This is a genomic window from Bradyrhizobium glycinis (genome assembly GCF_016031655.1).
In the GTDB taxonomy this organism is placed as follows: domain Bacteria; phylum Pseudomonadota; class Alphaproteobacteria; order Rhizobiales; family Xanthobacteraceae; genus Bradyrhizobium; species Bradyrhizobium glycinis.
The window spans coordinates 109,769-163,667 of record NZ_JACCHQ010000019.1; the positions used below are offsets into that span (position 1 = coordinate 109,769).

49 protein-coding genes (1 of these 49 only partly in view) are annotated in these 53,899 nt (G+C 64.2%); 14 read left to right on the plus strand and 35 right to left on the minus strand.

Annotated features, from left to right (window positions below; all coding sequences use genetic code 11):
- Nucleotides 1-2,113 carry the 5' portion of a hybrid sensor histidine kinase/response regulator gene (locus HZZ16_RS24925; RefSeq protein WP_197952509.1) on the minus strand. Its footprint begins 197 nt before the window's first position, so the window shows 2,113 of its 2,310 coding nt (coding positions 1-2,113); it begins with the start codon at nt 2,111-2,113; its stop codon lies beyond the left edge, outside the window.
- A gap of 152 nt (nt 2,114-2,265) precedes the next feature.
- On the opposite strand from HZZ16_RS24925, the gene xth reads away from it, so the two are divergent.
- On the plus strand, nt 2,266-3,063 hold the full coding sequence (gene xth, locus HZZ16_RS24930) for an exodeoxyribonuclease III (protein WP_197952510.1): 798 nt from the start codon (nt 2,266-2,268) through the stop codon (nt 3,061-3,063).
- Between the two features lie 123 nt (nt 3,064-3,186).
- On the opposite strand, the gene HZZ16_RS24935 is transcribed toward xth, so the two are convergent.
- The 6 genes from HZZ16_RS24935 to HZZ16_RS24960 all read right to left on the minus strand — a co-directional run bounded on the left by HZZ16_RS24935 (nt 3,187) and on the right by HZZ16_RS24960 (nt 9,963).
- The gene (locus tag HZZ16_RS24935) at nt 3,187-4,014 is read right to left on the minus strand and encodes a tetratricopeptide repeat protein (RefSeq protein WP_197952511.1); all 828 of its coding nucleotides are present in this window, start codon (nt 4,012-4,014) and stop codon (nt 3,187-3,189) included.
- Nucleotides 4,001-5,722 carry a dihydroxy-acid dehydratase gene (gene ilvD / locus HZZ16_RS24940; RefSeq protein ID WP_197952512.1) on the minus strand — a complete coding sequence of 574 codons (1,722 nt, stop codon included), beginning with the start codon at nt 5,720-5,722 and terminating at the stop codon, nt 4,001-4,003. Before ilvD ends, HZZ16_RS24935 begins: the two co-directional genes overlap by 14 nt.
- Before the next feature lie 1,384 nt (nt 5,723-7,106).
- Nucleotides 7,107-7,364, minus strand: coding sequence for a hypothetical protein (locus tag HZZ16_RS24945; protein ID WP_036044359.1), 258 nt, complete (start codon nt 7,362-7,364; stop codon nt 7,107-7,109).
- Between the two features lie 198 nt (nt 7,365-7,562).
- Nucleotides 7,563-7,775 carry a hypothetical protein gene (locus HZZ16_RS24950; RefSeq protein WP_197952513.1) on the minus strand — a complete coding sequence of 71 codons (213 nt, stop codon included), beginning with the start codon at nt 7,773-7,775 and terminating at the stop codon, nt 7,563-7,565.
- A 150-nt stretch (nt 7,776-7,925) separates the two neighbouring features.
- Nucleotides 7,926-8,102 (minus strand): hypothetical protein, encoded by a 177-nt coding sequence (locus tag HZZ16_RS24955; RefSeq protein WP_197952514.1) that lies wholly within the window; start codon nt 8,100-8,102, stop codon nt 7,926-7,928.
- Nucleotides 8,103-8,226: 124 nt separating this feature from the next.
- A complete protein-coding gene (locus HZZ16_RS24960; RefSeq protein ID WP_197952515.1) occupies nt 8,227-9,963 on the minus strand; it encodes an adenylate/guanylate cyclase domain-containing protein in 1,737 nt (578 codons plus the stop codon).
- A gap of 314 nt (nt 9,964-10,277) precedes the next feature.
- On the opposite strand from HZZ16_RS24960, the gene HZZ16_RS24965 reads away from it, so the two are divergent.
- Nucleotides 10,278-12,467, plus strand: a complete 2,190-nt coding sequence (locus HZZ16_RS24965; protein WP_197952516.1) for a lytic transglycosylase domain-containing protein — start codon at nt 10,278-10,280, stop codon at nt 12,465-12,467.
- A gap of 75 nt (nt 12,468-12,542) precedes the next feature.
- On the opposite strand, the gene HZZ16_RS24970 is transcribed toward HZZ16_RS24965, so the two are convergent.
- Complete coding sequence (locus HZZ16_RS24970) at nt 12,543-12,905, minus strand: hypothetical protein (protein WP_197952517.1); 363 nt, start codon at nt 12,903-12,905, stop codon at nt 12,543-12,545.
- Nucleotides 12,902-13,090 (minus strand): hypothetical protein, encoded by a 189-nt coding sequence (locus tag HZZ16_RS24975; RefSeq protein WP_197952558.1) that lies wholly within the window; start codon nt 13,088-13,090, stop codon nt 12,902-12,904. The genes HZZ16_RS24970 and HZZ16_RS24975 overlap by 4 nt, the downstream gene beginning before the upstream one ends.
- A gap of 68 nt (nt 13,091-13,158) precedes the next feature.
- On the opposite strand from HZZ16_RS24975, the gene HZZ16_RS24980 reads away from it, so the two are divergent.
- The 4 genes from HZZ16_RS24980 (at nt 13,159) to HZZ16_RS24995 (ending at nt 17,380) form a co-directional block, all read left to right on the plus strand.
- Nucleotides 13,159-13,470 (plus strand): hypothetical protein, encoded by a 312-nt coding sequence (locus HZZ16_RS24980; protein WP_197952518.1) that lies wholly within the window; start codon nt 13,159-13,161, stop codon nt 13,468-13,470.
- A gap of 773 nt (nt 13,471-14,243) precedes the next feature.
- Nucleotides 14,244-16,229 (plus strand): PAS domain S-box protein, encoded by a 1,986-nt coding sequence (locus HZZ16_RS24985; RefSeq protein ID WP_197952519.1) that lies wholly within the window; start codon nt 14,244-14,246, stop codon nt 16,227-16,229.
- On the plus strand, nt 16,223-16,897 hold the full coding sequence (locus HZZ16_RS24990) for a response regulator transcription factor (protein ID WP_376707590.1): 675 nt from the start codon (nt 16,223-16,225) through the stop codon (nt 16,895-16,897). Before HZZ16_RS24985 ends, HZZ16_RS24990 begins: the two co-directional genes overlap by 7 nt.
- A 96-nt stretch (nt 16,898-16,993) precedes the next feature.
- Nucleotides 16,994-17,380 (plus strand): response regulator transcription factor, encoded by a 387-nt coding sequence (locus HZZ16_RS24995; RefSeq protein WP_197952520.1) that lies wholly within the window; start codon nt 16,994-16,996, stop codon nt 17,378-17,380.
- Nucleotides 17,381-17,488: 108 nt separating this feature from the next.
- Here the strand turns inward: HZZ16_RS24995 and HZZ16_RS25000 are convergent, their stop codons facing one another.
- From HZZ16_RS25000 to HZZ16_RS37465, 14 genes are all read right to left on the minus strand, one after another.
- A complete protein-coding gene (locus tag HZZ16_RS25000; RefSeq protein ID WP_197952521.1) occupies nt 17,489-18,460 on the minus strand; it encodes a tripartite tricarboxylate transporter substrate binding protein BugD in 972 nt (323 codons plus the stop codon).
- 199 nt (nt 18,461-18,659) lie between these two features.
- The gene (locus tag HZZ16_RS25005; protein WP_197952522.1) at nt 18,660-19,901 is read right to left on the minus strand and encodes a threonine synthase; all 1,242 of its coding nucleotides are present in this window, start codon (nt 19,899-19,901) and stop codon (nt 18,660-18,662) included.
- A gap of 135 nt (nt 19,902-20,036) precedes the next feature.
- Nucleotides 20,037-21,458, minus strand: a complete 1,422-nt coding sequence (gene lpdA, locus HZZ16_RS25010) for a dihydrolipoyl dehydrogenase (protein WP_197952523.1) — start codon at nt 21,456-21,458, stop codon at nt 20,037-20,039.
- Between the two features lie 17 nt (nt 21,459-21,475).
- Nucleotides 21,476-21,709 carry a hypothetical protein gene (locus HZZ16_RS25015; RefSeq protein ID WP_197952524.1) on the minus strand — a complete coding sequence of 78 codons (234 nt, stop codon included), beginning with the start codon at nt 21,707-21,709 and terminating at the stop codon, nt 21,476-21,478.
- Nucleotides 21,710-21,731: 22 nt separating this feature from the next.
- A complete protein-coding gene (locus HZZ16_RS25020; protein WP_197952525.1) occupies nt 21,732-23,075 on the minus strand; it encodes a pyruvate dehydrogenase complex dihydrolipoamide acetyltransferase in 1,344 nt (447 codons plus the stop codon).
- A 62-nt stretch (nt 23,076-23,137) separates the two neighbouring features.
- Nucleotides 23,138-23,590: a nucleoside deaminase gene (locus HZZ16_RS25025; protein ID WP_197952526.1), complete on the minus strand. Its 453-nt coding sequence runs from the start codon at nt 23,588-23,590 to the stop codon at nt 23,138-23,140.
- Nucleotides 23,591-23,592: 2 nt separating this feature from the next.
- Nucleotides 23,593-23,895 (minus strand): DUF5076 domain-containing protein, encoded by a 303-nt coding sequence (locus HZZ16_RS25030; protein WP_008547332.1) that lies wholly within the window; start codon nt 23,893-23,895, stop codon nt 23,593-23,595.
- 3 nt (nt 23,896-23,898) lie between these two features.
- The gene (locus HZZ16_RS25035) at nt 23,899-25,287 is read right to left on the minus strand and encodes a pyruvate dehydrogenase complex E1 component subunit beta (RefSeq protein ID WP_197952527.1); all 1,389 of its coding nucleotides are present in this window, start codon (nt 25,285-25,287) and stop codon (nt 23,899-23,901) included.
- Between the two features lie 28 nt (nt 25,288-25,315).
- Complete coding sequence (gene pdhA / locus HZZ16_RS25040; protein WP_197952528.1) at nt 25,316-26,338, minus strand: pyruvate dehydrogenase (acetyl-transferring) E1 component subunit alpha; 1,023 nt, start codon at nt 26,336-26,338, stop codon at nt 25,316-25,318.
- A gap of 280 nt (nt 26,339-26,618) precedes the next feature.
- The gene (gene adh, locus HZZ16_RS25045; protein ID WP_197952529.1) at nt 26,619-28,136 is read right to left on the minus strand and encodes an aldehyde dehydrogenase; all 1,518 of its coding nucleotides are present in this window, start codon (nt 28,134-28,136) and stop codon (nt 26,619-26,621) included.
- Nucleotides 28,137-28,418: 282 nt separating this feature from the next.
- A complete protein-coding gene (locus HZZ16_RS25050) occupies nt 28,419-29,381 on the minus strand; it encodes a helix-turn-helix domain-containing protein (protein ID WP_197952530.1) in 963 nt (320 codons plus the stop codon).
- Nucleotides 29,382-29,581: 200 nt separating this feature from the next.
- Nucleotides 29,582-29,899 carry an FtsB family cell division protein gene (locus tag HZZ16_RS25055; RefSeq protein WP_197952531.1) on the minus strand — a complete coding sequence of 106 codons (318 nt, stop codon included), beginning with the start codon at nt 29,897-29,899 and terminating at the stop codon, nt 29,582-29,584.
- Between the two features lie 96 nt (nt 29,900-29,995).
- On the minus strand, nt 29,996-30,454 hold the full coding sequence (locus HZZ16_RS37460) for a helix-turn-helix domain-containing protein (protein ID WP_246510410.1): 459 nt from the start codon (nt 30,452-30,454) through the stop codon (nt 29,996-29,998).
- On the minus strand, nt 30,405-30,884 hold the full coding sequence (locus tag HZZ16_RS37465; RefSeq protein WP_246510412.1) for a hypothetical protein: 480 nt from the start codon (nt 30,882-30,884) through the stop codon (nt 30,405-30,407). The genes HZZ16_RS37460 and HZZ16_RS37465 overlap by 50 nt, the downstream gene beginning before the upstream one ends.
- A 352-nt stretch (nt 30,885-31,236) precedes the next feature.
- On the opposite strand from HZZ16_RS37465, the gene HZZ16_RS25065 reads away from it, so the two are divergent.
- The gene (locus tag HZZ16_RS25065; RefSeq protein ID WP_197952532.1) at nt 31,237-32,874 is read left to right on the plus strand and encodes a flavin-containing monooxygenase; all 1,638 of its coding nucleotides are present in this window, start codon (nt 31,237-31,239) and stop codon (nt 32,872-32,874) included.
- Nucleotides 32,875-32,925: 51 nt separating this feature from the next.
- Entirely contained in the window at nt 32,926-34,119 is a 1,194-nt protein-coding gene (gene acmB, locus HZZ16_RS25070; protein WP_197952533.1) for a methyl acetate hydrolase AcmB, read from the plus strand.
- A 96-nt stretch (nt 34,120-34,215) separates the two neighbouring features.
- Here acmB and HZZ16_RS25075 read toward each other — a convergent pair whose 3' ends face one another.
- From HZZ16_RS25075 to eno, 4 genes are all read right to left on the minus strand, one after another.
- Complete coding sequence (locus HZZ16_RS25075) at nt 34,216-34,767, minus strand: NADPH-dependent FMN reductase (protein WP_197952534.1); 552 nt, start codon at nt 34,765-34,767, stop codon at nt 34,216-34,218.
- A 197-nt stretch (nt 34,768-34,964) separates the two neighbouring features.
- Nucleotides 34,965-35,963 (minus strand): MBL fold metallo-hydrolase, encoded by a 999-nt coding sequence (locus HZZ16_RS25080; RefSeq protein WP_197952535.1) that lies wholly within the window; start codon nt 35,961-35,963, stop codon nt 34,965-34,967.
- Nucleotides 35,964-36,080: 117 nt separating this feature from the next.
- Nucleotides 36,081-37,214: a zinc-binding dehydrogenase gene (locus HZZ16_RS25085; RefSeq protein WP_197952536.1), complete on the minus strand. Its 1,134-nt coding sequence runs from the start codon at nt 37,212-37,214 to the stop codon at nt 36,081-36,083.
- A 46-nt stretch (nt 37,215-37,260) separates the two neighbouring features.
- On the minus strand, nt 37,261-38,544 hold the full coding sequence (eno, locus tag HZZ16_RS25090; RefSeq protein WP_197952537.1) for a phosphopyruvate hydratase: 1,284 nt from the start codon (nt 38,542-38,544) through the stop codon (nt 37,261-37,263).
- Between the two features lie 174 nt (nt 38,545-38,718).
- Here eno and HZZ16_RS25095 point away from each other — a divergent pair, with 174 nt between their 5' ends.
- Both HZZ16_RS25095 and queF read left to right on the plus strand, forming a co-directional pair.
- Nucleotides 38,719-39,696, plus strand: coding sequence for a Vgb family protein (locus HZZ16_RS25095; protein WP_197952538.1), 978 nt, complete (start codon nt 38,719-38,721; stop codon nt 39,694-39,696).
- 135 nt (nt 39,697-39,831) lie between these two features.
- Nucleotides 39,832-40,284 carry a preQ(1) synthase gene (gene queF / locus HZZ16_RS25100; RefSeq protein WP_197952539.1) on the plus strand — a complete coding sequence of 151 codons (453 nt, stop codon included), beginning with the start codon at nt 39,832-39,834 and terminating at the stop codon, nt 40,282-40,284.
- Here queF and glsA read toward each other — a convergent pair.
- Together glsA and HZZ16_RS25110 are read right to left on the minus strand one after the other, a co-directional pair.
- Nucleotides 40,281-42,155 carry a glutaminase A gene (gene glsA / locus HZZ16_RS25105; protein WP_197952540.1) on the minus strand — a complete coding sequence of 625 codons (1,875 nt, stop codon included), beginning with the start codon at nt 42,153-42,155 and terminating at the stop codon, nt 40,281-40,283. The two genes, queF and glsA, sit on opposite strands and share 4 nt — an antisense overlap.
- A gap of 133 nt (nt 42,156-42,288) precedes the next feature.
- Nucleotides 42,289-43,377: a cyclase family protein gene (locus tag HZZ16_RS25110; protein WP_197952541.1), complete on the minus strand. Its 1,089-nt coding sequence runs from the start codon at nt 43,375-43,377 to the stop codon at nt 42,289-42,291.
- Between the two features lie 116 nt (nt 43,378-43,493).
- Between HZZ16_RS25110 and HZZ16_RS25115 the strand changes: the two genes are divergently transcribed.
- The gene (locus tag HZZ16_RS25115) at nt 43,494-44,564 is read left to right on the plus strand and encodes a CobW family GTP-binding protein (protein WP_197952542.1); all 1,071 of its coding nucleotides are present in this window, start codon (nt 43,494-43,496) and stop codon (nt 44,562-44,564) included.
- Between the two features lie 58 nt (nt 44,565-44,622).
- On the opposite strand, the gene HZZ16_RS25120 is transcribed toward HZZ16_RS25115, so the two are convergent.
- From HZZ16_RS25120 to HZZ16_RS25130, 3 genes are all read right to left on the minus strand, one after another.
- Nucleotides 44,623-45,831, minus strand: coding sequence for an MFS transporter (locus tag HZZ16_RS25120; RefSeq protein ID WP_197952543.1), 1,209 nt, complete (start codon nt 45,829-45,831; stop codon nt 44,623-44,625).
- Nucleotides 45,831-46,679, minus strand: a complete 849-nt coding sequence (kdsA, locus tag HZZ16_RS25125) for a 3-deoxy-8-phosphooctulonate synthase (RefSeq protein ID WP_197952544.1) — start codon at nt 46,677-46,679, stop codon at nt 45,831-45,833. Before kdsA ends, HZZ16_RS25120 begins: the two co-directional genes overlap by 1 nt.
- Nucleotides 46,680-46,791: 112 nt before the next feature.
- Nucleotides 46,792-47,118: an NIPSNAP family protein gene (locus HZZ16_RS25130; protein WP_197952545.1), complete on the minus strand. Its 327-nt coding sequence runs from the start codon at nt 47,116-47,118 to the stop codon at nt 46,792-46,794.
- 210 nt (nt 47,119-47,328) lie between these two features.
- On the opposite strand from HZZ16_RS25130, the gene HZZ16_RS25135 reads away from it, so the two are divergent.
- Nucleotides 47,329-47,802 carry a hypothetical protein gene (locus HZZ16_RS25135; RefSeq protein WP_197952546.1) on the plus strand — a complete coding sequence of 158 codons (474 nt, stop codon included), beginning with the start codon at nt 47,329-47,331 and terminating at the stop codon, nt 47,800-47,802.
- A gap of 240 nt (nt 47,803-48,042) precedes the next feature.
- Nucleotides 48,043-48,987: a tetratricopeptide repeat protein gene (locus tag HZZ16_RS25140; RefSeq protein WP_197952547.1), complete on the plus strand. Its 945-nt coding sequence runs from the start codon at nt 48,043-48,045 to the stop codon at nt 48,985-48,987.
- 42 nt (nt 48,988-49,029) lie between these two features.
- On the opposite strand, the gene pyrG is transcribed toward HZZ16_RS25140, so the two are convergent.
- The 3 genes from pyrG to tpiA all read right to left on the minus strand — a co-directional run bounded on the left by pyrG (nt 49,030) and on the right by tpiA (nt 52,115).
- Complete coding sequence (pyrG, locus tag HZZ16_RS25145; protein ID WP_197952548.1) at nt 49,030-50,661, minus strand: CTP synthase; 1,632 nt, start codon at nt 50,659-50,661, stop codon at nt 49,030-49,032.
- 166 nt (nt 50,662-50,827) lie between these two features.
- Nucleotides 50,828-51,211, minus strand: a complete 384-nt coding sequence (gene secG / locus HZZ16_RS25150) for a preprotein translocase subunit SecG (RefSeq protein ID WP_036009912.1) — start codon at nt 51,209-51,211, stop codon at nt 50,828-50,830.
- A 145-nt stretch (nt 51,212-51,356) separates the two neighbouring features.
- Nucleotides 51,357-52,115, minus strand: a complete 759-nt coding sequence (gene tpiA, locus HZZ16_RS25155) for a triose-phosphate isomerase (protein WP_197952549.1) — start codon at nt 52,113-52,115, stop codon at nt 51,357-51,359.
- 222 nt (nt 52,116-52,337) lie between these two features.
- Between tpiA and HZZ16_RS25160 the strand changes: the two genes are divergently transcribed.
- Nucleotides 52,338-53,899, plus strand: a 1,562-nt coding sequence (locus HZZ16_RS25160; RefSeq protein WP_197952550.1) for a SurA N-terminal domain-containing protein, incomplete at its 3' end; no start/stop codon positions are given.

The window sequence follows — 53,899 nt, forward strand, 5'->3', positions numbered from 1 at the left end:
GGAAGGCATTGGCGGTCAGCGCGACGATCGGCAAGGCTTCGAAGCGCCCGCCCTGCGCGCGGATCGCGCGGGTGGCGGCGAGCCCGTCCATGTCGGGCATGCGCACGTCCATCAGCACGACATCGTAATTGCCTTCGGAGGCAGCTGCGACGGCTTCGGTCCCGTCGGCGACGACACGTAGCTCGATGTCGAAAGCCCCCAGCATCTTGCTCACGACCATGCGGTTGACCGCATCGTCCTCCGCGACCAGCACCTTCAGCGGCCGGTCGAGGCCGGCGATCCGGGCCTTGAGCTCGTCGGCTTCGTCGCGGCCGCCAACCTGATCGGACGCCTGCGCCTGGCTCCAGGGCAGCACCAGCGTGAAGCGGAAGGTCGAGCCCTCGCCCGGCGTCGAGGTGACGCTGATCGTGCCGCCCATCTGCTCGATGATCCGCCTGCTGATCGCAAGGCCGAGGCCAGTGCCGCCGAAGCGGCGGCTGATCGAGGCATCCGCCTGGGCGAAGTCGCTGAACAGCAGGCCGAGCTTGTCGGGCGCGATGCCGATACCGCTGTCGGTCACCGTCCATTCGACGGTCGCCAGCAGGTCGCGCCGCGCCCGGCAGGTCGCCGATATCGTCACCTCGCCTTCGTCGGTGAACTTCACAGCGTTGGAGGCGAGATTGAGCAGCACCTGGCGGATGCGCGCGACGTCGCCACGGAGCGTCGGCGGCAGGTTCGGATCGAGCTCGACCTTGACCGCGAGCCCCTTGCTCTTGGCGCTGGCGCGCACCACGGTCGCAACCGTCTCGACCAGCGCCTGCGGCGCGAAGTCGATCGCCTCGAACTGAAAGCGGCCGGCTTCCAGCTTGGAGAGATCGAGAATGTCGTTGAGGATGCGCTGGAGATTGTCGCCGGACTCGCGGATCGTGGTGACGGCCTCGCGCTGCTCCGGATCGAGCTTGGTTTCGAGCAGCATGCTGGCAAGACCAAGCACGCCGTTCATCGGCGTGCGGATCTCGTGGCTCATCACCGCCAGGAAGTCGGACTTGGCGCGGCTTTCGGCCTCGGCCTTTTCCGCGCGCCAGCGCTCGGTGACGTCGCGTCCAAAGCCGCGATAGCCGAGGAAATGACCGTCACGATCATGAGCCGGCTTCGCCGTCAGCGACCACAGCCGAGCCTCGCCGCCTGTGACGACCTTGAGATTCATCTCGTGCAGCGGCTCGGCCTGCTCCATCAGGCCGACGATGTTGTAGGCGGCGCTCTTGTCCTCGGGGCAGAGCATGTCGAGCACGTCGGCGAAATGCGCCCCCTTCAGGTGCGCAAGCGGCAGCTGCGCCACGGCCGCGAAGCGTTCGGGCACGTCGACGAGGCGTCCCTCGGCGTCGGTCTGCCACAGCCAGTCGCTGGCGTTCTCCTGGAAGTCCTTCAGCAGCAGCGAGATGATCTCGGTCTGGCGCTCGAGCTCGAGCTGGGCCTTGAGATTGCCGAGGAAGAGATTGCCCTGCGAGACGATGTTGCGCGCCATGAAGAATGCGAACAGCAGCAGGAACACGGCGGTCACCAGATATGGCCCGGTGCCGCACAAGAGCAGCGCGCCGGCGCAGGCGATCGTCATGGTCGCGAGATAGACGAGCCCCGCGCGCGGGAAGGTCGAGAGCGTGAAGGCGCCGCCGGACATCATGCCGACCATCAGGCAGGCCAGGATCAATTGACTGGTCGGCTCGATGCGGCTGAACAGAGCGAGCGGCAGCGCGCCCCAGATCGCGGCGAGAAAAAACGCCTGCCGCAGCATCTGCCGCGCCGCGCGGAGCGATGCCTCCTGCGGCGGGTTCTGATGCGACTTGTGCCACGCACGTACCGCGAGCAAGGCGGTAGCGGCGAGCGTCAGGCCCCAGATCGCGAGGAAGTCGTTCCACCCCCTGCCCCAGAACAGGATCAGCACGATGGCGACGTTCAGCATCGTCACTGCCATCGTCACCGGGATCAGCTGGGTCACCGCGTCGATCTGCTTGGCCCGGATGCGACGGATCTCGCGCTCGCTGAGATCGGCCGTCAGACCGTCCTCGATCTCGAAGCCGCCGAGCCAATACAGGAACGCGCCGATCAGGCCGTCACGCGGCTGAGTTCGCTTCATCGCCTTGTCCGGCCATCCATCCGAGGAACCTCTTGACGATCAATGGCCTGCGGCCTGCTTAAGCCGGGTTAATTTTGTGGGAGATTTTGCGGCCGGCTTGACGGGCGCGTTTGCATTTTGTTCTAACCAAGACCCTGCCCGGAGCCCTCCCAATGCCCATCAGAGTAGCCACCTGGAACGTGAACTCGGTCCGGCAGCGGATCGATCTGCTCCTGACCTGGCTGAAAGAGTGCCAGCCGGACATCGTCTGCCTGCAGGAGATCAAGTGCGTCGACGAGGCCTTTCCGCGGCTGGAGATCGAGGCGCTCGGCTACAACGTGGTGACGCATGGGCAGAAGACGTTCAACGGCGTCGCCCTGCTGTCCAAGCTGCGGTTCGACGAGACCAAGTCGGGCCTCGCCGGCGATGACGAGGATAGCCATGCCCGCTTCCTCGAAGGCGTCGTGACGCTGAAGCGGGGGGTGCTGCGCATCGCGTGCCTCTATCTGCCCAATGGCAATCCGGTCGGGACAGAGAAATATCCCTACAAGCTCAAATGGATGTCGCGGCTTCTTGATTATTCGAAGGAGCGACTTAAGGAGGAGGTCCCGCTGATCCTGGCCGGCGACTTCAACGTCATCCCGCATGCCCGCGACGTGCACAATCCGGCCGCCTGGACCGAGGACGCCCTGTTCAAGACCGAGACACGCGAGAGCTTCCAATCCCTGCTCGGCCTCGGTCTCACCGATGCCTTGCGCGCCGTCACGGACGAGGGCGGGCTCTACACGTTCTGGGACTACCAGGCCGGGGCCTGGCAGAAGAACCAGGGGCTTCGGATCGACCACCTGCTGCTGTCGCCGCAGGCCAGCGACAAGCTCGCCAATGTCGGCATCGACAGCTATGTGCGCGGTTGGGAGAAGCCCTCGGACCACGTTCCGGTATGGGCGGATTTGGATCTAGAGGCGGCTTAGCGATCAGCGTCATTCCGGGGCGATGCGAAGCATCGAGCGCGGAATCTCGAGATTCTCAGGTGCGCAATCGCGCACCGGAGTTCGGCTCTTCGAGCCGCCCCGGAACGACAGCAGGTGTAGTGATTACTCCCGCCGTCCCTGCACCCACTGCTCCAGCATTTGCAGGGCCATGGCGCGGTCGTCGTCGGAGGCCTTGGCGAAGGCGCGGTTGTAGCTTTCCTTGATCCAGACCTCGTCGACACCTGCGCTGTCGCGCGCCAGCGTCAGCCACATCAGGCCGCGCGCGGCCTGCCGCGGCAGGCGGTCGCCGTTGAACAGCATCTGGCCGAGCAGCGCCTGGGCCTGATGCTGGCCCTTCTGCGCGGCGAGGCCAAGCCAGCGCGCGCCGTAGCGGAAGTCCTCGCGCGAGGCGTCCGGGGTCTTCAGGTACAGACGGGCGAGGTCGTACTGCGCGTCCGCATTGCCGAAATAGGATGCGGCATAGGAGAACATCTCCCGGGCGCGGTCCGGGTCGGCCTTGACCTTCGAATTCGGGATGCCGGCCAGATAGTAGCGGCCGAGCGCGACGAAGGCGTTGGCCACGATCTGCGCCTGCGGCGCCGACGGGCTGTCCTCGGCATGCGCGTTGGCGATCCGGCTGAAATATTCGAAGGCACGCAAATCGTCCTGGGCGACGCCGTCGCCGTTGGCGTACATGCGGCCGAGCTTCCATTGCGCGATGGGGTGGCCGCCCTCGGCGGCATATTGCAGAGCACTGAGCGAGGTTTCCGGGGTTGCGACCTGCGGCGGAACCTTGGTGCGCACCGCACCCGCTGCGCCGGGCAAGGTCGTCACGACCGGGATGGTGGCGTCCTTGGGGTTGACCGGCGCACCGTCGAAGGCGAACACCGGCGCGGCCATCGCGGCCGCTCCCAACACAAACGCAACTGTGGCACGCCTAAATGTCCGCATAGCACTGTTTCTCGTGCGCGCCGCCCGGATGGGTCACTGCCCCCCCGACCGCCGGTCCAACCTGCTGAGCATATTTCCAGAGCGCACCCGACGTGTGGTTAGTCGCGCGGGCGCTCCATTTGGTTTTGCGCTGGGCGAGCTCGGCATCGCTCAATTTTACGTTAAGGGTACCGGCAATCGCGTCGATCTCGATGATGTCGCCGTCCTCGAGCAGCCCGATCGGGCCGCCGACCGCCGCCTCCGGCCCGACATGGCCGATGCAGAAGCCGCGCGTGGCGCCGGAGAAGCGACCGTCGGTGATGAGGGCGATCTTGCCGCCCATGCCCTGGCCGGTCAGCGCTGCCGTGGTCTGGAGCATTTCCCGCATGCCGGGACCGCCCTTCGGCCCCTCGTAGCGGATCACGATGACTTCGCCTTCGCGGTAGGTGCGGTTCTGGACCGCCTCGAATGCATCCTCCTCACGGTCGAAGCACCTGGCCGGACCGGTGAACCTGAGGTTGGACATTCCCGCGACTTTCACGATCGCACCTTCTGGCGCCAAATTGCCCTTCAGGCCGACCACACCGCCTGTCACGGTGATGGGCTTGTCTGCCGGGTGCACCACGTCCTGGTGCGGATTCCATTTCACGCTCTTGAGGTTTTCGGCGATCGTGCGGCCCGTGACGGTAAGGCAATCACCGTGCAGGAAGCCGTTGTCGAGCAGCGTCTTCATCAGAAGCGGTATGCCACCTACTTCAAACATGTCTTTGGCGACATAACGGCCACCTGGCTTCAAATCCGCGACATATGGTGTCTTTTTGAAGATTTCGGCGACGTCGAACAGGTCGAACTTGATGCCGCACTCATGCGCAATCGCCGGCAGGTGCAGCGCAGCATTGGTCGAGCCTCCGGATGCCGCGACCACGGCGGCCGCATTTTCCAATGCCTTGAGGGTGACGATGTCGCGCGGCCGGATGTTCTGGGCGATCAGGTCCATCACCTTCTCGCCCGCGGTCATGCAGAAGGCATCGCGGATTTCGTAGGGCGCCGGGGCACCGGCCGAGTACGGCAGCGCCAGACCGATCGCCTCGGAGACGGTCGCCATGGTGTTGGCGGTGAACTGCGCGCCGCAGGCGCCGGCCGACGGACAGGCGACGCGCTCGATCTCGTCGAGGTCCTCGTCCGACATGGCGCCGACCGAATGCTTGCCGACCGCCTCGAACATGTCCTGCACGGTGACCTGCTGCCCGCGGAAATTGCCGGGCAGGATCGAGCCGCCATAGATGAAGATCGAGGGCACGTTGAGGCGGACCATCGCCATCATCATGCCCGGCAGCGACTTGTCGCAGCCGGCAAGCCCGACGAGCGCGTCATAGGCATGGCCGCGCACGGTCAGTTCGACCGAATCGGCGATGCATTCGCGCGACGGCAGCGAGGAGCGCATGCCGTCATGGCCCATGGCGATGCCGTCGGTCACGGTGATGGTGCAGAATTCGCGCGGCGTGCCGCCGGCGGAGGCGACGCCCTTCTTCACCGCCTGCGCCTGACGCATCAGGGCGATGTTGCAGGGAGCGGCTTCGTTCCAGCACGAGGCAACGCCGACGAAGGGCTGGTGGATCTGCTCGGTGGTCAGACCCATGGCGTAGAAATAGGACCGATGCGGCGCGCGCGCAGGGCCTTCCGTCACGTGACGGCTCGGCAGCCTCTGCTTGTCTATCTTCGCGCCCATCGCAACCAGCTTCCCCGGCCAACCCTTTCAGACCCGAAAAATCAGAGCCAAGATTTGAATCGACCTTGGGAGTTTTCTCGTCGCCTTCGAAGACCGCCGCTGCCCTTAAAACATTAGAGCGATTTTATTCATGCTCGGGTGTGGCCAAAAAGCGGCGGCGATGCGAACCGCCGGTGATGACGGTTAAATCCGGGGTGGGTGTTGCCCAGGCAGCACAATCGTTACCGGGAAGACACGGGCCTGCTTACTACAATACCACTCCGAAGACGACAAACCACAACCTGAGATTTTTCGGTAGGCACAGAACATCCGATCTGAACAACGGACGACACACCGGAAGTGAGTCGCTGGCGGCCTCGCGAAGCGACGTGCATCGCTCGTGTCCCGGACAAACTGCAACGCGTGGAGCGTTGCGGCAGAGCCGGGACCCAGGCAACGCGGCAATTGCGGACAGATGGGCCCCGGCTCGGCAGCGCATCGTCGAAGAGACGATGCGTTGCGTCCGGGGCACGAGAGCGGAGCGTGGTGCTGCGCTCGCGATGACGAAGTATGAAGCGATGGTGCGTTCTCCAAGTAACCCTTCGCGGGCGATGACACCGAGTGTGTGGCTGTAGACGTGCGTATTCAGCCTCGCAGCGCATTCCGCCCGAGCTTTGCTTGATCTCGCCGCCCTCACGTTCAAGGGCGCAGGGAAGACCGGGTGCCGGCGGCACCCGCGGTCCGCTGCGCGAAATGCACACGCAGGAAGAACCGCACAGCAGCATACAGGTGAAGCCCAACACACGGCCTTCCCTGCGCGATGGTCGGACGGCTTATGCCGCGCTCTCCCGGGAGCCGAGTTCGTTCTGGCCTCCCTCACTCTCGCAAAAGTCACCGACACCGCGCCGGTTGACGCAGATGCCGCATTCGCGAGAGCTTGACCGTAGCAACGACGGCCAGGACCACACGGTTTTGCCGTACGCGCGGTTCGTTGGCGCCGCAGGGTTCGACGGATTTGTGCACGTTGCCATCGAAATGCCGGCGCGACGAACCTGACAGCGCCGCTCGTCCATACGAAGCCTTAGGGCTCACGGAGAGCAATCCGCCCTGCCCTCAGCTCTCGTACACGACGCTGCCGCGTCCACCGCAAGCCCGGCTCGCGACAATGACGACCGCATGATCGCCCCTCAAGATTGAGCCGGGATGGGCGAGACATACGATATTTCCGAATTTCGGTAAAGCGGAATATTTTTACATTGATGGATTGACAGGGGGCGACACGGGGCGAGACCAGTAGCCGGATGGAGCGCGAGCGCCATCCGGGACGGTGCGAGATGCGGGCGAGCGGACCCGGACCATCCGGGCTGCGGGAGACGGGATTCAGACGACCCGGCGACGCCGAACATCAGGACCGCCCGCGCGAGCGTTGCGCCTGGGCCCAGGCGACAGCGACGTCGCGCGGCGGGACATCGACGCGCTTGATGGGGGTCAATTCGCCAGAGGCTGAGACGATCGCCGTTTCTTCGCGGCGGCAACGCGTGCAGACGAAGCGGACCTCGTGCGGCGACGCCGACCAGCTCGACCGTTTCACATTGGCCGCCATCGGCCAGGCATCGCAATGCGAGCACGACACCAGAAATCGACCGGGATCGAGCATACCCATTCCATTGGACTCCGCGTCCTGCCGCCTCCCTTCAATGATTAATCCATGTAAATCGTTCCGGTGTTCAGGCACCGCCGGCCTTGACTCGGGGCCGCTACCGGTTCCGCGCATCCGCAAAGCGTCGGGCGGGCAATTGCGTTGCGACCTCACCGGCGGCGTCGCGCCGCGATCGCTGCAAGGCAGAGGCGGCGATCCCGCTCAGCGAGCGCCCTTGAGGGTGCAGGAGGTCGTGCAGGTGACCGTCGTGCCGCGGTCGCACGCTTTGCAGGCGCTGACGCACTGGTTCATGTCGCGTGGATTGTAGCTGTAGTTGCGCAACGGACAGGCCGGCGTCGTCGAGCCGGTGATGTCCTGCTCCTGATCGCAGGCCGCCATCATGAGCGCGAATATAATTACTGCAACGAGGCGCATGGGATTGCCCTGTCAGACATGGCAAATCACAGTCACGAGGCGCGCTGCATTGCAGCGAACCTCGGCCTTCCCAACACGAGCGTCGCCGGTCGGCGATACTCGCTTGCTCCAAGGATGCGCGCCAAACGTTAAGAACGGATTTCAGCCGGCTCAGGCCGCAGCCGTCGTCGCGATGACCTGCCGGATATCGACAGCCAGCTGACGGTACTGCTCCCCGAGCTTCAAATAGAACTCGCGCTTGCTGCTGTCGGTGGCGAGCTTCGCGATCAGCTCACATTCGGCGGTGAGCGTCTCGAACCGTTCCAGCCTGTCTTCGAGATGTGTCATCGGCGTGTCCCCATCAGACGCCTCAGGGACATCCAACCTAAGCCCGAGAAATAGGTCACGGCGAACATCGTTATAGAGTAGCATCTTTTTTTCCGGCGCGGCGTGCCCGACCGCAAAGGCACGGCTATTTCTGCTCCAGCCGCCAGACGCCGTCCCAGTTGGGATCCGGCGGATTGGCCGCAAACTGCGCGATGCGGCCGAGCATCGTGCGCGAGGGGCCGTCGCCGGGGACCGCCTCGAGCGCCGCGTTGAATGCGGCGCGGGCCTCGTCGAAGCGCCGCGCACGATAGGCGGCGAGACCATCGGCATAATGCGTGCGCAAGCTGACTTGCGCATTGGTGAGTGCGCCCGGTCTCGCCATCAGCTCGAAGATCGCCTGCGGCGCGCTTTGGCCCGCGACCGCCAGATGATCGATCTCGCGCAATTCCAGGCGCGATCCGATTCCGTCGGCGGTCGCCTGCGAGATCAGGATGCGGGTGCCGTAGACCTTGTTGACGGCCTCCAGCCGCGAGGCGAGGTTCACGGCATCGCCCATCACGGTGAAGCTCATCATCAGCTCGGAACCGATGCTGCCCGTCAGGACCTCGCCCGTGGCGATGCCGACGCGAAGATCGCAGGGCGCCGGCATGGCGCGGATGCCGAGCAGGTCCGGCAGCTGCTTCTGCAGCGCAGGCACCTGATCGGTCATCTCGACGGCGGCAAGCCCGGCGAGCAGACCCTGCTCATCCTCTTCGATAAAGGGCGGCCCCCAATAGGACATGATGGCGTCGCCGATATATTTGTCGATGATCCCGCGATTGTTCCTGATGGGAGCGGACATCACGGTGAAGTAGTGGTTCATCACCTTGACGAGGCCGCGCGGCGTCATGCCCTCGCTCATCGAGGTGAAACCGCTCATGTCGCAGAACATGATGGTCATCACCCGGCGCTCACCGTCGATGGCGACCTCCGGCCGGTCGATCAGGCCCTGCACCACCTTCGGGTCGATGTAACGGCCAAAGGTCTCGCGAATCCGCTCGTTGTGCCTGAGCTGCTCGATCATGCGGTTGAATGCGGCGGCGAGCTCGCCGATCTCGTCCTGCGTCGAGACGGTGATGGGCTTGTCGAACCGGCCCGCCTCGACCTCGCGGGCGCCGGCCAGCAGCAGCCGCACCGGACGCGTGATGCCGCTACTCACCAGCAGCGCAAACACGAAGCCGACGATCGCCGCGAGCAGGGTTACGACCCCCGAGACGATGATCGCCTGGTGCTGGCGGCCGATCACCTGAGACGTCGAGAAATAGACCTGCGTCAGCATGTCGGCGCGGATCGCATCGACCTTCCGGTTGAACGCATCGCGCAAGCCGTCGAGGTGTTCCAGCGTGCCGCGGGCCGCGGCCATGTCCTTGGCCTCAACCTGCTTGAGCAGTCTCGCATTGCCCTCGTCCAGATCGCGCCGCAGCTCGGTGACGGCGCTTTCGATCCGGACGTCGAGCCGTGCCAGCGCGGCGTTGTCGGAATACGTCCTGGGGTCGTCGATGATCGCGTTGATGAGCTTGCGAGCGGCCTCAGCCTCCTGCTCGAAATTGCGGTCCAACGCCTCGAAGTCGCGAAGCCGCGCCGCATAGGCCTCCTCATCCGACGGCGCCTCCATCCTGGTCATCACCATCCGCCGCAGCGCCAGCGCCCGCTCCAGCGAGCGGATGTTCGCGCGCGCCAGATGGCTATAGGCCGGGATGTAGCGGTTAGTCAGTTCGTCGAGCAAAATACCGACCTGGCTGGACATCACCATCGACAGGATCGAGGTGACCAGCATCAGGACGATCAATCCGAGAGCGATGCCGACGATCTTTCGCCGTATCGACTGGTTGAAAATCGGCATAGGTGCAGGGCAAAGGCTGAAAGGATGAAGCGAGGGAACTCATACACCCGATTTGGCCGAGGGAACACGCGCAATCTGGCCGTTCTGGCGTCCTGTACCCTGCCCAATCCTCGCGAAACCCGATCGTTAACGAAGGGTAAAGCTATTGCCTCTTCCGTCCTTTCGGAAGTTCCCCGGTTCCAATCCGTATTTTGCCGCATTGTTGCGACAGCTTGAGGATGCGACACGACGCCGACGCATCGTTCGGTGCTTGATTCGCAAGCCGCATGTCGCGGACCTTGGTTTGTAGTGGTTTTCGCAGGGGGGACCATCGAATGAACCAGTGCCTACGCTCGCTCGCGTGTGTCGTTGCCGTGGCCGCGATGGCCCTCCTTCCCACCGAGCTGGCGGCGAAGAGCAGTCACAAATCATCCGCACCGAAGAAGACGCATGATGCGAAAGCCGGCAAGCACCGCCACGCTTCCGCCGGCAAAGCGCGACACGGCAAACACGCCGAGGCCAAGCGCAAATCGAAAAAGACGGTCGATAAGCCCGCGGACAAGCCGGCGGCGCCGCCGCTGACCGGCGATCTCGCCGCGTTGAAGGACGCCATCGATCTGACCCGCAAGGGCAAGACCGAAGACGCGAGCGCTGCGCGCGACCGCATCACCGACCCTGCCGGACAGAAGCTCGCCGACTGGTTCATGCTGCGCCATTCCGAGAGCACCGCGAATTTCAAGCGCTACGCCGCCTTCCTCGCCGCCAATCCCGACTGGCCGAGCAGCGCCCTGCTCCGCCGCCGTGCCGAGGCACGGCTGTGGCAGGAGAAGGCGGACGCGGCCGTCGTCCACAGGTTCACGATGGATCGCCCAACCAGCGCCAAGGGCAAGTTCGCGCTGGCGCGCGTCCTGCTCTCCGAAGGCGAGACCGACAGGGCTGCGCGGCTGGTCCGGGAAACCTGGCGCGCGGAGGAATTGTCCGAGCGGAGCGAGGAGGATTCCTACCAGGTCTTCCGTGATCTGCTCACGGCGGACGACCATCGCGCCCGCATGGACAAGCGTCTCGGCGCCAAGGACTATGATGGCGCAAGGCGCGCGGCCAAACGGCTCGGCGAGGATGCGCTTGCCATCGTCAAGGCCTGCGTCGCCGTCACCGGCAAGGCCAACAAGGCCAAGGACTACCTCGAGGACGTACCGGCGGAAGCGCGCCGCGATCTCGGCTACGTGCTGTGCCGCGCGCAATGGCACCTGCAGAAGGACCGCATCGACGACGCCGCCGAGGTGATCCTCGCCGCCGCGCCCGAGACCATGGCGGCCCAGGACACCGACGCATGGTGGCGCGAGCGCCGCCTGCTCGCACGCAAGCTGCTCGACCAGGGCAAGTCCAGGACCGCCTATGACGTGGTGCGCACGGCCGTGGTGCCGGAAAAGGAAGTCTACCGCGTCGACCATCACTTCATGTGCGGCTGGATCGCGCTACGCTTTCTGAACGATCCCAAGACGGCGATGATGCACTTCGCCGCGATCGACGAAGGCTCGGCCAATCCGATCGCGTTGTCCCGAGCCCACTACTGGCGCGGCCGCGCCGCCGAAGCCCTGGGCGCGACGGCCGATGCGCGCATGAGCTATCGGGCTGCGGCGCGCTATCAGACCGCCTATTACGGCCAGCTCGCCCGCGCAAAGCTCGGCCTCGATGGAATCGAGCTGCGTCCGCCCTCGCCCGTGCTGGCCTCGGCCGGCACGCAGCTTGCGGACGAGCGCGTGCGCGCCGCTGACATGCTCTACGGCATCGGCGAGCGCGACATGGTGTTCTACTACGCCGAGGACTTCGCCAAGGAGAGCACCGATGTCGCCGCGCTCGAAGCGCTCGCCGAGCTCGCCGGCCGGCGCAACGATGCGCGCGTGATGCTGGAGGTCGGCAAGACCGCGCTGGCGCGGGGGCTCGCGCTCGATCATTACGCCTTCCCGACCATCGGCATTCCCGAGCACAAGCAGGTCGCGCCTGCGATCGAGACCAGCGTGATCTATTCGGTGGCGCGCACCGAGAGCGCGTTCGATCAGCGCGACAAGTCGCCGGCCAACGCGGTCGGGCTGATGCAGGTGACGCCGGAGGCGGGCCGCGATACCGCCAAGCGCTTCGGCCTCACCTATGACTGGGACAGGATGGTCTCGGATCCCGTCTACAACACGCAGATGGGCGCGGCCGAACTCAGCGCGCTGTTCTCGGAATATCGCGGCAACCAGATCATGACCTTCGCCGGCTACAATGCCGGCCGCGGCCGGGTCCGCGAATGGGTGCAGGCGCGCGGCGACCCCCGCGATCCCAATGTCGATCCAGTCGACTGGGTCGAGCGCATCCCGCTGTCCGAGACGCGCAACTACGTCCAGCGCGTGATCGAGAACGTGCAGGTCTACCGCGCAAGGTTCGAAGGCAGCGGCATGGTCGCCGGCAAGAGCGACCAGCGCGTGGTGACGCACGAGGCCGCCGCAACGGAGCCGGTGGCGGCCGCAGCACCCGTTCCCTGATCGACGCCGCCGGGGCTGGACGCGGCGCCTGCAAGGATACGGTGCTGCGGCTTCCACGCGAGTGCAGTCGCGCAGCTAGGTGTCACCTCCCTCCATCGTGATCAGATCGCGACTGTCCAAATATGCGCCGGTCAAAGCTCTCGCGAAGGTCCAGGCGGTGATCGTGCAGCTCCAGCACCAGACGGCACTCATGACCGTCAACGTCTCGATCATGCTGCCAGCGGCGAGCTCGACGTTACCGGCAATTGGTTCCGTCCGCCCAGGCACCGGCCAGTGCATGAACAGCGTGGAGAATTCGCCGCGCCGGTAACAATTCTCGTCACAGTAACGGCGCTGCGTCCGCGCATGCCGGACATAGCCGGAGCCGAGAGGCCGCGAGCATGTGCTGCACGTGGCCGAGTGCAACGGGGGCTCGTGATTGACCACCACGAATTTCATGAAGCCGCTCTCACGCCATCTTTCGCGAGCGTCTCGCAGAACAGCGCGTAGCACTGATGATCGCAATAAGGCAGACGGGTCGCGATCTCGCGCAAATAGCTGCCGCTGATCGGCTCGCCGCACTGCATGCACGAGGTCTGCCGGAACGGGGTCCGGCCGTTGACCAGCACGAACGCGAATCTCATGTGGCACCTCCCAAAGCGAAGCAGTAAACGCTGTCGAGCGGAGACAGTGCGGGCGGTGGAGCGCACAGATGGTTACGGCCGTCCGGATTATCCCTGTTTCGCTCCACCTTTTGCGGTGGGATCAGAATGTATCTCCCGTCCTCCCGGCGCCGCGCATAGATCTGGCCGTCGATGTACTTGATGTCGGTCGGATAACAGTCGGCGCTGTTGCAACAACTGAGGCTCGGGTTATCCGGCATGTGCCAGGTCGAATAGAATTTTTCGTGCAGCGCCTGATCGTGGGGTGGGTGCTGGCGATGAACGGCACCATGTCCCGTCTCCTGTGCCTGGCCGGCCGCGATTGGGACGATGAGAACGATCCAGCAGAAGAGCTTGCATGAGTGGTTCAACGCACGGCCTCCCGGATCAGCTCTCCCATCCCGCCTTATGCGACCTGGGCCCGAAACAACCAGCGGCGGTCGCGTTCGCTTCGCGTGCGGAAACGATCAACGCACTTCTTGGAGCAGAGCGCCGTGCGCCAGGAATAGTAGCGGATCAGGCCGAACTTGCCGCCGCACACCGCACAGCCATTGACTGAGGAGCAACTTTCGGACGCCGATAGGCGACGCTCAGGAAGTACCGATAGATCGCACATTGCTGTCTCCCTCTGTTGCTTCCGCTTTTGCCAGTCGTCGCTTCGACCAAACGCGGATCGTGGATTGTCCCGATCACAGCTGCCTCGTGCTTGGTCGTGCCTGTCGGTGAGAGGCTGCGGCCCTAAGGTTCGAGACCCCGCTACCCGTCAACCGCTGCGATTGGCTCGCCGACACTCCCGATGATCATGAGGCTAGTCCGTCGTGCCCTGGGCCCTCAATTGTACGGAGGTAAATGGCCCACATGATTAGGAATGGAGGAGCTATACCTAAGTTTGTCCCGTATTCGCCCGGGGTGGCCGGGCTCATGTTCAACGAGACGGCGCACGGCGCTCCGGCTGCACGGTCACCGTGAAACCTTGGCCGGCACGGTGTCCTTGATGCGCCGCAAGGGACCCGGCGGCGAGCGGACAGTCTAAAGGCGAACGTCATGATGGCTGATCCGACTTTGGCTGGAATTGCTCCTCTCGCCGCAACGTGCTCTACTTCTGTTCACGCAGAGAGTGCCGGGAGCGCCAGCGATGAAGCCTGGCCGGGCAGCGACATTCGGGAAGTCAGCCGCGCAATTCCTCGTCGGCTGCCTGAGGCAAACTGTTCCCGCCAAGCAGCGCACCGATCCCAATGCTGCCGACTTGCTCGAGGCGGTCAAGCAGTGGCAGCAGGTCTTCGAGCACACGCCGGTCATGTACTTCATGGTCGATCCGGCCGGTACCGTGATCAACGTCAACACGTTCGGTGCCGAGCAGCTGGGCTACACGCCGGCGGAGTTGATCGGCCGATCCGTGCTGGATGTCTTCCTCGCGGAGGATCGCGCAACGGTCCGCGCCTGTATCACGTCGTGCCTCGAGACCGTTGATCAGTCACACACCTGGGAAATCCGGAAGATTCGCAGGGACGGCTCGATATTGTGGGTGCGCGAGAACGCCAAGGCCATGCGGCGGGCCAATGGCGGGCCGATCGTGCTGGTCGCCTGCGAGAACATCACCGAGCGCAAGGAGGCAGAGAACGCGCTGCGACAGAGCGAGGCTTACCTCGCCCAGGCGCAGGAATTGAGCCACACCGGCAGTTTCGGCTGGAAGGCCGCAACCCGCGAGATCACCTGGTCCAAGGAGACCTATCGCATCTTCGAATGCGAAGAGGGGACGAAGCCGGCGATCCCCTTCATGCTTCAGCGGATTCATCCGGAGGACCGGCTCGCCGTGCAGCAGACGACGGGCCAGGCGGCGCGCGAGGGCAAGGACTATGATCACGAATACCGGCTGGTGATGCCCGACGGTTCCGTCAAGCACGTCCGAGCGGTGGCACGGGCAACGCGAGATGCGAACGGTCGCGTCGAGTTCGTCGGATCGGTCAGCGACATCACGGCGACCAAGGAGGCAGAACGCCGACTTCGTGACAGCGAGCAGCGCTTTCGCGATTATGCCGAAACTGCGTCTGATTGGTTTTGGGAAACCGGGCCGGACCACCGGGTCACCCAGATATCCGAGCACTCCGATACCATCGCCGCCCCCGCCGGCCTGATCGGGCTCACGCGTTGGGACATTGCGCCCGACGCCGCTCTCGAGCCCGAAAAATGGCGACAACACCGAGCGGCGCTCGACGCCCACGTCCCGTTCCGCGACTTGGTGTATCGCAGCAAGGACCGCAATGGGCAGCCGATCTACGTCCGGACCAGCGGCAAGCCGTTCTTCGACGCGGACGGCGCTTTCCTGGGCTACCGTGGCGTTTGCACGGACGTCACCGCGGCCATCCGGGCCAATCAAGCCGAAGACGCGCTGCGCAAGGCCCAGGCCGAGCTCGCCCATGTGACACGTGTCACGACACTGGGTGAGCTGACCGCTTCGATCGCCCACGAGATCAATCAGCCGCTCGCCGCAGTGATCGCAAATGCCGACGCCTGCCTCGCCTGGCTGCAGCGCAGTCCGCCGGATATCAAAGCGGCCCGCCGTTCCGTCGAGTGGATCATCGAGGACGGCAGGCGTGCCGGCGACGTGATCCGTCACGTTCGGGCGCTCGCCAAGCGTTCTGACATCGAGATGGTCCCGCTCGACGCCAATGCGGTCGTGCGGGAGGCCGTCGCGCTCGTTCAGCGCGAGATGGCCAGCCACGCCGTGTCCGTCCGCATGGAGCTGTCCTCGGCGCTACCGAGGATCTTTGGCGATCGTATCCAATTGCAGCAGGTCCTGATCAACCTGATCATGAACGGGATCGAGGCCATGGCAGACGTCCACGATCGCCCGCGCGAGCTGGCGATCCGCTCACAGGCGAGCGGCGATGGCGCGATGCAGGTGAGCGTTTCCGACTGCGGAACCGGCATCAGCGAACAGGCGATAGACCGCCTGTTCACGCCGTTCTTCACCACGAAGTCCTCCGGCATGGGCATGGGTCTGTCGATCTGTCGATCGATCATCGAGGCCCATGGCGGACGACTTTCCGCCATACCAAATCAGGAGCGCGGCGCGACTTTTCAGATCACCTTGCCCCTCCACCGAGAGGAAGCATCGTGACCGAGCGCGCGGACTCTTCGCCGCCCCAGAAGGACAACGATCAGCCTCTTGTCCTCATCGTCGACGACGACGCGTCGATGCGCCGTGCGCTCACCAATCTGTTCGAGTCGGTCGGTCTCAAGGTCGAAGCATTCGGCTCGGCGCCGCAGCTCCTCCAGGCCAAGCCGCCAGACGTCCCGAGCTGCCTGGTGCTCGACATCCGCCTGCCCGGAACGAGCGGCCTCGAACTGCAGACCGACCTTGCCAAGGCAAATATCCACACGCCGATCATCTTCATTACCGGTCATGGCGATATTCCCATGACGGTTCGGGCCATGAAGAGCGGGGCGATCGACTTTTTGACCAAGCCGGTCCGCGATCAAGACATTCTCGACGCAGTCCAGGCCGCGATCGAGCGAGACCGCAAGCGCCGCGACCTCAACAGGACGGTCTCCACGGTCAGATCACGCTTCGAGTCACTGTCCTCGCGGGAGCGAGACGTATTGTCACTGGTGACGTCCGGCCTGATGAACAAGCAGGTAGCCGCCCAGCTCGGATTGGCCGAAATCACCGTCAAAATCTACCGCGGCCAGATCATGCGGAAAATGGGCGCGAAGTCGCTGGCCGATCTGGTGAGAATGAGCGAGGCGCTCGGGATCGGCCCGAACAAGCCCGATGCACAAACCTAAGTATGAGTTTCCAATCGTGACCGGCAGGTCCACCTTACGCCTTTATGTTCGAGCCGTGGCGACGGCAAGCGTAATTCCCGGCGAGGAGCGGACGTCTTGTCAGTGGCTTCGGTCATCTCGGTGCTTGACGACGACCCTTACGTTCGGGCCGCGATAAACAATCTCTTGGAATCGCGCGGGTACAACGTCCACACATTCGCCTCGGCGGAAGAGTTCTTGAGCTCGACCGATTCGAGCAACACCTCGTGCGTGATCGCCGACGTGCAAATGCCGCTGATGAGCGGAATCGATCTGTTGACGAAGATGCGGGCGCAAGGTTCGGCTACGCCGTTCATATTCATCACTGCTTTTCCGGATGAGGGCGTGCGTGTGCGGGCGCTCGATGCGGGCGCAACCTGTTTTCTCGGCAAGCCATTCGCCGCCTCGGATCTGATGCAGTGCCTGGACCGTGCGCTGGCACCAGGTCACCAAATCACGTCGTGAGCGCCCCGCCGCCAGCAAACGCGGCGGTGACCAAGATGGCCGCGTTGGCGGCCTGCACAGAAGGATCGCGGAATCTCGCCACACCGCGAGGCCTGTGCCGTCCGGCGCTCAATCCACCTTGATGTTGGCCGCCTTGATGATCGGCCACCATTTCGCGATCTCGGCCTTCTGCCGCGTGCCGAGCGCTTCGGGCGTGAGCTGATCCTTGGGCGTCATCTCGAGACCCTGGCTTTCGAGCTGCTTGCGCACCGCCGGATCGTTCAGCGCCTCCACGGCCGCGGCGTTGAGCTTTGCGACGATCTCCTTCGGCGTGCCCTTCGGCACCCACATGCCCGACCACAGCGTCATGTTGAAGCCTTTCAGGCCCGCCTCCTCCGCGGTCGGGATCTCGGGCGCGGAGGCGAGGCGTTTGTCGTCGGTGACGGCGTAGGCGCGGATGGTGCCGGCGCGGACCTGGCTGATGGAGTTGGAGGTCTGGTCGACGATGATGTCGATCTGGCCGGCGATGAGATCGTTCAATGCCGGCGCCGTGCCGCGATACGGCACATATTGCAGCTTGATGCCGGAGACGTTCTCGAAATAGACGCCGGCGATGTGGCTGCCGGAGCCCGCGCCGGCCGTGCCGGCGGTCGGCGGCGACGGCCGCGACTTCAGCCATTCGATCAGCTCCTTCAGCGAGGTCGCGGGCACCGCATTCTTGCTGACCACGATCATCGGGTTGCTCGGCAGCAGCACCACCGGCTCGAGGTCGGCGACGAGGTCGAATTTGAGCTTGTAGACGGCGCCGTTGGCGACGTGGGTCCCGAGATGGCCGAACGAGATGGTGTAGCCGTCGGGCGGCGATTGCACGGCACGGGCCACACCGATGGAGCCGCCGGCGCCGGTGACGTTCTCGATCACCACGGGCTGGCCAAGCGGGACGCGCATGCGCTCGGCAAGCACGCGCGCCATCGCATCCGACGGGCCGCCGGCGGCGAAGGGCACGATGATAGTGATGGGACGGGTGGGATAGTCATCGGCGCGCGCGGCGCCGGTCACAGCGAGAACAGCAAACAGTGCAGCCCAGACGGCTTTCGTCATTGTCTTCTCCCCAGCGATCTCTCTTTGCTCTTCTTCACCTCTCCCCGCTTGCGGGGAGAGGTCGACTTGCGAAGCAATTCGAGTGAGGGGGTACAGGTCTCACGAACATCTCATTCGCGGAGAGAGGCCCCTCACCCCAACCCTCCCAGCGCGAGCGAAGCTCGTCGCGCCCCCGTAAGAACGGGGAGAGGGAGAACTGCTAGAATTGGGAATAGTCGATCGGCTTGTGGCGATCGAGCGTGCGGGTGACCGGCGGCAGCGGATATTTCAGGCCGGTCGCGCAGTTGAACAGCATGACACGATCGGTCTTGCTGACGCGACCGTCGGCGAGACTTTCCTTGTAGGCAGCGTAGGTCGCGGCGCCCTCGGGGCAGAGCAGCAGCCCCTCCTCGCGCGCGACCTCGTTGAGCGCCGCCGAGATCTTGTCGTCGTCGACGGCGATGGCAAAGCCCTTGCTCTCGCGCACCGCGCGCAGGATCAGGAAGTCGCCGATCGCCTGCGGCACGCGGATGCCCGAGGCGATGGTGTGGGCGTCCTCCCAGCGCGTCGCATGCTCGGTCCCGGCATCAAAGGCGCGCACCATCGGCGCGCAGCCGGACGCCTGCACCGCGACCATGCGCGGGCGCTTTGAGCCGATGAAGCCGATCTTCTCCAGCTCGTCGAAGGCCTTCCACATGCCGATCAGGCCGGTGCCGCCGCCGGTCGGATAGAAGATCACGTCGGGCACGTCCCAGCCGAGCTGCTCGGCGAGCTCGAGGCCCATCGTCTTCTTGCCCTCGATGCGGTACGGCTCCTTCAAGGTCGAGGTGTCGAACCAGCCGACCTTGGCCTTGCCCTCGCCGACGATCTTGCCGCAATCGTCGATATAGCCGTTGACGCGGTAGACGGTCGCGCCCTGCAGCTCAATCTCGCTGACGTTCACTTCGGGCGTGTCGGCCGGGCAGAAGATCGTGGTCTTGATGCCGCAGCTCGTCGCGTAAGCCGCGAGCGCCGCGCCGGCGTTGCCGTTGGTCGGCATCGCCATGTGCTTGATACCGAGCGCCTTGCCCATCGACACCGCCATCACGAGACCGCGCGCCTTGAACGAGCCGGTCGGCAGCCGTCCCTCGTCCTTGACGATGATCTCGCCGCCGCCGAGTTTTGTGCCGAGCTTCGGCAGCCGGATCAGGGGCGTCGTCACTTCGCCGAGCGAGACGATGTCCTTGCATTTGCGCACCGGCAACAGCTCGCGATAGCGCCACATGTCGCCGGGCCGCTCCTTAAGCGCATCCTTGGTCAGCGCCTTCTTCACGCCCGCGAGGTCGTAGCGCACCAGAAGCGGCTTGCCGGCCTTGGAGAGGTTGTGGACCTGGTCGGCGGCGTAATGATCGCCCTCCATCGCGCATTCGAGATGGGTGACGAAGGTCGGGCGTTCGATTGTGAGATTGTCGTTGTCGTGCATGCTGCTTCTTTCTTTTTGCTTATTGATCCGCTCTTTCCACTCGTCATTGCGAGGAGCTCTTGCGATGAAGCAATCCAGACTATGTCCGCGGAGGCATTCTGGATTGCTTCGCTTCGCTCGCAATGACGGCGGTCGTCAAATATTCAACACCCGTCCGTACGCATCCAGCACGGCTTCCTTCATCATCTCCGACAGGGTCGGATGCGGGAAGACCGTGTGCATCAGCTCTTCTTCCGTGGTCTCCAGATTCATCGCGACGACGTAACCCTGGATCAATTCGGTGACCTCCGCGCCGACCATGTGCGCCCCGAGCAGTTGGCCGGTCTTCTTGTCGAAGATGACCTTGACCAGGCCCTGATCCTCACCGAGCGCGATCGCCTTGCCGTTGCCGACGAAGGGGAAGCGGCCGACGCGGATCTCGCGGCCGTTCTCCTTGGCCTTGGCTTCCGTCAAGCCGACGGATGCAACTTGCGGATGGCAATAGGTGCAGCCCGGGATCATGTTCTTGTCCATGGGGTGCGGGTGCAGGCCCTTGATCGCCTCGACGCAGATCACGCCCTCATGCTCGGCCTTGTGCGCGAGCATTGGGGGACCGGCGACATCGCCGATCGCATAGATGCCGGGGACGTTGGTCTTGCCGTAGCCGTCGACGACGATGATGCCCCGGTCGGTCTTGACACCGATTTTTTCCAGGCCGAGATTCTCGATGTTGCCGACGACGCCGACCGCCGAGATCACGCGCTCGAACTCGGTCGTGACAGGCTTGCCCTTGCCGTCGTCGATGGTGGCGACGACGCTGTCGGCCTTCTTCTCCAGCTTCGTCACCTTGGTCGAGGACATGATCTTGATGCCCTGCTTCTCCAGCCGCTTGCGGGCGAAACCTGCGATCTCGGCATCCTCGACCGGGAGGATCTGCGGCAGCACCTCGACCACGGTGACGTCGCTTCCCATGGTGTGGAAGAACGAGGCGAACTCGATGCCGATCGCGCCGGAGCCGACCACCAGCAACGACTTCGGCATCCGCTCCGGCACCATCGCCTCGAAATAGGTCCAGACCAGCTTCTTGTCGGGCTCGAGGCCGGGCAGCACGCGCGGCCGTGCGCCGGTCGCGACGATGATGTGTTTGGCCTGATAGGTCCCCTCGCCCTGCGCGCCCTTCGGACCCTCGACATCGGACTTCTTCACCGTGACCTTGCCGGGCGCGTCGATCGAGGCGGCGCCCCAGATCACGCTGACCTTGTTCTTCTTCATCAGGAAGCCGACGCCGTCGTTCAGCCGCTTGGAGACGCCGCGCGAGCGCTGCACTACGGCCTTCGGATCGAACGAGACCTTCTCCGCCGACAGGCCGTAGTCCTTGGCATGCTGCATGTAGTGATAGATCTCGGCCGAACGCAGCAGCGCCTTGGTCGGGATACAGCCCCAGTTCAGGCAGATGCCGCCGAGATAGGATTTTTCTACAATTGCCGTCTTTAAGCCGAGCTGCGCGGCGCGGATGGCGGTGACATAGCCGCCGGGGCCGGAGCCGATGATGATGACGTCGAAGGATGTGTCGGCCATAGCGGCTCCCGTTCAACTCAAGAAGCGCCGCGGGCGCGGCGCTTGACCAGAAAAGACCTCACCAGCCATTCGAACACCACCACCAGGACTATGATGGCGAGCGCGGTGAGCACGATCGGCTGGGCGATGTTCCGTGCCAATTGCTCGCCGGCAAAGAACGCAGAGTGAAGAAAATCGAGCCCGACCGGATTGAGCGCGAGGGCGACTCCGAGCAGCAGCGATATCCATGGCCAGCGGGTCCGGACATGCAAGGTTGCCCCCTCTGCCGCCGCGTCAGACCATCATCATGACGGGGTTTTCGATCAGCTGTTTGAACGCGCCGATCAGTTCGGCGCCGAGGGCGCCGTCGATGGCGCGGTGATCGCAGGACAAGGTCACGCTCATCATGTGCGCGATCTCGATCTTGCCGCCGCGTACCACGGGACGCTCCTCGCTGGTGCCGACCGCAAGAATCGTCGCATGCGGCGGGTTGATCACGGCCGTGAAGTGGCTGATGCCGTACATGCCGAGATTGGAGACGGCGGTGGTACCGCCCTGATATTCCTCGGGCTTCAGCTTGCGTGAGCGGGCCCGCGCGGCAAAATCCTTCATCTCGTTGGAGATGGTCGACAGCGTCTTGGTCTCCGCTTTCCGGATGATCGGCGTGATCAGGCCGCCGGGCATCGCGACGGCGACGCCGACGTCGGAATGGTGGTGCTTGACCATGCCGCTTTCGGTCCAGCTGACGTTACAGTTCGGGATCTTCTGCAGCGCGACCGCCATCGCCTTGATGACGAAGTCGTTGACCGAGATCTTGTAGAGCGGCTTCTTCTCCTTGTCCTTGGGAGCCGCCGCATTGATCTCCTCGCGCGCGGCGAGCAGCTTGCCGATGTCGCAGTCGATGGTGAGATAGAAGTGCGGGACATTCTGGATCGACGCGGTCAGGCGCTGCGCGATGGTGCGGCGCATGCCGTCATGCGGGACGATGTCGTAGGACCCGGGCTCGAACAGCGACAGGATCTGCTTGTCCGACATAGTCGGTGCGATCGCGGGCGCGCCTGACGGCGCCGCAGCGGGCGCTTTCAGACCCTTGCCGGACTTGGCCTGCTCGACGTCGCGCGCGACCACGCGGCCGTGCGGGCCGGTGCCGGTGACCGTGCCAACATCTATGCCGGCTTCCTTGGCGAGACGCCGCGCCAGCGGCGATGAGAAAACGCGACCGCCGTGGCCATTGGCCTGCGCGGCCGGGGCTGCGGGCTGTGGCGCGGGTGCAGCTGCCGGCGGCGGCGCGGCCTTGGGCGCAGCAGGCGCCGGGGCAGCAGCAGGTGCTTCAGCAGCTTTCGGCGGCGCGGCCGAAGCGCTGGGCTTGGCGCTCCCCGCGGCCTTCACGTCCTCGCCTTCTCCGGCGAGCACGGCGATGACGTCGTTGACCGGAACATCCTGCGTGCCCTCGGGCACCAGGATCTTGGCGATCGTGCCCTCGTCGATCGCCTCGACCTCCATGGTCGCCTTGTCGGTCTCGATCTCGGCGATGACGTCGCCGGACTTCACCTTGTCGCCTTCCTTCTTCAGCCACTTGGCGAGGTTGCCCTTCTCCATCGTCGGCGAGAGAGCGGGCATCAGGATGTTGATGGGCATGCTGACCTCAAGAAGAGCTTTGCAAAATGTCGTCCTCGACAGCGAAGACGAACAGACCAGGTTTAGTTGCCGATGTCGCCCTGCCACAGGCGTTCATTGGCAGGGATGGAACGCCAATTCTTCATCATGGTGATGGAGCGGTCGTCGGCAAGGTCGACCCAGGGGATGCCGAACTTGTCGAGGATGTCCTTGGAGCCGGGGAAGGTGATGGACTCTCCGATCACCACCAGCTTGACCTTGAACAGCGCGAGCGCGCCGGCGCACATCGAGCATGGGGACAGCGTGGTGTACATGACGGTGTCGTGGAACGAGATCGCGCCGGCCTCGCGCAGGCAGCTCATCTCGCCGTGCAGGATCGGATTGTTCTCCTGCACGCGATTGTTGTGGCCGCGGGCGATGATCTTGTTGTCGCGGGTCAGCACCGCGCCGATCGGCAGGCCGCCCTGCGCGATCGAGGCTTCCGCCTCGCGGATCGCTTCCAGCATGAAATCGTAATGATAGGCTTCGATCGCCATGATCAGTGCCCCTTGCCGCGCGGCGTGGTGGTGCCAGTGTCGGTGGGACGCTCGATCTCGGCCTGGAACATGTCGAGGATCCGGTTCAGCGCGTCCTCCTCGGTATATTCGCTCTCGCGCGCATAGGCGCGCGCGGCATGACGTGCCAGATCGACGAGCAGGAGGCCCCACATGTCCGGCTCCTCGAAGGCGCGCTGAAACGCCATCGACAGCCCACCGTCCAGCACGAACACGCGCAGGATCTCGACCGCGTCGTCGCGGGTCATGACGTCGGGCGGCAGTGGCTGCTCCTTGGGGCCCGCCATGGTCTACCTGTAGCAGACGGCTTTGGCGGCCTCGACGACTTCCGCCGCCGACGGCAGCGCGAGCTTCTCCAGGTTCGCGGCATAGGGCATCGGCACGTCCTTGCCGGACACGCGCGTCACCGGCGCGTCGAGATAGTCGAAGGCGTTCTCCATGATGCGCGCGGCGATCTCGGCGCCAACGCCGCTCTGGGCCCAGCCCTCTTCCACGGTGACGGCCCGGCCCGTCTTCTTGACCGAATTGATGATGGTCTCGGTATCCATCGGGCGCAGCGTGCGCAGATCGATCACCTCGGCCTCGATGCCCTCCTTGGCAAGCTCGTCGGCGGCCTTCAGCGCATAGGTCATGCCGTTCGACCAGGAGATGATGGTGACGTGGCTGCCGGCGCGGACGATGCGTGCCTTGCCGATCGGGATGATGAAATCGTCGAGCTTGGGCACTTCGCCGGTGTGGCCGTACAGCACCTCGTTCTCGAGGAAGATCACCGGGTTGGGATCGCGGATCGCAGCCTTGAGCAGGCCCTTGGCGTCGGCGGCCGAATACGGCGCAACCACCTTAAGGCCCGGGATGTGCGAGTACCACGCCGAATAGTCCTGGCTGTGCTGGGCGGCGACGCGCGCGGCCGCACCGTTCGGACCGCGGAACACGATCGAGCAGCCCATCTGACCGCCCGACATGTAGAGCGTCTTGGCCGCCGAGTTGATGATCTGGTCGATCGCCTGCATGGCGAAGTTGAAGGTCATGAACTCGACGATCGGCTTAAGGCCGGTCATTGCGGCACCGACCCCGACGCCGGCAAAGCCGTGTTCGGTGATCGGCGTGTCGATCACACGCTTGGCACCGAACTCCTGGAGCAGGCCCTGGGTTACCTTGTAGGCGCCCTGATATTCGGCCACTTCTTCACCCATCACGAACACGTCCGCGTCACGGCGCATTTCTTCGGCCATGGCATCGCGCAGCGCTTCACGGATGGTCTGCGTTACCATTTCGGTGCCGGCAGGGACTTCCGGATCGGGTTCGGCCACGGCCTGCGGCGCAGGCGCGGCCTTGGGCTGAGGCATCTCGGATTTGGCAGCGGCGGGCGGCGCGGACTCCGCCGCCTTCTCCTGCTTGGCCGGCGCACTTGCCTTGGCGAGATCAGCCGCGCTCTCGCCGTCGGCGAGGATGGTCGCGATCGGCGTGTTCACCGCGACATCAGCGGTACCCTCGGGGATCAGGATCTTGCCGAGCGTGCCCTCGTCGGTCGCCTCGACCTCCATGGTCGCCTTGTCAGTCTCGATCTCGGCGATGACATCGCCGGACTTGATCGTCTCGCCCTCTTTCTTCAGCCATTTGGCGAGGTTGCCCTTCTCCATCGTGGGCGACAACGCGGGCATCAGCACTTGAATTGGCATATCTTCTCCAAAGAAAGCTTGCGCGCGTTCAGCGGTACACGTCGGTCCAGAGCTCGGCGGCATCCGGCTCGGGATCATGCTGGGCGAAATCGGCGGAGGCGTTGACGATGTCGCGCACCTCGGCGTCGATCGCCTTCAGATCGGCCTCGCTGACCTTGGCGGCGAGCAGGCGATTGCGAACCTGCTCGATCGGATCCTGGTCGTGGCGAACCTTCTCGACCTCCTCGCGTGTGCGATATTTTGCAGGATCGGACATCGAGTGGCCGCGATAGCGGTAGGTCTGCATCTCCAGGATGAAGGGACCCTTGCCGGCGCGACACCAAGCCGCCGCCTCATCGCCCGCCGCCTTCACGGCGCGGACGTCCATGCCGTCGACCTGCTTGCCCGGAATGTTGAAGGAGGCGCCGCGCTTGGAGAAATCCTGCTGGGCCGAGGCGCGCGAGACGGAGGTGCCCATGGCGTAGCGGTTGTTCTCGATGACGTAGATCACCGGCAGCTTCCAGAGCTCCGCCATGTTGAAGCTCTCATAGACCTGGCCCTGGTTGGCCGCGCCGTCGCCAAAATAGGTGACGCTGACATTGCCATTGCCGCGATAGTGGTTTGCAAACGCGAGGCCGGTGCCGAGCGAGACCTGGGCGCCGACGATGCCGTGGCCGCCGTAGAAGTGCTTCTCCTTGCTGAACATGTGCATGGAGCCGCCCTTGCCCTTGGAATAGCCGCCGCGGCGTCCCGTCAGCTCGGCCATCACGCCATTGGCGTCCATGCCGGTCGCGAGCATGTGACCGTGGTCGCGATAGCCGGTGATGACCTGATCGCCCTCCTTCAGGGCCATCTGCATGCCGACCACCACGGCCTCCTGGCCGATATAGAGGTGGCAGAAGCCGCCGATGGCACCCATGCCGTAGAGTTGGCCGGCCTTTTCCTCGAACCGCCGGATCAGGAGCATGTCGCGGAGCGCCTTGAGTTCCTGCTCCTTCGTGAATTCCGGGGGCGAACCGCCGTCGGTCTTGTCCTGTGCAGCGCTTGCGGCGGCTTTCTTGGGTGCGGCCATGGGAATTCCGGGTCAGAGAAAACTTTCGCCCTCTCTAACCCAAGTCAAACGCCCTTGGAAAGCACCGCGGCGGCATGGCACGACTTTCATTATGCCGCACTGCAACGTGATCGAAATATTGCAAAATCTTTGGCGCTGATCGGGCAACAAATCGATGCGCGCCATCGCGTGCGCAGATTCGTGACCGGATCAAGAACGGTGCGCGACGCCAATCCCGGCATGCAGAGCGGACGGCGCCGAAGCGGCGCCGCCCTCTCCTGCCTAATCAGATCTCGCCCGATCAGAAGAAGCCGAGTTTCTTCGGGCTGTAGCTGACCAGGAGGTTCTTGGTCTGCTGGTAGTGATCGAGCATCATCTTGTGGGTCTCGCGCCCGACGCCCGACTGCTTGTAGCCGCCGAACGCCGCATGGGCGGGATAGGCATGGTAGCAATTGGTCCAGACCCGGCCGGCCTGGATCTCCCGGCCGAAGCGGTAGCAGCGATTGGCGTCGCGGCTCCAGACGCCGGCGCCCAGCCCGTAGAGCGTGTCGTTGGCGATCGCGAGCGCCTCTTCGTCGGTCTTGAAGGTGGTGACCGAGACGACGGGGCCAAAAATCTCCTCCTGGAAGATTCGCATCTTGTTGTGGCCCTCGAACACGGTCGGCTGGACGTAGAAGCCGCCGGCGAGATCGCCGCCGAGATCGGCGCGTCCGCCGCCGGCCAGCACCTTGGCGCCCTCCTGCTTGCCGATGTCGATATAGGAGAGGATCTTGCTGAGCTGCTCGCTCGAGGCCTGCGCGCCGATCATGGTCGTGGCATCGCGCGGATCGCCCTGCTTGATCGCAGCGACGCGCTTGAGCGCCCGCTCCATGAAGCGGTCGTAGATGTCGGCGTGGACCAGCGCCCGGCTCGGACAGGTGCAGACCTCGCCCTGGTTCAGCGCGAACATGACGAAGCCCTCGATCGCCTTGTCGAAGAAATCGTCGTCCTCGGCGGTGACGTCCTTGAAGAAGATGTTCGGCGACTTGCCGCCGAGCTCGAGCGTGACCGGAATCAGGTTCTGGCTGGCATATTGCATGATCAGCCGGCCCGTCGTGGTCTCACCGGTGAAGGCGATCTTGGCAATGCGCGGGCTCGACGCCAGCGGCTTGCCGGCCTCGAGGCCAAAGCCGTTGACGATGTTGAGCACGCCAGGCGGCAGCAGGTCGGCGATGATCTCTGCAAAGACCATGATCGAGGCCGGGGTCTGCTCGGCGGGCTTGAGCACCACGCAATTGCCGGCGGCCAGCGCCGGCGCGAGCTTCCAGCAGGCCATCAGAAGCGGGAAGTTCCAGGGAATGATCTGGCCGACCACGCCGAGCGGCTCGTGGAAATGATAGGCGATGGTGTCATGGTCGATCTCGCCGATCGAGCCTTCCTGGGCGCGCACCACACCGGCGAAATAGCGGAAATGGTCGATCGCGAGCGGCAGGTCGGCGGCGCGCGTCTCGCGGATCGGCTTGCCGTTGTCCCAGGTCTCGGCAATCGCGAGGCGCTCGAGGTTCTCTTCCATGCGGTCGGCGATGCGGTTCAGGATCGCGGCGCGCTCGGCGACGCTGGTGCGGCCCCAGGCGGCCCTGGCGGCATGCGCCGCGTCGAGCGCTGCCTCGATGTCCTGCGCCTCGGACCGCGCGATCTTGCAGACCAGCTGGCCGGTCAGGGGCGAGGCATTGTCGAAATATTTCCCGGAGATCGGCGCGACGAACTTGCCGCCGATGAAATTGTCGTAGCGTTCGGCAAAGGGTACTTTGGTGACGCTGAGGAATTCCACCTTGTTCATTGATCACTCCCGATGTTGCTGTTTATCGTCGCGTGTTCGCGACTTGCGCAGACCATGATGCGGGAGGCGTTTCCTGTCAGCCCGGGCGGACGCGATGGCGGCGCCGACCTGTCGCAGTTCTGCGACAGTTGTCGTCCCCTGCTATGAGCAACGGAATATTGGGGGCGCGAGCGGCTTCCACACCGTCATTGCGAGCGTAGCGAAGCAATCCAGAGTCCCTCCGCGGAAAGATTCTGGATTGCTTCGCTGCGCTCGCAATGACGATTGAGGAGGCAGTTGCGCTTATTGCGCGTTCAGCTCGAACCGCTTCAGCTTTCGGTGCAGCGTAGCGCGGCTGACGCCGAGGGCCTTGGCGGCGGCGGAGACATTGCCGCCGGCGCGGAGCAGCGCCCGTTGCAGCACCGCACGCTGGCCGCCGGCAAGATGATCGCGCGCGGTATCGCCGCCGAGAAGATCGGCCGCCGGCACCGGCCGCAACGCACCGCCGGTGGCGATGCCGAGCGCCAGCCGGGCGGAGCGCGTTGCACCGATCACCAGATCGTCGGCATCGACCGCAACGAGGCCGCCGCAGCTTCCATCCGCCGCCTGCGTCAGCACGATGCGGGCATGGGCGAAGACCTTGCGAAACAGGTCGGCCTCGATCCGCTTGGCCGCCTCGCCCGCCGCGAGCGCAATCAGGCTGGCGAAGGCGTCGGTTCGGTCGGCGCGGCAGGAGGAGACGTCGAGCACGCCCGCGAGCGCCGCCTCATGGTCGTAGATCGGAACGGCGGTGCAGCTCAGAAGCGTGTTGCGGGCAAAGAAATGCTGGTCGCGATCGATGGTCAGCGGACGCTGCTCGACGAGGCAGGTACCGATGCCGTTGGTGCCTTCGTGCTCCTCGCTCCAGAGTGCGCCGGTCCAAAGGCCCCACGACTGAAACGTCGCATCGTCCGCCACCGTGCCGCGGCGATCGACCGGCACGCCCTCGCGATCGGCGAGCAGCACGCAGCAACCGGCCGCGCCGACCGCCTGGTAAAGCCGGTCCATCGCGCCCTGCGCGGCCGCCAGAAGCGGCGCGATGCGCTCGCGCGCCTGCTGCAGCTCGGCCTCGGTCAGCCGCATCGGCGCGGCGTGGCCGCCGGGATCGAGATGATGCAATCGGGACGAACGGCGCCACGAGGCCACGAGCGCGGACCGGGCCGCCTGGCCTGACGCGATGGCGGCCTCGACGCGGGCCGCGTGATGCCGGGGCATTGTCCCATTCATCACAGTTTCCTCCGGATAGCAGTGTAGGACGTGCCGGTGCTGCCCGGTTGATCTCCGTCAACTTCAGCCAGCGCCGAAGGCATGAGCCCGCCGCTGGGCCGCCGTCAAGGCAATCGCCCGGTCCCAGAGTTGCGACCTTCGGAGGAGGCCAAGGTGCGGTGGTCGGATGTCAGCAGCGGCTTTCGAAAGCTGTGGATGCGCTAGTTCGCCGGGATCATCCGAACGAGATCGCGAGGGTGGACATAGTCGAGCTGGAAGCGTGCCCGCTCGTCCAGCATGTCCGGATCGATCTTCTCGGACCGCAGCAGCGACACCCGTTGTTCGCTCCTGGCGCGCTCGCGCTTGAGCTGAGTCAGCTCGCTCGTCAGCGCGATGATCTCCTGGTCGAGCTCCTGGCGGGCATTGAGACCGTATTTGCCGGTGTAGGCGTTGACGCCGAAATAGCCGACGATGGCCGCCGCCATCGCATAGAGGGCAAGACCGGTCAGGATCGATTTCAGGCGCGCGCGGGAGACCATGTTCGCAAGATGGGCCAGGTTGGTTAAGGGAGTGCTAATTCCACGCCATCGCATACCCCGCCTTCATGGTTAGCAGCGGGTCCGATTGTGACAAGACTAACTCAGGCAGCTCTTGCGATATTCTGCGGGCGTGATGTTCAGCTGTCTGCGGAAGATCCGGTTGAGATGGCTCTGATCGGAAAACCCGCTCAAGAGCGCAATCTCCTTCAGAGCAAGCCGGTCCTTACGCAGGTGTTGGCACGCGCGCTGCACCTTGCGGCTCAGCACATAAGCATGCGGCCGCATACCATAGTGCACCTGGAATTTGCGCGCAAACTGTACTGGCGTGCAATTGCAGATATTGGCGAGTTCCTCGAGCGTGATGTTCCTCGATATGTTCTGCTCGATATAGTCCTCGATCAGCCGCGCGTGGGCTGGCCTGAAGCGCCCCTGTGCACAGGGTATCCTGAATTGCACGGAGGCGTATCTTCGCAGGAGGTGCACGCTCGCCTGAAGTGCCAGCGCGTCATAGCAGAGCCGCCCGCCCGGAGCTCCTTCGGACACCTCCTGCACCATGCGGTCGCCAATCCAGGGTCAGCACCGGATCCTCGACCCTGAGCAGGTCGTGAAGCTCGATGCCTTCCGGATCGCGGTCGAACGCTTCGCTCGCGGTCTTCGCCATTAAGGTCGGGGAAATGTAGAAATGGCTGACCTCGATGTCGTGGCTCCAGCGCCAGTTCGAAGGCTCCGCACGGGTCAGCAGTGTCGTGACGCCGCGGCCGACATGATCCTGCTTCCAGAGGCCGGTCACACGGCGATTCATCGACGTCGTGCCTTCGCGGTACACGACGATCAGGAAGTTCTCGTTTGGTGGGACCCAGATGTCGGATGGCGCATAGCGGAAGACGCGCAACCGAAAGTCGGATTTGCCCACCGCCGAACTGTCCAGCATCAGCTGGCCGGGCGCGTAGCGTGGCAGCTCCTCGACCGTGATGAATTGGCCCATCGCACGAGCCTCCTCCTTGGAATTTTATGGCGCGGTTGCTTCCGCTTCTCATTGGCCGAACGGCAGGTGGGGAGCATAAGCCGGTTTTGCAGTTTGCCAAGCGAACTGTGTTGAGGTCCGGCGCCGGCCTCTGTTCAAAGGATTGTCGATTCTGTTCAAGCCCCAAAGCTCGGCCGCCATGTAGCGTTGCTCGCGTTCCAGGCAGAGCAGGAGAAGCGGCGGAACAGCCGCGGGCCAAACGAGCCCATCTATGGCGCTGCCGGAAGCGAAAATGACGCGATGCACCAGCGTCCGATGATCTCACGGACGGGGGACGGTCGCGTGCGCCCTGGAAACGTGAGGAGGAACCGATATGGAAACCGCAAGCAAGACTAATGGAAGCAACGGCGCGCATGTGACGGCCAGGCTCGATGCCGTCGTGGTGGGAGCCGGCGTGGCCGGGCTCTATCAACTCTATCGTTTGCGCGAGCAGGGATTGAACGTCAGGGCGGTCGACGCAGCGTCCAGCGTCGGCGGCACCTGGTACTGGAATCGCTATCCCGGCGCGCGCTTCGACTCGGAAGCCTACATCTACCAGTACCTGTTCTCCGAGGAGCTCTACAAAGGATGGAGCTGGAGCGAGAAATTCCCCGGCCAGCCGGAAATCGAACGTTGGCTCAACTACGTCGCCGACCGTCTCGATCTCCGCAAGGACATCCAGTTCAGCACCACGGTCAAAAGCGCCCATTTCAACGAAGCAACGCAGCGCTGGCTGGTCACGACCGACACGGGCGATGTGATCGACACCCAGTTCCTGGTCACCTGCTGCGGCATGCTCTCGGCACCCTATGTGTCGTTTCCGGGCCAGGAGACTTTCAAGGGACGCCTGTTCCACACGGCGCGCTGGCCGAAGCAGCCGATCGACCTCGCTGGCAAGCGCGTTGGCATCATCGGCAACGGCGCAACCGGCATCCAGGTCATCCAGACGATCGCGGGCGAGGTCGGCCATCTCAAGGTCTTCATCCGCACGCCCCAATACATCATCCCGATGAAGAATCCCAAGTTCAGTGCGGCGGATGCGCAAGCCTACAAGTCCAAGTTCAAGCACTTCACGCAGCGATTGCCGCACACCTTCACGGGTTTCGAATATGACTTCGAGCATGCGTGGGCCGGCCTGTCGCCCGAGAAACGCCGCGAGGTGGTCGAGGATTGCTGGAATGACGGCTCGCTGAAGCTATGGATCTCGTCCTTCGCCGAGCTGTTCTTCGATGAGGCGGTCAACGCCGAAATCTCGGAATTCGTCCGCGAGAAGATGCGTGAGCGGCTCAAGGATCCGAGACTGTGCGACCTCCTGATCCCCGCAGAGTATGGTTTCGGGACGCACCGGGTGCCGCTCGAGCAGAACTTCCTCGAGGCTTTCCATCAGCCCAATGTCGAGATCGTCAGCGTCAAGAACAATCAGATCGAACGGGTGGCGCCGCTGGGCATCCAGACCGCCGACGGCACGGTCCATGAGCTCGATATCATCATCCTCGCAACCGGCTTTGACGCCGGCACTGGCGCCCTGACGCGCATCGACATCAGGGGACGGGGCGGACGATCGCTCAAAGAGGATTGGACCAGGGACATCCGCACGACGATGGGCCTGCAGGTTCACGGCTATCCCAACCTGTTCACGACCGCCGTGCCGCTCGCGCCTTCGGCTGCGCTGTGCAACATGACGACGTGCCTGCAGCAGCAGGTCGAATGGATCGACAACTGCATCAGGTACATGCGGGCCAAGGACCTGAAGGTGATCGAGCCGACCAAGGACGCGGAAGACGGCTGGGTGGCGCATCACGACGAGATCGCCAACGCAACGCTGATCGCGAAGACCAATTCCTGGTACCTGGGCTCGAACGTCGAAGGCAAGCCGCGCCGCGTTCTCTCCTACTGCGGCGGCGTCGGTGCCTATCGCCAGAAATGCGATGAGGTCGCGGCGAGCGGCTACCAGGGCTTCGCCATGAACTGAGCGCGCGAAACACCTCGACCAGACAATTCCAATCCGAACGGGAGGATGATCATGATCATGAATTTTGGTGCGACGGCAGACGCCGTTCTCGACGGCGTCGTTACCTCGACGCCGCGCGTGCCGGGCGTCGTCGCGATGGTGACGAACCGCTACCGCAACATCTACGAGGGCGCGGCCGGCAAGCGCCGTCTCGATTCTGCCGCCGACATGACGACCGACAGCATCTTCGCCATCTTCTCCACGACGAAGGCGATTACCGGTACGGCGGTCCTCCAACTCGTCGAGGAAGGCAAGCTCGATCTCGACGCGCCTGCAAAGCGCTATGCGCCCGAGATTGGCAAGCTCCAGGTGATCGATGGCTTTGACGACAGGGGCGAGCCGATCCTGCGTCCGCCAAAGCGCGATATCACCACCCGCATGCTGATGACGCACACCGCGGGACTAAGCTACGATTTCATCAACCGCACCTACAATCGGCTGGTCGAGGAAAACGGTCAGCCAAGCGTGATCACCGCGACCAAAGCCTGCCTGATGACCCCGCTCCTATTCGATCCGGGCGAGCGCTGGGACTATGGGACCAACATCGATTGGTGCGGCCAGATCGTCGAAGCCATCGCGGACCGACGGCTCGGCGACGTCTTCAAGGCGCGCATCTTCGAACCGCTCGGGATCAAGGACACGACCTTCGAACTGACCGATCCGATGCGGCAACGGCTGGCCGGTATCCACGCGCGAAGTGCCGACGGCTCGCTGGCGCCGATGGATTTCGAACTGCCGGCCAAGCCAGAAGTTCATATGGGCGGTCACGGGCTCTATGGCACCGTCGGCGACTACATGCGGTTCATCCGCATGTGGTTGAATGACGGAGTGGGCGAGCACGGCCGCGTGCTGAAGGCCGAAACCGTGCGCATGGCCGAGAAGAACCATCTCGGCGACAAGAAGGTGACACCGATCACCGGCGTCATTCCCGCGCTGTGCAATGACGCGGAGTTCTTCCCGGGCCAGTCCAAGTCGTGGGGGCTGACCTTCATGATCAATGACGAGGAAGCCCCGACGGGACGTCCCGCCGGCGCGCTTGGCTGGGCCGGCCTCGCCAACCTGTTCTACTGGATCGACCGGCAGAATGGGGTCGGCGGGTTCTGGGCCACCCAGATTCTCCCGTTCGGTGATCCAACGTCGTTCATCGGTTACATGAACTTCGAGACGGCGTTCTACCAGAGCCTGAGGCGGCGCATGGCAAGCTAGACCTGCGCTCTCGGGGTCAGATCGGACAGGCCGATCATTGATCGGCCTGGTCCTTCGGGATGCAGACCTGCTGTATGGCCGCCGGGTCGTTCGGCCTCAGCCCTGATTCTTCGCCACATGCGCGGCGAAGGCATCGATGTATTGCTGCAGCACCGTCTTGAGCGAGTCCTTGGTCAGGTTGCCCTCGGCATCGAAGGCATCGCCGACGCCATTGAGATAGATTTCGGGCTGCTGAAGGATCGGACCGGAAATGCCAGGCAGGATGGTCTGCAGATGCTTGGCCGCGCTGACGCCGCCGAGCGGACCCGGCGAGTTGGAGATGATGCCGACCGGCTTGCCGAGAAAAGAGCTCTTGCCATAGGGCCGCGAGGCGACGTCGATGGCGTTCTTCAGGACGCCGGGGATCGAGCGGTTGTATTCGGGCGTGACGAACAGGACGCCGTTCGACGTCTTGAGCTTCTCGCGGAAGGCGAGCCAGTCCGCGGGCGGCGCGCCCTCGAGGTCCTGGTTGAAGAACGAGATGCCCGCCGGCGTGATCACCTCGAGCTTGAGCGAGGCAGGCGCGAGCTTGGCGAGCGCATTGGCGATCTTGAGCGAGAAGCTGTCCTCGCGCAGGCTGCCAGCGATCGTGACGATGTTGTAGGCCATTGGGTGTCCTTGAAGGCTTGAGCGGGAATGCCGGGACGGCACTTAAGCCATCCGGGCCGATAGATGCAAGTGCATGAACTGATCCGATTTGGAAACGCTGCGTTTCGCGAAAGCAGATGGTCGCCCGAAATAGTCGGGACCGCCAAACGGCGGCCCGACCTATCGGCCCGACCTATCGCGCAAAAGTCCGCGTCAGATCAGATCGTCGGATTCCAGGCCGAGGGGATCAGGCGATACTTAGCGCCGTCCTTTTCGACGTGGCCGACCGACGGGAACGCGAAGTGGAAGCCGATCACGGTCGCCTTTTCCGCTGCCGCCATGTCGTAGAATTTGTAGCGCGTCGCCTGCGCCAACGCGGCATCGTTGTCGAACATCACGTGCCAATCCGGATTGCGCAGGAAGAATTCCGGAATGTTGGTGACGTCGGACTGGATCAGCACCTTGGCATCGCCAGAAGCGACCGCGAACGAGGTATGGCCGGGCGTGTGCCCCGGCGTCGCGATCGAGGTGATGCCGGGCGCAACCTCCTTGCCCCATTCGTACTTGGTCACCTTGGACTCCAGGCCAGCGAAGGTCTTCTTCACGTTGGCGAAGTAGTTCTTCATCATCGGATTGGACTCGGCCTTGGCGGCGTTGTCCTCGCTGCTCCAGAACTCCCAATCCTTGCCCGGCACCATGATCTCCGCATTCGGGAAGGCGAGCGCGCCATCGGCGAGACGGATGCCGTTGGTGTGGTCGGGATGCAGATGCGACAGCAGCACGATATCGACGCTCTTCGGCTCGATGCCAGCGGCAGCAAGGTTTTGCAAGGTGCGGCCGACCGCCCCCTTGCTCGGTTCGAAATTCGCGATCCCGTTGCCGGTATCGATCAGCACGAGCTTGGAGCCGGTGTTGATGAGCTGCGGATTGAACGGCACCGTGACCATGCCCTTCGGCATGTAGGCCGCTTCGCCCGCTGCCAACGCTTCATCCTTCGGAATGTTGACGACGAACTTCTCCGGCATCGGGAAGGTGCGCGCGCCGTCATTGATCGAGGTGCACTCGAAGCTGCCGACCTTGTAGCGGTAGAAGCCCGGCGCCTGCGTGCCGGTTGGTGGCACTGAGGCATTGGCCGTGGTCGACCCGAAGCCAGTTACAGCAGCCGCACTGAGGGCGGCAGCGCCCGTGAGCAAATGACGGCGATTGAGATCAGTCATCGAGAGGTCCCCTTCTGAGCGCCCCGCGGTTTTCCCGCTTGAAACGGCGGCGGGATAATCCACCGCTTCGCTCAGAAGGCAAGTCCTTGCTTCATGACGTGCCGTTCCATATCACGATTATTTATTTGGGTTGATGAGGAATTTTTCGCCGGTGGCGCGCTTGGCGTAGACCGCGATATTGGCGGGATCGAGCGCCTCGGCGAGCGACACCACCTTGGTGTAGTGGCTGGCGAAGGTGGTCTTCAGCTCGGATGCCACGCGCTGGCGCAGGCGGCCGATCTCGGCCGGGCCGATGTTCTGAAGGAATGGCGTGAGCAGCCAGCCGCCGACGCCCCAGCTGAGCCCGAACGAGCGGTTCAGCTCCGTCGGCCGGGTGTCGAGGCTGCCATAGATGTAGACCTGCTTGTACACGTTGGAGCCGTAGCGGCTGTATTCCTTCGCGGTCTTGTTGGCCGCGATCTCCATCGCGGTCAGGATCTGGCTCGCCAGCTTGCCGCCGCCGATGGCGTCGAAGGCGATGGTGGCGCCGGTCTCGACCAGCGCGTTGGTGAGATCATCCATGAAGCTTGGCGCGGTCGAATCCACGACGTATTTGGCGCCGATCTTGTGCAGGATGTCGGCCTGCTCCTTGTTCCTGACGATATTGACGAGGCCAATGCCGTCCTTGATGCAGATCTTGTTGAGCATCTGGCCGAGATTGGACGCAGCGGCCGTATGCACGAGCGCCTTGTGGTTCTCCCGCCGCATCGTCTCGGTCATGCCAAGTGCGGTCAGCGGATTGACGAACCAGGAGGCGCCGTCGGCCGCCGTGGTGCCCGGCGGCAGCTCCATGACGTCGCGGACCTTGAGCACGCGGTACTGCGTGTACATCCCGCCGCCGATCATCGACACCGTCTTGCCCATCAGGGCCTTGGCCGCGTCCGACGATCCGGTCCGGATCACCGTGCCGGCGCCCTCGTTGCCGACCGGCAACGACTGATCGAACCTCGCCGCCATCATCCGCATCGCCGCCTCCGGCATCGTCGCCGTGATGACCGGCATCTCCTTGGTGCCGGAGGCCTTGGCGGCCGACATGTCGGCCGGCCCGATCAGGAGCCCGAGATCGGACGGGTTGATCGGAGTGGCCTCGACGCGAACCACGACCTCATCGTCGGCCGGCTCCGGCGTCGGGACCTCCACGAGGGACAATTCCAGCTCGCCGCTCTTCTTCAGCAGCGAACGCAATTCCAGTCCGGTCTTGCCGTCACTCATGTCGATCCTCCCCTGTCTTTCTCTTCGCGCGGATCGAGACGCCGGCTTATGCCAGCGCCTTCAGTGCCGCCCTGCCGCCATAGAGCGCCTGCTTGCCGAGCTGCTGCTCGATGCGCAGGAGCTGGTTGTATTTGGCGGTCCGGTCGGACCTTGCGAGGGAGCCGGTCTTGATCTGACCGCAATTGGTGGCGACCGCGAGGTCGGCGATGGTGGAATCCTCGGTCTCGCCGGAGCGGTGCGACATCACCGAGGTGTAGCCGGCCTTGTGCGCCATCTCGACGGCTGCGAGCGTCTCGGTCAGCGTGCCGATCTGGTTGACCTTGATCAGGATCGAGTTGGCGCGGCCGGTCTTGATGCCTTCGGCGAGGCGCTTGACGTTGGTGACGAAGAGGTCGTCGCCGACCAGTTGGCACTTCTTGCCGATGAGGTCGGTGAGCTCCTTCCAGCCGTCCATGTCGTCTTCCGACATGCCGTCCTCGATGGTCACGATCGGATAGCGCGCGACGAGGTCGGCAAGATACTTCGCCTGCTCGGAGATCGAGCGGGTCTTGCCCTCACCCTCATAGACGTATTTGCCGGCCTTGAAGAACTCGGTCGAAGCGCAGTCGAGGCCGAGCATGATGTCGGTGCCCGCCTTGAAGCCGGCCTTGCCGATCGCGTTCATGACGAAGTCGAGCGCGGCGTCCGCCGACGGCAGGTTCGGGGCGAAACCGCCCTCGTCGCCGACATTGGTGTTGTGGCCAGCCTTCTTCAATTCGGACTTCAGCGTGTGGAAGACTTCCGCGCCGTAGCGCAGACCTTCGGCGAACGAGGATGCGCCGACCGGCAGGATCATGAATTCCTGGAAATCGATCGGGTTGTCGGCGTGCACGCCGCCATTGATGATGTTCATCATCGGCACCGGCAGCAGGCGCGCGGAGGTGCCGCCGACGTAACGATAGAGCGGCATGTCAAGCGAGTTCGCGGCCGCCTTGGCGCAGGCCAGCGAGACGCCGAGAATGGCGTTGGCCCCTAACCGGCTCTTGTTCGGCGTGCCGTCGAGGTCGATCATGATCTGGTCGATCTGGGCCTGCTGCTCGACATCGAGGCCGCTCAGGGCCTCGAAGATCTCGCCGTTGACGGCGCCGACCGCCTTGGTCACGCCCTTGCCGAGATAGCGGGCCTTGTCGCCGTCACGCAGTTCCACGGCCTCATGGGCGCCGGTGGAGGCGCCGGACGGAACCGCGGCGCGGCCGAGCGCGCCGTCCTCTAGCACGACATCGACTTCGACGGTGGGATTGCCCCGGCTATCGAGAATTTCGCGGCCGATGATGTCGATGATGGCGGTCATGATGTCCACTTCCGTTCGTTAGGGCTGATCGGTGCCGCGGGTCTTACACGGGCCGCAAGCAAATGTGAACGCTTGGACGTACCGCTTCGACTGACGCGCAAGGCGCCTCAGAATATGCTCGACCGCATCTGGTCCGCGTGCCCAACCTCAATCTCAAGCAGTCGGGGTAACGCCATGAATCGCCGCCAATTTCTTGCCTCAACCGCCGCGCTGCTCGCGGCCCGCCCAGGTTTTGCGCAGGAAGGCCCGTTCCGGACGAGATACTATCCCATCAGCCCGGGCATCGGCCTCCACGATCTGACGCCCGCCCCGGACGGCACCATCTGGTTCACGGCGCAGGGCAAGGGCCTGCTCGGCAGTCTCGATCCACGCGATGGCCGTTTCAAGACGGTCAGCCTCGGCCAGGGCGCGGCCCCACACGGCGTGACCATCGGCCCCGACGGCGCGCCCTGGATCACCGAAGGCGGCCAGAACGCGATTGCGCGCGTCGACCCTTCCGATCTCAAGGTGACGCTGTTCCGCCTGCCGGAAAGGTTCGCCTCCGCCAATCTCAATACCGGCGTGTTCGACAAGGACGGCACCTATTGGTTCACCGGGCAGTCCGGCTATTACGGCCGGCTGTCTCCGAAGACCGGCGAGATGAATGTGTTCAAGGCGCCGAAGGGGGTCGGCCCCTACGGCATCACTGTCACGCCAAAGGGCGATGTCTGGTACGCCTCTCTCGCCGGCAGCCATATCGCGAAAATCGACCGCGCGGGCGGCAATGCGACCGTGGTCGAGCCGCCGACCCCGAACCAGGGTTCACGGCGCGTCTGGTCGGATTCGAGAGGCCGGATCTGGGTCAGCGAGTGGAACAGCGGCCACGTCTCGGTGCATGATCCCGCCGACGGCTCCTGGAAGACCTGGAAGCTGCCGGGCGAACGTCCCCGCGCCTATGCCGTGTACGTCGATGAGAGGGACAAGGTCTGGCTGACCGATTTCTCCGCCAACGCCATCGTCCGCTTCGATCCCGCCACCGAGAAGTTCAACGTATTCGCCAGCGACAAGGCCAACGCCAATGTCCGCCAGCTTGACGGCCGTCCGGGCGAGCTGTGGGGCTGCGAGTCCGGCAACGACCGCATCGTCATGATCCAGACGATCGCCGCTGGTTGACGGCAGCGGCATTTACGTCCATCCCGGCATCCTCTGGAGCGCGATCTTATCGCGCTCCCATTTCTTCGTTGAGCATGATCTTTCGGAAAACCGGTCTCCACTTTTCCGGATCATGCTCCAAAGGATGTGACGACGATGGCGAAAAAGTCCCTCCAGCTCGGCCGCGCGGTCGAATGGCCGCACACACCGGAAGAGGCCCAGCTCGACCGCGTGCCCAATCCGCAGAAAGGCACGGACTATCTGGTGCGCTTCACCGTGCCGGAATTCACCTCGCTTTGCCCGGTCACAGGCCAGCCGGATTTCGCGCATCTGATGATCGACTACGCGCCGGGGGCGTGGCTCTTGGAGTCGAAATCGCTCAAGCTGTACATCGCGAGCTTCCGCAATCACGGCGCCTTCCACGAGGACTGCACCGTGACGATCGGCAAGCGCATCGCCTCCGAGATCAAGCCGAAATTCTTGCGCATCGGCGGCTATTGGTATCCGCGCGGCGGCATCCCGATCGATGTGTTCTGGCAGACCGGCCGCGTCCCGAAGGGACTCTGGGTGCCCGAGCAAGGCGTCGCGCCCTATCGCGGGCGGGGCTAATAGGCGCTCAGCAAGTCCACCTTGGCATTCGCCAGCACCAGCCGCCGCGCCAGGATGGCGGCGAGGTTGCGCATGATCTTCAACGATGTTTCCGGGTGCAGCCGCCGGTAATCGGCAAAGCTGTCGAGCGGCAGCTCGAGGCAGGTGACGGGCGTGTCGGCGAAGACGTCGGCGCTGCGGCTTTGCTCCAGGATCGCCATCTCGCCGAATTCCATGCCGGGCGCAAGCGAGGCGAGCCGCACGCCGCTGCGCAGCTTCACGCTGACCATGCCGCTCTGGAGAAAGAACAGCGAATTGGCGGGCTCGCCGGCCGCAATGATGCGCTGGCCGGCCGCGTAATGCCGCGTGGTCGACAGCTTGACGATGGCAGCGATCTCCTCGGCGTCGAGCTCGGCGAGCAGCGCCTGCTCGCCGAGCTGTGCGCTCTCCTTGAGATCGGTGAAGCCGCCGAAGCGGTAGATCACCTGGTCTTCGGCCCATTCGATGGCATCGTCGAGCAGCGCGAAGCGGCGCAGGCGGCGCGGCTCGGCGGTGCCTGCGGCAATCGCGCTCCACACCGCGGAGGTGCCCTCGAAACCGGACAGAATGGCGGTGACGCCGGCATTGCCGAGCGCGGTCAGCGTCTCGCCGAGTAGCGCAGCGCCGGCCGCGGTGATGTCGGGGACGCGGCGGAAGTCGATGATCAGCAGCGGTGCGTTCGGCGGCTCGCTGGTGAGCCTTCGCGTGACATAGTCGATCGTGGCGAAATTCATCGCGCCGACCAGCTCGAGCACGCGGATGTCACTGTGCCGTTCGTCGAGGATCTGCTGCTCGTGAGGCTGGCGGCTGCGACGCGAGGAGATGCCGTAGACGTCGTAATCGGCCATGATGCTGGTGCGGACGTCTGCGTTGCGATTGAGCATGTGCAGGTCGAACCGGGCCGACAGCGCCTCGCAGACCTTCAGGCCGCGCACGCTGTTGAAATGGTTGTCGAGCAGCGGCGAGAAGGTGCCGAGCCCGAGCTGCGAGGGCAGCGCCGCGACGATGCCGCCGCCGACGCCGCTCTTGGCGGGAATGCCGACGCGATAGGTCCACTCGCCGGCATAGTCGTACATGCCCGAGCTCGTCATCACCGAGAGCGTGCGCGCGACGACATGCGGCGTGATCACCTGCACGCCCGTCACCGGATTGATGCCGCGATTGGCGAGCGTTGCCGCCATCACCGCGAGGTCGCGCGCGGTCACCAGGATCGCGCATTGGCGGAAATAGACGTCGAGCACGGCATCGACGTCGTCGGGCAGCACCGCGTAATTCCGCAGCAGCCAGGCAATCGCCCGATTCCGGTTGCCGGTCGCGGTTTCCGAGGCGTGCACCGCCTCGTCGACCCCGAGTTCGCGGCCGGCGAACGCGCTGAGCTTGGCGCGGACGCGCTCGAAGGCCCCCTTCCCTTCGACCTCATAGATCAGGCCCGAGCAGGCGATGGCGCCGGCATTGACCATGGGATTGAAGGGACGGTTGTCGTTGGTGAGCCGGATCGAGTTGAAGGCCTCGCCGCTCGGCTCGACGCCGATCGTGGCCGAGACGCGCGCCTCGCCGACCATCTCCAGCGCCAGCGCGAACACGAAGGCTTTGGACACCGACTGGATCGTGAACGGCACCTCGCTGTCGCCGACCTCGTAGACATGGCCGTCGATGGTGACGAGCGCGATGCCGAAATGATCGGGACTGGCGCGCTTCAGCTCGGGAATGTAGTCGGCAAGCTCGCCGGAATTGTCGGTTCGGAATTCGGCGTGACAATCGGCGAGGAAACGCCGCAGCGGCGGCTTGGTGAGATATCCGGTCGAACGGGCCGGACCGGCTACGCTGGCCGAATGGCTGGTCTGGACGTCCACGGTCTCACACCTCGATTTGCTCAGAAACGAAGCAATTCGTGTGCCATGTATACCGGGCTGATGGTGTCGTGGTGGGGAGCGGCCCTTCGCGTGGTGGGCGGGGACGTCCCGCCCACACGCTTTTGTATCCGCGTCAGGTGATCGCGATTGGACAGCCATTGCTGCCGGTAGCGCCTTTGATCGGCGCCGGCGTGAAGCAGTAGACGAACTGGTACTTCTTGTCGGCAATCAACTCGTCAAAGATCAGGTTCTCGTGGTTGAGGATGCCGTGCTTGGTCTGCAATTCGGCGTGAACCACGAAGGCGAGCGACTTGTCGGGATTGGGCACCACTTCGACCGCCCAGGTGTCAGCCGCAGTCAGCGCGAGATCCTTCTCGATGATCCACTTGGCGGCATCGAGGCCGATTCCAGGCTCACCGCTATTGTAGCGATCGTTGTTCTTCATCCACAGGGAGCCCCAGCCGGTGTGGAACATGATCGCATCGCCAGGCTTGATGTCGTTCTCCGCGATGTTTTGCTTCGCGAGCGCCGCCTTGATATCGGCCGAGGTGATCTCCTGGCCCGCGTCCATCATGCCGCCCTTCAGCGCGACCATATCGATCAGGTGGGCGCGTGTGAACAACGGCTTGAGCTTCTCGGCGCCAAGCTTCTTCAGGCCGTAGGCGTCGCTGATCTCGGCGGCGCTGAAGCCGTTGTAGAAGCGCATCTCGCTCTTGTCGCCGTCCTTACCCATCTGGATGCCGATATGCCCGAGCCCGTCGAATTGTGTACCGGTCTGGCCGATTTCGGTGGCGAGAAACTCGTCGTGATAGACGAGCTTGTTGTCGCCGAACGGGCCGCCAGTCGGCCCGCCCGGAATGCGCAACGAGAATGCGCGGGCGCCGAACAACGGCATGCCTTGCTCGTAAACGCGGCCGATCTTGTAGATCTTGCCATCCTTGATCCACTTCACGGCATCGAGAACCTTCTGCGGCGTCATGTGGTTCGACGCGCCAGCCTCGTCGTCTTTGCCCCATTTCGAGGGCCACCAAGGCTTGTCCACGCCCTTTGGCATCGCTGCGGTTTGGGCCTGCGCCGCTGTGATCGGTGCGAGTGAGAACTTGCCGTGCATCGCACCTGCGAATGCCGCCCCAGCCGCACCAGCAAGGCCTGCCGTGCGGAGCAATGTCCGCCGATCGGTCGCGGCCCCGCCCTTCTCTTCATCGCCTTTGGTACCGTCCATCGTTTCCTCCCGGGTTGTGCCCTTTGAGATCGGGCTTAAGATCCTGTTTTCGGAATGCTCGTCCTCGATTAGGCTGTTGTCCAGCGACAAAAATAAGACCAGGGTTGAGGACGCCGATGAGCCTGTTCGAGAGCGACAAATCCGCCGAGCGGACTCCGGTGTCACTGATCACCGGCTTTCTTGGCAGCGGCAAGACGACACTGCTCAACCGCCTGTTGCGCCATGACGCGATGAAGGACAGCGCTGTCGTCATCAACGAATATGGCGAGGTCAGCCTCGACCACCTCCTCGTGGAACGTGTCGACGGCGAAGTCGCCGTGCTTGCGAGTGGTTGTATTTGCTGCACTATTCGCAGCGATCTGGAAGAAACCCTGCGCGCGCTGCTGGTGCGCCGCGATCGCGGCGAGGTATCGCCGTTCCGCAGGATTTTGGTTGAGACAACGGGGTTGGCTGACCCCGCTCCCATCGCTCAGCTGCTGCTGAACAACCCTTTGGTCTCGCATTTCCTGCGGCTAGACACCGTGGTGACGACCGTCGACGCAGTCAATGCAGCGCGGCAGCTCGACCGCCAATACGAGGCGGTAAAGCAGGTCGCGCTCGCAGACCGCCTGCTGATCACCAAGCGCGATTTGGTCAAGGACACTGTCGCACTGGACTTGCGACTTCGTCGCCTCAATCCTGGCGCCAGGATCGAGAGCGTGGTGCATGGCGAGGTCGATCCGGCCCAACTGTTCGGCGCCGCCCTCATTGACCCCGAAAAGAAGACAGCCGACATCGAGCGTTGGCTCAACGAGCAGGCGTTCGCCGACTTTGCCAAGGCGGCGCATGAGCGCGGCCATCATCACGATGACGGTCATGCCCATCAGGCGCATCACAGCCACGATGCATCGATCCTTAGCTTCATGATCGCGTTCGACGATCCCCTTGACTGGATGGCCGTATCGCGCTGGCTCGCGCATCTGCGCGCCACCCGGGGAGAGGACCTGCTGCGGGTCAAGGGCATCTTGAATCTTCGCGATGAAGCGACGCCGGTCGCGGTCCATGGCGTCCATCACGTCTTCCATCCGCCGGTGGCGCTTGCAAAATGGCCCAATGCCGACCGCCGTTCGCGCATCGTGTTCATCACCCGTGGCATTACGCGGCACGAGGTGCTTGACCTCTGGCAGGAGGCCCACGCGAGCGCCTGAGCGCCCTCAAAGACCGCTCGCGAAGCTTCTTGAAAGGGCGCTTCTCCCGGACGCGCCCTCAGACGCGGGCATCTGACGGCGCCCGCTGCTTGAGCAGCCGCGCGCAGACGAGGCCGAGCAACACCATGATCGCGGCGCTCGCAGACAGGGTCGCCATCTTGCCGGCATGCTGGAGCCCGAAGCCATAGGCGAGAGGTCCCACCGTCTGTCCCATGAAGAAGAAGAACGAATGCAGCGACATTGCGGTGGCGCGCGCCTCGACCGAGAGCTCGCTGGCGAAGACCTGGAGACAGCCATGGGCGATGTAGAAGCCCCAGCCCATCACGATAAGATTCAGCGCCTGCACTTCCCAGCGTGGACCGAAGGCGACGGCGATGAGCTGTGAGGCGACCAGTGTCATCCCTGCGATCATCATGCCCTTCACGCCGAGCCAAGGCAGCAGGCGCGACACCGTGAGCGTGTAGAACAGGCCGCCGACCGCAAAGCCGGCGATGACAATGCCAGCGATCGACAGCGAGGTCTGGCCGAGCTCGAACAGGAACGAAGCGATGTAAGGAAACAGCCCGAGCACGCAGCAGCCTTCGATGAACACAGCCGAATAGCAGACATAGGCATTCGGGTTGGTGAAGATGGTGCGATAGCCGGCCTTCAACGCCGACAGGCTCGTCTTCGGCGGATGCTTGACCTTGGCGCCACGAAAGCCGGCGGCGACCGCGATCGATGCGACGATCACGAGCGCACCGAGCACCGCCAGCACGCCGCGCCAGCCGAGGAAATCGCCGATCAGGCCGGAGGCCGAGGCGCCGAGCAGATTGCCGGTCATTGCGCCGGCGAGCGTGCGGCTGATCGCAACCTGGCGTTTCTCGGGCCCGACGAGATCGCTGGTCAGGCTGAGCGCCACCGGAAATACGCCGCCGGAGCCGATGCCCGCGAGGATGCGGGTCGCAAACAGAACCGAAAACGACGTCGAGAATGCGCCCAGGATGTTGGCAAGGCCGAGCAGCGCGAGGCAGCCGATCATCAGCCGCGTCTTGCCGAACAGGTCGGCGGCGGCACCGATAATCGGCTGGATGATCGAGAAGGTGAAGGCGAACACCGCGGCAAAGCCCGCGGCGGTCGCGATGCTGACGCCAAAATCCTCGGCGACGTGCGGCAGCACCGGATCGAGCGCGCGGGCCGACAAGGCAGCAGCAAAGCTTGCGCCTGATATGACGTAAAGCGCCGTCGGCAAGCCGTGATCTTGCGGCTGCGCCTCGCTCTTCTGCATCAACGCGGATTCTTTGCCAGCGCGTCGAACGCCATCAGCCGGGCGATAAGCCCCTCGAACTCGCGCAGCGGCACCATGTTGGGGCCGTCCGACGGCGCGCGATCGGGATCGGGATGGGTCTCTATGAAGACGCCGGCAACGCCGACCGCGACAGCTGCACGCGCCAGCACCGGGACGAATTCGCGCTCACCGCCCGAGGACGTCCCCTTCCCGCCCGGCTGCTGCACCGAATGGGTGGCGTCGAAGATGACGGGCGCGCCGGTGGTGCGTGCCAGGATCGGTAGCGCGCGCATGTCGGAGACGAGCGTGTTGTAGCCGAAGGACGCACCGCGCTCGGTGACGAGCACGTTCGGATTGTTCGCGCTGGTAATCTTGGCGACGACATTGGCCATGTCCCAGGGCGCCAGGAACTGGCCCTTCTTGACGTTGACGACCTTGCCGGTCGCAGCCGCCGCCAGCAGCAGATCGGTCTGCCGGCACAGGAAGGCCGGAATTTGCAGGATGTCCACGGCCTGCGCCACCTCGGCGCATTGGGTGGCTTCGTGCACGTCGGTCAGGACAGGCAGGCCGAGCGAGGATCGGATCTCCGCGAAGATCGGCAGTGACTGCGCAAGGCCCAGCCCGCGCGCCGCAGCCGCGCTGGTGCGGTTGGCCTTGTCGAACGAGGTCTTGTAGACGAGGCCGATGTTCAGCCGCGCGGCGATCTCCTTCAGCGCGGAGGCGACCTCCAGCGCATGCTGGCGGCTCTCGAGCTGGCAGGGCCCCGCAATGATCGCAATCGGCAGGTCATTGCCGAATTTGACCCTGCCGATGGTGACGACCGCCGCCGTTGAATTCGAAGAGCTCAAGGCAAATCCCTCGTTTCGGCGCGACCATAGCCGCCATGAGGGTCGGATCAACCCCATTCGGCCCGGGCTCTTCGAATATCAGGGTTGCGCCAGGGTTCCCTGGCGCCGCCTGCTACTTCACCGCCGAGAAGGCGGTCGGCGTCAGGATCTGGCTGACGATGTTGGCAACGATCTGGCCGTCGGCTTCGCTCTCGGCGCGCGCCTTCATCCAGTCCGGATCGGTCATGAACGCGCCCCACTTCTTCTCGCGCTCGGCGAGCGAGTCCCAGGCCAGGAAATAGGTCAGCTCCTGGTTGGATTCGCCGATCAGAGTGGTGAAGAACCCGGCCTGCTTGATGCCGTGCTTTTCCCAGATCTTCAGCGTGGCGGTCTCAAAGCGCTTCAGCAGCGCCGGCAATCGGCCGGGCATGCAACGATACTGGCGCATTTCGTAGATCATTCATGCTCCTCCCTGACAGGAGCGGCGGTTATACCCGCTGGCCACAACTCTGTCTTGAGCCTCACCCGGGGGCCCCTCATGGCGTTTCGCGCATAGCTCGATAGCGCGGGGCCGGCGCTCTTGATAATGTGCAGGCTCGGTCCGGGCTTATCACCGCCGAAGGCCCGAGAGCAATCGGCGAAACCGAAGCGATCAAAGGGGGCGAAGGCAATGACCTATTTTGATCTCGGACCCTACAGCCGCAAAATCACCACGACTTCGCCGGATGCGCAGCTCTGGTTTGACCGAGGGCTCAACTGGGTGTTCGGATTCAACCACGGCGAGGCGATCAAATGTTTTCGCAAGGCGCTCGAGTTCGATAGCAGCTGCGCCATGGCGCATTGGGGCATCGGCTACGCCGCGGGTCCCAACTACAACCTGCCCTGGGTCCGCTATGACGCGCAAGGCCGTCAATTGGCGCTCGCGGCGTCATACGATGCGACGCAGGACGCGCTCGCGCGGGCGGATAAGGCAAGCCCGGTCGAGCAAGCGCTGATCCGCGCCTTGTCGGCGCGCTATCCGCAGCGCGAAGCGATCGAGGACATGGCCCGTGGGACAAGGCCTTCACGCGAGAGATGCGAAAGGTCTTCGCCACGTATCCCGACGATCTCGAGGTCCGAGCCATCTTTGCCGAATCGATCATGAACGAGACGCCGTGGCTGATGTGGGACCTCGAGTCTGGAGAACCCACCAAGGGCGCCGGCACTGAGGAATGCAGGGCCGTGCTCGAACAAGCTTTCGATCGATGGCCGGCTGCGTGGAATCATCCGGGGCTGCTCCATCTCTACGTCCACCTCATGGAGATGTCGCCCTTCCCGCAACGGGCGATGCGGGCTGGGGACCGGCTGCGGCGCGATCGTCCCCGATAGCGGCCATCTGATCCACATGCCGACGCATCTCGACGTGCTGTGCGGGCAGTACAACGACGTCCTGCTCTATAATCAGAAGGCACTGGCGACCGACCGCAGGTTCCTCGCTTATTCGGACGATCCGGGTGTCTACCTGGTCTATGTCATCCACAACTTCCACTTCGCCATCTACGGCGCGATGTTCCTGGGTCAATACGCCCCCGCGATCGCAGCGGCCGAGGAACTCATTGCCACCGTGCCCGAGCCAGTGCTGCGCATTCAATCGCCCCCCATGGCGGACTTCCTGGAAGGCTATTTGACGATGAAGCAGCACGTTCTCGTGCGTTTCGGCAAATGGCACGACATCATTGCCCAACAGCTGCCGGAGGATCGCCAGCTATACTGCTCGGTGACGGCGATGATCCACTACGCGAAGGCGGTGGCTCATTCGGCGCTTGGCCACGTCGCCGACGCCGAAACCGAGAAAGCGCTGTTCGCACAGGCGAAGACGCGCGTGCCGGAGAGCCGGCTCGTGCACAACAACAAGGTCGTCGCCCTGCTTGGCGTGGCCGAAGCCATGTTGAATGGCGAACTGGAATATCGCAAAGCCAACTTCGACTTTGCGTTCGCTGAGCTGCGCCGATCCGTCGCGCTCAGCGACGCCCTGCCCTATGATGAGCCGTGGGGATGGATGCAGCCACCGCGTCACGCACTCGGCGCTCTGCTGCTGGAGCAGGGACGGATCGAGGAAGCCGAGGCGGTGTACCGTTCCGATCTCGGCCTCGATGGAAAACTGAGCCGGGCCTGCCAGCATCCCGATAATCTGTGGTCGCTTCACGGCTTGCACGAATGTCTCATGCGGCGTGGCGACAAGGCCGAGAGGCCGCTGATCAAGCAGCGCCTTGACCTCGCCCAGGCGCGGGCGGAGGTGCCGATCAAGGCATCGTGCTTCTGCCGCAGGATGGATGTCGCGGCGGCGTAGCCGGACGTGCGAGCAAGACTTCGGCAGGAAGGTCCGAGCCGGCTACACCAGCCGGCTCTGCTTCGCCGCCGCCTCGATGAACGAGGCGAACAGCGGATGCGGCTCGAAGGGGCGCGACTTCAGCTCGGGGTGGAACTGGACGCCGATGAACCAGGGATGATCTTCGTACTCGACGATTTCAGGCAGCACCCCGTCAGGCGAGAGGCCTGAGAACTTCAAGCCGTGCTGCTCGAGGCGGGCCTTGTAGGCGGTGTTGACCTCGTAGCGGTGGCGGTGACGCTCGGAGATTTCGGTGGCGCCGCCATAGACCTGCGAGACCCGGCTGCCGCGACTGAGCGTTGCCGGATAGGCGCCAAGCCGCATCGTGCCACCGAGGTCGCCGGCCTGCGAACGCTTCTCGAGCTCGTTGCCGCGCAGCCATTCCGTCATCAGGCCGACCAGCGGCTCCTTGGTCGGGCCGAACTCGGTGGAGTTGGCGTCCTCGATGCCGACAAGGTTTCGCGCGGCCTCGATCACCGCCATCTGCATGCCGAAGCAGATGCCGAAATACGGCACGTCGCGCTCGCGCGCGAACTGCGCCGCCTTGATCTTGCCCTCCGCACCACGCTGGCCGAATCCGCCCGGCACCAGGATGCCGTTGACGTGCTCGAGGAACGGCGCCGGATCTTCCTTCTCGAAAATCTCGCTCTCGATCCAGTCGAGATTGACCTTGACCTTGTTGGCGATGCCGCCGTGCGAGAGCGCCTCGATCAGCGATTTGTATGCATCCTTCATGCCGGTGTACTTGCCGACGATGGCGATGGTGACGTTGCCCTCGGGGTTGCGGATGCGCTCGTTGATCTCCTGCCAGCTGCGCAGCTCCGGCGGAATCCGCGAGGCGATGCCGAAGGCGGCGAGCACTTCGTCGTCGAGACCCGCATTATGATAGGCCTCGGGGACCGCGTAGATGTTGTCGACGTCGCGCGCCTCGATCACGGCGCTTTCGCGTACGTTGCAGAACAGCCCGAGCTTGCGCCGCTCTTCCTTCGGGATCTCGCGATCGGTGCGGCAGAGCAGGATATCCGGCTGGATGCCGATCGAGCGCAGCTCCTTCACCGAGTGCTGCGTCGGCTTGGTCTTCAATTCGCCGGCGCTCGGAATGTAGGGCAGCAGCGTCAGATGGATGTAGACGGCGTGATCGCGCGGCAGCTCGTTCTTGAGCTGGCGGATCGCCTCGAAGAACGGCAGGCCCTCGATGTCGCCGACGGTGCCGCCGATCTCGACCAGCACGAAGTCGTAATCGTCGTTGCCGTCGAGGACGAATTCCTTGATGGCGTTGGTGACGTGCGGAACCACCTGGATGGTCGCGCCGAGATAATCGCCGCGGCGCTCCTTGGAGATGATGTCCTGGTAGATGCGTCCCGTGGTGATGTTGTCGGCCTTGGTCGCCGGCCTACCGGTGAAGCGCTCGTAGTGACCGAGATCGAGATCGGTCTCCGCGCCGTCGTCGGTCACGAACACTTCGCCGTGCTGATACGGCGACATCGTTCCGGGATCGAGGTTGAGGTAGGGGTCGAGCTTGCGGAGGCGGACCTTGTAGCCCCGGGCCTGCAACAGGGCACCCAATGCCGCCGAAGCCAGACCCTTGCCGAGCGAAGAAACCACGCCGCCGGTGATGAATATGTACCGCGCCATGGGACTTAACCTCTAATCCCCAAAATACGATTCGCCAAAGCGATTCGTCTTCCGCCCCAAAGATTTTGCGGGCCTGTGGGTGAGCCGAAACGAAGAGTGATGACAGTGCCTTGATGGGGATTGTTGATGCAGGACGGTAGCCACCGCCCTGCATGGCCCCCCTGCTTTATTGCGAGCGCGGCACCTGAGGACCGGTCGGAGCCGGTGCCTGCTGCTGCTCGTCGGCCTTCTTCAGCGAATCCAGGATGCCGCCCGAGGTCGGCGGCGCGATCGGCGATCCGCCGGCCGGCTGGGTCTGCGAAGGCTGGCCGATGATCGACGACGGCTTGCGGTCGTAACCGGCATACCAGGACAGGAACAGGCTGGTGAGGAAGAAGCCGACGGCTAGGATCGCGGTGGTCCGCGTCAGAAGGTTCGCCGTGCCGCGGCTCGACATGAAGCCCGCGCCGCCGCCCATGCCGAGGCCGCCGCCTTCCGACTTCTGGAGCAGGACGGCGCCGATCATGACGGCGACGATCATGAGGTGGATGACGATGACAACGGTCTGCATGATATCCTTCCGTCACAAGCGGGCGGCGCCTGACGGCGGCCGATCGCGCTTCGCGGGTTTTCCTGAAGTTGCGCGGTGTTACACGATCGGAGGTGGCATTGCCACCCCGATCGTGCTTGGGACCCACGGTTCGGGGTCGCAGCGTTTAGTTAGGGCAGCCCTTGGCTATGGCAAGGAAATCGGCCGCTTTCAGGCTGGCACCGCCGACCAGCGCACCATTGACGTTCTTCACCGCCATCAGCTCCGCTGCGTTCGAGGGCTTGACCGAGCCGCCGTAGAGGATTCGCATCTTCGCGCCCTCAGCCTTGAACCGGGAGGTCAGGAGTTCCCGGATAAACCCATGAATCTGCTCGACATCCTTGGTTGTGGGGGTCAGCCCGGTGCCGATCGCCCAGACCGGCTCATAGGCCACGACCAGATTGGCGGCCGTCGAGCCATCCGGCAGCGAGCCGGCGAGCTGGCCGCGCAGGATGTCCAGGGTCTGGCCGGTGTCACGCTGGCCCTGCGTTTCGCCGATGCAGACGATCGCAATGGCCCCCGCGCGCCAGGCCGCCTCGGCCTTGTGCCGGATCAGCGCGTCGCCCTCGCCATGGTCGGCGCGGCGCTCGGAATGGCCGACGATGATGGCGGTCGCGCCCGCATCGGCGAGCATTTCGGCGGCGATATCGCCGGTATGAGCGCCGGAGGCCTTGGGATGGCAGTCCTGGGCCCCGACCGCGACCTTCTTGTCGCGCGCCTTCTCGGCGAACGCCGCAACCAAGGTCGCCGGCGGGCAGACCAGCAGGTCGGCCTTATCAGCCACGTCTGCCGCGCCGTTGAGCATGGCGTCGAATTCAGCAGCCTGGGCTTTCAGGCCGTTCATTTTCCAATTGCCCGCGATCAGCGGCCGGATGGCGTCGGTCATGTCAGTATCCAGAGAATGAGGTTTGTTCATGCGCTAGCAGAGGTGCTCCCGCAGTTCCAGAGACCAGAGGCCCTTTAGCCGCAGCTTCAAGCGGTCGCCCGAGGCGAGGTTGCGGGGGGAAAGCCGCCACTTTATGATGATCTATCAATTTGGTGACGCGCTTTTGCGGAATCTGCATTAAGACGCGCTCCGTTCCCCTCCTGACCAAACAAGTTGGACCAAATGCTCCGAGGAATGCGCAAGGCCTCATCGAACTGGCTCGGCAAGACCATTATGGCCGTGGTGATGGGCGTGTTGATCGTCAGTTTCGGCATTTGGGGCATCGCCGACATCTTCAAGGGCTTCGGGCAGTCCACGGTTGCCAAGGTCGGCAGCACGGAGATCTCGCTCAACGAGTTCCGCCAGATCTACACCGACCGCCTGCAACAGATCAGCCGCCAGTTCGGCCGTCCATTGACTCCCGACCAGGCACGCGCTTTCGGCCTTGACCGCCAGGTGCTGCAGCAGACCATTGCCGAGGCCGCGCTCGACGAAGAGGCGCGCCGGCTCGGCCTCGGCCAGTCCGACGAGCAGATCCGCCAGCTCATCATGAACGACCCCAACTTCAAGGGCGTCGGCGGTAATTTCGACGCCAATCGCTTCCAGGCCTTGATCCGCAATTTCGGCTACACCGAGCAGCGCTATGTCGCCGAGCAGCGCAAGGTATCGCTGCGCCGGCAGATCACCGGCACGGTCGGCGCCGGCCTCGAGCCGCCGAAGGCCATGATCGACGTCCTGACGCGCTACCAGAACGAACAACGCGCGATTGAATTCGTCCGGCTCGACGCCGCGCAGGCCGGTCCGATCGACCCGCCGTCCCCCGAGGCGCTTGCCGCCTATTTCGAGGATCACAAGGTCCAGTTCCGCGCGCCCGAATATCGCAAGATCTCCTTCGTCGTGGTCTCGCCGGAAGAGATCGGCAAATGGACCGAGGTCTCGGACGAGGATGCCCGGAAGGTGTTCGAGCAGCGCAAGGATCGGCTGGGCACGCCGGAGAAGCGCCAGATCCAGCAGATCGTGTTTCCGAACGTTGCCGAAGCGCAGGCCGCGCGCGAGCGCCTCGTCGGCGGGACGTCCTTCGAGGACATCGGCAAGGAACGTGGGCTGAGCGCCTCCGACGTGGACCTCGGACTGGTGACCAAGTCGTCGCTCACGCCCGCCGTCGGCGAAGCCGCGTTCGCGCTGCCTGCCGGCGAAATCAGCCAGCCGATCCAGAGCGGGCTCGGCGTCGCAATCGTCAGGGTCGACAAGATCGAGCCGGGCGCCGAAGCCGACTACGCCAAGCTTGCCGGCGACATCAAGCGCGAGATCGCGGCTGACCGTGCGCGCGTCAAGGTCGCCGACCTCCGCGACAAGATGGAAGACGAGCGTGGCGGCGGCTCCAGCGTGATCGACGCGGCGCAGAAGCTCGGCCTCGCCGCCGTGACCATCGAGGCCGTCGACCGCTCTGGCCGCGCCCCGAACGGCCAGCCCGTCGCCAACATTCCGCAGGGCCTCGACGTGGTGTCGCAGGCCTTCAACACCGATGTCGGCGTCGACAACGACGCGATCTCGTTCAAGGGCGGTTATGTCTGGTACGACGTGCTCGCCATCACGCCCTCGCGCGACCGCAATCTCGACGAGGTCCGCGATCAGGTCGAGGCGCGCTGGCGCCAGGACCAGATCGCGGCCAAGCTGAAGGCCAAGGCGACCGAGATGGTGCAGAAGCTCGAAGCGGGCGGCAAGCTCGCCGACGAGGCCGCCGC

Excerpts from the sequence above, each read along its gene's own strand:
- xth (WP_197952510.1), top strand. The coding sequence starts at position 2,266 with ATGCCCATCAGAGTAGCCACCTGGAACGTGAACTCGGTCCGGCAGCGG.
- HZZ16_RS24935 (WP_197952511.1), bottom strand. The coding sequence starts at position 4,014 with ATGCGGACATTTAGGCGTGCCACAGTTGCGTTTGTGTTGGGAGCGGCC.
- ilvD (WP_197952512.1), bottom strand. The coding sequence starts at position 5,722 with ATGGGCGCGAAGATAGACAAGCAGAGGCTGCCGAGCCGTCACGTGACG.
- HZZ16_RS24945 (WP_036044359.1), bottom strand. The coding sequence starts at position 7,364 with ATGGGTATGCTCGATCCCGGTCGATTTCTGGTGTCGTGCTCGCATTGC.
- HZZ16_RS24950 (WP_197952513.1), bottom strand. The coding sequence starts at position 7,775 with ATGCGCCTCGTTGCAGTAATTATATTCGCGCTCATGATGGCGGCCTGC.
- HZZ16_RS24955 (WP_197952514.1), bottom strand. The coding sequence starts at position 8,102 with ATGACACATCTCGAAGACAGGCTGGAACGGTTCGAGACGCTCACCGCC.
- HZZ16_RS24960 (WP_197952515.1), bottom strand. The coding sequence starts at position 9,963 with ATGCCGATTTTCAACCAGTCGATACGGCGAAAGATCGTCGGCATCGCT.
- HZZ16_RS24965 (WP_197952516.1), top strand. The coding sequence starts at position 10,278 with ATGAACCAGTGCCTACGCTCGCTCGCGTGTGTCGTTGCCGTGGCCGCG.
- HZZ16_RS24970 (WP_197952517.1), bottom strand. The coding sequence starts at position 12,905 with ATGAAATTCGTGGTGGTCAATCACGAGCCCCCGTTGCACTCGGCCACG.
- HZZ16_RS24975 (WP_197952558.1), bottom strand. The coding sequence starts at position 13,090 with ATGAGATTCGCGTTCGTGCTGGTCAACGGCCGGACCCCGTTCCGGCAG.
- HZZ16_RS24980 (WP_197952518.1), top strand. The coding sequence starts at position 13,159 with ATGGTTACGGCCGTCCGGATTATCCCTGTTTCGCTCCACCTTTTGCGG.
- HZZ16_RS24985 (WP_197952519.1), top strand. The coding sequence starts at position 14,244 with ATGAAGCCTGGCCGGGCAGCGACATTCGGGAAGTCAGCCGCGCAATTC.
- HZZ16_RS25000 (WP_197952521.1), bottom strand. The coding sequence starts at position 18,460 with ATGACGAAAGCCGTCTGGGCTGCACTGTTTGCTGTTCTCGCTGTGACC.
- HZZ16_RS25005 (WP_197952522.1), bottom strand. The coding sequence starts at position 19,901 with ATGCACGACAACGACAATCTCACAATCGAACGCCCGACCTTCGTCACC.
- lpdA (WP_197952523.1), bottom strand. The coding sequence starts at position 21,458 with ATGGCCGACACATCCTTCGACGTCATCATCATCGGCTCCGGCCCCGGC.
- HZZ16_RS25020 (WP_197952525.1), bottom strand. The coding sequence starts at position 23,075 with ATGCCCATCAACATCCTGATGCCCGCTCTCTCGCCGACGATGGAGAAG.
- HZZ16_RS25025 (WP_197952526.1), bottom strand. The coding sequence starts at position 23,590 with ATGGCGATCGAAGCCTATCATTACGATTTCATGCTGGAAGCGATCCGC.
- HZZ16_RS25030 (WP_008547332.1), bottom strand. The coding sequence starts at position 23,895 with ATGGCGGGCCCCAAGGAGCAGCCACTGCCGCCCGACGTCATGACCCGC.
- HZZ16_RS25035 (WP_197952527.1), bottom strand. The coding sequence starts at position 25,287 with ATGCCAATTCAAGTGCTGATGCCCGCGTTGTCGCCCACGATGGAGAAG.
- pdhA (WP_197952528.1), bottom strand. The coding sequence starts at position 26,338 with ATGGCCGCACCCAAGAAAGCCGCCGCAAGCGCTGCACAGGACAAGACC.
- adh (WP_197952529.1), bottom strand. The coding sequence starts at position 28,136 with ATGAACAAGGTGGAATTCCTCAGCGTCACCAAAGTACCCTTTGCCGAA.
- HZZ16_RS25050 (WP_197952530.1), bottom strand. The coding sequence starts at position 29,381 with ATGAATGGGACAATGCCCCGGCATCACGCGGCCCGCGTCGAGGCCGCC.
- HZZ16_RS25055 (WP_197952531.1), bottom strand. The coding sequence starts at position 29,899 with ATGGTCTCCCGCGCGCGCCTGAAATCGATCCTGACCGGTCTTGCCCTC.
- HZZ16_RS37460 (WP_246510410.1), bottom strand. The coding sequence starts at position 30,454 with ATGGTGCAGGAGGTGTCCGAAGGAGCTCCGGGCGGGCGGCTCTGCTAT.
- HZZ16_RS37465 (WP_246510412.1), bottom strand. The coding sequence starts at position 30,884 with ATGGGCCAATTCATCACGGTCGAGGAGCTGCCACGCTACGCGCCCGGC.
- HZZ16_RS25065 (WP_197952532.1), top strand. The coding sequence starts at position 31,237 with ATGGAAACCGCAAGCAAGACTAATGGAAGCAACGGCGCGCATGTGACG.
- acmB (WP_197952533.1), top strand. The coding sequence starts at position 32,926 with ATGATCATGAATTTTGGTGCGACGGCAGACGCCGTTCTCGACGGCGTC.
- HZZ16_RS25075 (WP_197952534.1), bottom strand. The coding sequence starts at position 34,767 with ATGGCCTACAACATCGTCACGATCGCTGGCAGCCTGCGCGAGGACAGC.
- HZZ16_RS25080 (WP_197952535.1), bottom strand. The coding sequence starts at position 35,963 with ATGACTGATCTCAATCGCCGTCATTTGCTCACGGGCGCTGCCGCCCTC.
- HZZ16_RS25085 (WP_197952536.1), bottom strand. The coding sequence starts at position 37,214 with ATGAGTGACGGCAAGACCGGACTGGAATTGCGTTCGCTGCTGAAGAAG.
- eno (WP_197952537.1), bottom strand. The coding sequence starts at position 38,544 with ATGACCGCCATCATCGACATCATCGGCCGCGAAATTCTCGATAGCCGG.
- HZZ16_RS25095 (WP_197952538.1), top strand. The coding sequence starts at position 38,719 with ATGAATCGCCGCCAATTTCTTGCCTCAACCGCCGCGCTGCTCGCGGCC.
- queF (WP_197952539.1), top strand. The coding sequence starts at position 39,832 with ATGGCGAAAAAGTCCCTCCAGCTCGGCCGCGCGGTCGAATGGCCGCAC.
- HZZ16_RS25110 (WP_197952541.1), bottom strand. The coding sequence starts at position 43,377 with ATGGACGGTACCAAAGGCGATGAAGAGAAGGGCGGGGCCGCGACCGAT.
- HZZ16_RS25115 (WP_197952542.1), top strand. The coding sequence starts at position 43,494 with ATGAGCCTGTTCGAGAGCGACAAATCCGCCGAGCGGACTCCGGTGTCA.
- HZZ16_RS25120 (WP_197952543.1), bottom strand. The coding sequence starts at position 45,831 with ATGCAGAAGAGCGAGGCGCAGCCGCAAGATCACGGCTTGCCGACGGCG.
- HZZ16_RS25130 (WP_197952545.1), bottom strand. The coding sequence starts at position 47,118 with ATGATCTACGAAATGCGCCAGTATCGTTGCATGCCCGGCCGATTGCCG.
- HZZ16_RS25135 (WP_197952546.1), top strand. The coding sequence starts at position 47,329 with ATGACCTATTTTGATCTCGGACCCTACAGCCGCAAAATCACCACGACT.
- HZZ16_RS25140 (WP_197952547.1), top strand. The coding sequence starts at position 48,043 with ATGCCGACGCATCTCGACGTGCTGTGCGGGCAGTACAACGACGTCCTG.
- pyrG (WP_197952548.1), bottom strand. The coding sequence starts at position 50,661 with ATGGCGCGGTACATATTCATCACCGGCGGCGTGGTTTCTTCGCTCGGC.
- secG (WP_036009912.1), bottom strand. The coding sequence starts at position 51,211 with ATGCAGACCGTTGTCATCGTCATCCACCTCATGATCGTCGCCGTCATG.
- tpiA (WP_197952549.1), bottom strand. The coding sequence starts at position 52,115 with ATGACCGACGCCATCCGGCCGCTGATCGCGGGCAATTGGAAAATGAAC.